Annotated in this window: 43 protein-coding genes and 1 pseudogene; 22 read left to right on the forward strand and 22 right to left on the reverse strand. The window is 36.7% G+C overall.

The features are described 5' to 3' along the window. Positions 1 to 525 precede the first annotated feature (525 nt). The 4 genes from F6K23_RS10660 to F6K23_RS10670 all read left to right on the forward strand — a co-directional run bounded on the left by F6K23_RS10660 (position 526) and on the right by F6K23_RS10670 (position 1,517). Entirely contained in the window at positions 526 to 714 is a 189-nt protein-coding gene (locus F6K23_RS10660; RefSeq protein ID WP_293154518.1) for an AAA family ATPase, read from the forward strand. Between the two features lie 6 nt (positions 715 to 720). Next, positions 721 to 888: a hypothetical protein gene (locus F6K23_RS10665; RefSeq protein ID WP_293154521.1), complete on the forward strand. Its 168-nt coding sequence runs from the start codon at positions 721 to 723 to the stop codon at positions 886 to 888. Positions 889 to 934: 46 nt separating this feature from the next. Continuing rightward, a complete protein-coding gene (locus F6K23_RS41730; protein WP_367267694.1) occupies positions 935 to 1,087 on the forward strand; it encodes a DUF3226 domain-containing protein in 153 nt (50 codons plus the stop codon). Between the two features lie 235 nt (positions 1,088 to 1,322). Next, on the forward strand, positions 1,323 to 1,517 hold the full coding sequence (locus tag F6K23_RS10670; RefSeq protein ID WP_367267695.1) for a DUF3226 domain-containing protein: 195 nt from the start codon (positions 1,323 to 1,325) through the stop codon (positions 1,515 to 1,517). A gap of 368 nt (positions 1,518 to 1,885) precedes the next feature. On the opposite strand, the gene F6K23_RS10675 is transcribed toward F6K23_RS10670, so the two are convergent. Both F6K23_RS10675 and F6K23_RS10680 read right to left on the reverse strand, forming a co-directional pair. Continuing rightward, positions 1,886 to 2,332, reverse strand: coding sequence for an NADAR family protein (locus F6K23_RS10675; RefSeq protein ID WP_293154526.1), 447 nt, complete (start codon positions 2,330 to 2,332; stop codon positions 1,886 to 1,888). Between the two features lie 428 nt (positions 2,333 to 2,760). Next, a complete protein-coding gene (locus F6K23_RS10680; protein WP_293154529.1) occupies positions 2,761 to 4,398 on the reverse strand; it encodes a DUF655 domain-containing protein in 1,638 nt (545 codons plus the stop codon). A gap of 311 nt (positions 4,399 to 4,709) precedes the next feature. Between F6K23_RS10680 and F6K23_RS10685 the strand changes: the two genes are divergently transcribed. The 4 genes from F6K23_RS10685 (at position 4,710) to F6K23_RS10700 (ending at position 8,445) form a co-directional block, all read left to right on the forward strand. After that, entirely contained in the window at positions 4,710 to 4,844 is a 135-nt protein-coding gene (locus F6K23_RS10685) for a hypothetical protein (protein ID WP_293154532.1), read from the forward strand. Next, on the forward strand, positions 4,814 to 5,134 hold the full coding sequence (locus F6K23_RS10690) for a hypothetical protein (RefSeq protein WP_293154535.1): 321 nt from the start codon (positions 4,814 to 4,816) through the stop codon (positions 5,132 to 5,134). Before F6K23_RS10685 ends, F6K23_RS10690 begins: the two co-directional genes overlap by 31 nt. A 462-nt stretch (positions 5,135 to 5,596) precedes the next feature. Continuing rightward, complete coding sequence (locus tag F6K23_RS10695) at positions 5,597 to 6,781, forward strand: cysteine desulfurase family protein (RefSeq protein WP_293156102.1); 1,185 nt, start codon at positions 5,597 to 5,599, stop codon at positions 6,779 to 6,781. A gap of 818 nt (positions 6,782 to 7,599) precedes the next feature. After that, positions 7,600 to 8,445, forward strand: a complete 846-nt coding sequence (locus F6K23_RS10700) for a prohibitin family protein (protein WP_293154538.1) — start codon at positions 7,600 to 7,602, stop codon at positions 8,443 to 8,445. 347 nt (positions 8,446 to 8,792) lie between these two features. Here F6K23_RS10700 and F6K23_RS10705 read toward each other — a convergent pair whose 3' ends face one another. Both F6K23_RS10705 and F6K23_RS10710 read right to left on the reverse strand, forming a co-directional pair. Beyond that, positions 8,793 to 10,688 carry a serine/threonine-protein kinase gene (locus F6K23_RS10705; protein WP_293154541.1) on the reverse strand — a complete coding sequence of 632 codons (1,896 nt, stop codon included), beginning with the start codon at positions 10,686 to 10,688 and terminating at the stop codon, positions 8,793 to 8,795. 765 nt (positions 10,689 to 11,453) lie between these two features. After that, on the reverse strand, positions 11,454 to 11,912 hold the full coding sequence (locus F6K23_RS10710) for a GatB/YqeY domain-containing protein (RefSeq protein ID WP_293154544.1): 459 nt from the start codon (positions 11,910 to 11,912) through the stop codon (positions 11,454 to 11,456). Positions 11,913 to 12,971: 1,059 nt separating this feature from the next. Here F6K23_RS10710 and F6K23_RS10715 point away from each other — a divergent pair. After that, a complete protein-coding gene (locus F6K23_RS10715) occupies positions 12,972 to 13,964 on the forward strand; it encodes a ribose-phosphate pyrophosphokinase (protein ID WP_293061178.1) in 993 nt (330 codons plus the stop codon). A gap of 818 nt (positions 13,965 to 14,782) precedes the next feature. Then, positions 14,783 to 16,564 carry a DUF262 domain-containing HNH endonuclease family protein gene (locus F6K23_RS10720; protein ID WP_293154547.1) on the forward strand — a complete coding sequence of 594 codons (1,782 nt, stop codon included), beginning with the start codon at positions 14,783 to 14,785 and terminating at the stop codon, positions 16,562 to 16,564. Positions 16,565 to 16,908: 344 nt separating this feature from the next. On the opposite strand, the gene F6K23_RS10725 is transcribed toward F6K23_RS10720, so the two are convergent. The 8 genes and pseudogenes from F6K23_RS10725 to F6K23_RS10760 form a co-directional block, all read right to left on the reverse strand. Further along, positions 16,909 to 17,514 carry a hypothetical protein gene (locus tag F6K23_RS10725; protein ID WP_293154550.1) on the reverse strand — a complete coding sequence of 202 codons (606 nt, stop codon included), beginning with the start codon at positions 17,512 to 17,514 and terminating at the stop codon, positions 16,909 to 16,911. Positions 17,515 to 17,830: 316 nt separating this feature from the next. Further along, entirely contained in the window at positions 17,831 to 18,883 is a 1,053-nt protein-coding gene (locus F6K23_RS10730; RefSeq protein ID WP_293154553.1) for an anthranilate phosphoribosyltransferase family protein, read from the reverse strand. Positions 18,884 to 18,998: 115 nt separating this feature from the next. Then, a complete protein-coding gene (locus F6K23_RS10735) occupies positions 18,999 to 19,283 on the reverse strand; it encodes an RNA-guided endonuclease InsQ/TnpB family protein (RefSeq protein ID WP_375340754.1) in 285 nt (94 codons plus the stop codon). Positions 19,284 to 19,464: 181 nt separating this feature from the next. Continuing rightward, positions 19,465 to 19,998, reverse strand: a complete 534-nt coding sequence (locus F6K23_RS10740; protein WP_293154556.1) for a transposase — start codon at positions 19,996 to 19,998, stop codon at positions 19,465 to 19,467. A gap of 107 nt (positions 19,999 to 20,105) precedes the next feature. Next, positions 20,106 to 20,786, reverse strand: coding sequence for an RNA-guided endonuclease InsQ/TnpB family protein (locus F6K23_RS10745; RefSeq protein ID WP_367267696.1), 681 nt, complete (start codon positions 20,784 to 20,786; stop codon positions 20,106 to 20,108). Positions 20,787 to 20,805: 19 nt separating this feature from the next. Continuing rightward, complete coding sequence (locus tag F6K23_RS10750) at positions 20,806 to 21,315, reverse strand: hypothetical protein (protein WP_293154559.1); 510 nt, start codon at positions 21,313 to 21,315, stop codon at positions 20,806 to 20,808. 102 nt (positions 21,316 to 21,417) lie between these two features. Continuing rightward, positions 21,418 to 21,513: pseudogene (locus tag F6K23_RS10755) on the reverse strand (helix-turn-helix domain-containing protein); the annotation flags it as partial. Positions 21,514 to 21,600: 87 nt separating this feature from the next. Continuing rightward, a complete protein-coding gene (locus F6K23_RS10760; protein ID WP_293156108.1) occupies positions 21,601 to 22,572 on the reverse strand; it encodes a LysR family transcriptional regulator in 972 nt (323 codons plus the stop codon). Between the two features lie 639 nt (positions 22,573 to 23,211). On the opposite strand from F6K23_RS10760, the gene F6K23_RS10765 reads away from it, so the two are divergent. Further along, a complete protein-coding gene (locus F6K23_RS10765) occupies positions 23,212 to 25,068 on the forward strand; it encodes an alpha/beta hydrolase (RefSeq protein WP_293154565.1) in 1,857 nt (618 codons plus the stop codon). A gap of 642 nt (positions 25,069 to 25,710) precedes the next feature. Then, positions 25,711 to 26,754 carry a linear amide C-N hydrolase gene (locus tag F6K23_RS10770; RefSeq protein ID WP_293154568.1) on the forward strand — a complete coding sequence of 348 codons (1,044 nt, stop codon included), beginning with the start codon at positions 25,711 to 25,713 and terminating at the stop codon, positions 26,752 to 26,754. 406 nt (positions 26,755 to 27,160) lie between these two features. On the opposite strand, the gene F6K23_RS10775 is transcribed toward F6K23_RS10770, so the two are convergent. Continuing rightward, the gene (locus F6K23_RS10775; RefSeq protein ID WP_293154571.1) at positions 27,161 to 28,561 is read right to left on the reverse strand and encodes a YdiU family protein; all 1,401 of its coding nucleotides are present in this window, start codon (positions 28,559 to 28,561) and stop codon (positions 27,161 to 27,163) included. A gap of 417 nt (positions 28,562 to 28,978) precedes the next feature. After that, positions 28,979 to 29,110 carry a hypothetical protein gene (locus F6K23_RS10780; RefSeq protein ID WP_293154574.1) on the reverse strand — a complete coding sequence of 44 codons (132 nt, stop codon included), beginning with the start codon at positions 29,108 to 29,110 and terminating at the stop codon, positions 28,979 to 28,981. Positions 29,111 to 29,281: 171 nt separating this feature from the next. On the opposite strand from F6K23_RS10780, the gene F6K23_RS10785 reads away from it, so the two are divergent. From F6K23_RS10785 to F6K23_RS10800, 4 genes are all read left to right on the forward strand, one after another. Next, the gene (locus F6K23_RS10785) at positions 29,282 to 29,473 is read left to right on the forward strand and encodes a hypothetical protein (RefSeq protein ID WP_293154577.1); all 192 of its coding nucleotides are present in this window, start codon (positions 29,282 to 29,284) and stop codon (positions 29,471 to 29,473) included. Between the two features lie 437 nt (positions 29,474 to 29,910). Continuing rightward, positions 29,911 to 33,969: a magnesium chelatase subunit H gene (gene bchH, locus F6K23_RS10790; protein ID WP_293154579.1), complete on the forward strand. Its 4,059-nt coding sequence runs from the start codon at positions 29,911 to 29,913 to the stop codon at positions 33,967 to 33,969. Between the two features lie 575 nt (positions 33,970 to 34,544). After that, positions 34,545 to 35,186: a PEP-CTERM sorting domain-containing protein gene (locus F6K23_RS10795; RefSeq protein WP_293154582.1), complete on the forward strand. Its 642-nt coding sequence runs from the start codon at positions 34,545 to 34,547 to the stop codon at positions 35,184 to 35,186. Positions 35,187 to 35,599: 413 nt separating this feature from the next. Further along, positions 35,600 to 35,779, forward strand: a complete 180-nt coding sequence (locus F6K23_RS10800; protein ID WP_293154585.1) for a hypothetical protein — start codon at positions 35,600 to 35,602, stop codon at positions 35,777 to 35,779. A 135-nt stretch (positions 35,780 to 35,914) separates the two neighbouring features. Here the strand turns inward: F6K23_RS10800 and F6K23_RS10805 are convergent, their stop codons facing one another. After that, positions 35,915 to 36,136, reverse strand: coding sequence for a DUF6887 family protein (locus tag F6K23_RS10805; RefSeq protein WP_293154588.1), 222 nt, complete (start codon positions 36,134 to 36,136; stop codon positions 35,915 to 35,917). Positions 36,137 to 36,573: 437 nt separating this feature from the next. Then, the gene (locus tag F6K23_RS10810; protein WP_293154591.1) at positions 36,574 to 37,419 is read right to left on the reverse strand and encodes a CPBP family intramembrane glutamic endopeptidase; all 846 of its coding nucleotides are present in this window, start codon (positions 37,417 to 37,419) and stop codon (positions 36,574 to 36,576) included. Between the two features lie 540 nt (positions 37,420 to 37,959). On the opposite strand from F6K23_RS10810, the gene F6K23_RS10815 reads away from it, so the two are divergent. From F6K23_RS10815 to F6K23_RS10825, 3 genes are all read left to right on the forward strand, one after another. After that, positions 37,960 to 38,193, forward strand: a complete 234-nt coding sequence (locus F6K23_RS10815) for a hypothetical protein (RefSeq protein WP_293154594.1) — start codon at positions 37,960 to 37,962, stop codon at positions 38,191 to 38,193. A gap of 567 nt (positions 38,194 to 38,760) precedes the next feature. Beyond that, on the forward strand, positions 38,761 to 40,971 hold the full coding sequence (locus tag F6K23_RS10820; protein ID WP_293154597.1) for a peptidase domain-containing ABC transporter: 2,211 nt from the start codon (positions 38,761 to 38,763) through the stop codon (positions 40,969 to 40,971). Positions 40,972 to 43,087: 2,116 nt separating this feature from the next. Next, entirely contained in the window at positions 43,088 to 44,929 is a 1,842-nt protein-coding gene (locus F6K23_RS10825) for a sister chromatid cohesion protein PDS5 (RefSeq protein ID WP_293154600.1), read from the forward strand. A gap of 14 nt (positions 44,930 to 44,943) precedes the next feature. Here the strand turns inward: F6K23_RS10825 and F6K23_RS10830 are convergent, their stop codons facing one another. Continuing rightward, positions 44,944 to 45,789 (reverse strand): class I SAM-dependent methyltransferase, encoded by an 846-nt coding sequence (locus tag F6K23_RS10830; RefSeq protein ID WP_293154603.1) that lies wholly within the window; start codon positions 45,787 to 45,789, stop codon positions 44,944 to 44,946. A 399-nt stretch (positions 45,790 to 46,188) separates the two neighbouring features. Between F6K23_RS10830 and F6K23_RS10835 the strand changes: the two genes are divergently transcribed. Both F6K23_RS10835 and F6K23_RS10840 read left to right on the forward strand, forming a co-directional pair. Continuing rightward, a complete protein-coding gene (locus F6K23_RS10835) occupies positions 46,189 to 46,641 on the forward strand; it encodes a DUF29 domain-containing protein (RefSeq protein ID WP_293154606.1) in 453 nt (150 codons plus the stop codon). An 84-nt stretch (positions 46,642 to 46,725) separates the two neighbouring features. Continuing rightward, the gene (locus tag F6K23_RS10840) at positions 46,726 to 46,938 is read left to right on the forward strand and encodes a hypothetical protein (protein ID WP_293077230.1); all 213 of its coding nucleotides are present in this window, start codon (positions 46,726 to 46,728) and stop codon (positions 46,936 to 46,938) included. Positions 46,939 to 47,055: 117 nt separating this feature from the next. Here F6K23_RS10840 and F6K23_RS10845 read toward each other — a convergent pair whose 3' ends face one another. From F6K23_RS10845 to F6K23_RS10865, 5 genes are all read right to left on the reverse strand, one after another. Further along, entirely contained in the window at positions 47,056 to 48,045 is a 990-nt protein-coding gene (locus F6K23_RS10845; protein ID WP_293154609.1) for a patatin-like phospholipase family protein, read from the reverse strand. Beyond that, positions 48,042 to 49,034, reverse strand: coding sequence for a diguanylate cyclase regulator RdcB family protein (locus tag F6K23_RS10850; RefSeq protein WP_293154612.1), 993 nt, complete (start codon positions 49,032 to 49,034; stop codon positions 48,042 to 48,044). The genes F6K23_RS10845 and F6K23_RS10850 overlap by 4 nt, the downstream gene beginning before the upstream one ends. A 246-nt stretch (positions 49,035 to 49,280) precedes the next feature. Next, on the reverse strand, positions 49,281 to 51,698 hold the full coding sequence (locus F6K23_RS10855; RefSeq protein ID WP_293154615.1) for a dynamin family protein: 2,418 nt from the start codon (positions 51,696 to 51,698) through the stop codon (positions 49,281 to 49,283). Positions 51,699 to 51,936: 238 nt separating this feature from the next. Further along, the gene (locus F6K23_RS10860) at positions 51,937 to 52,734 is read right to left on the reverse strand and encodes a Uma2 family endonuclease (RefSeq protein WP_293154618.1); all 798 of its coding nucleotides are present in this window, start codon (positions 52,732 to 52,734) and stop codon (positions 51,937 to 51,939) included. 171 nt (positions 52,735 to 52,905) lie between these two features. Then, positions 52,906 to 53,724: an Rpn family recombination-promoting nuclease/putative transposase gene (locus F6K23_RS10865; RefSeq protein ID WP_293154621.1), complete on the reverse strand. Its 819-nt coding sequence runs from the start codon at positions 53,722 to 53,724 to the stop codon at positions 52,906 to 52,908. Between the two features lie 1,323 nt (positions 53,725 to 55,047). Between F6K23_RS10865 and F6K23_RS10870 the strand changes: the two genes are divergently transcribed. Next, positions 55,048 to 57,525, forward strand: a complete 2,478-nt coding sequence (locus F6K23_RS10870) for an ATP-dependent Clp protease ATP-binding subunit (RefSeq protein WP_293154624.1) — start codon at positions 55,048 to 55,050, stop codon at positions 57,523 to 57,525. The last annotated feature ends 146 nt before the right edge of the window (positions 57,526 to 57,671 follow it).

The raw sequence follows: 57,671 nt of genomic DNA on the forward strand, positions 1-57,671 counted from the left end.
TTAAAAGTTAAAAGTTAGATTTTATCGCCTCAAAATTTTAACGCTACATTCAACAATTAATAATGAATAATGAATAATGAATAATTACCTCTCCATGAATTGAAGAGGATTGACAAATTCATGAAAATTTTTTTCACAGGAGTCGATGGTCGGACAGCTCCTTTGACCTCGCCATCCCATCCTAGGTCATGCTGCGCAAACGACCGCTTATTATCCCCTTAAAAGGGCAGGCGCATACCCACAATTTTTCGGTAATTTATGGAAGTCAAAGGTAAAATAATAATAATTTACATTAAAATAGCTAAAATTAGTAAAAAAATAATTAACTAGTGCTAATTATTTAATAGTTGAAGTCCCCCAAGTATAGCATTCTTTTTGGGAATTGGTATAAGATAAGTAGTGTAGCCTCAATTGATGAAATTGGTGTAATTGAGATTTACCTATTCTCAAACAAAAAGTTGAAAATTGACTATCGTCTTAAAATTAATTTTTTTATTTTCAAATATATATAAACAGGAAATAAATATGTTGAAATCGTTAACTATAAATAATTTTCGTTGTTTCCAATCTTTTGAACTTCAACAACTTGGCAGAGTTAATTTGTTGGTGGGAATGAATAATAGTGGGAAAACTTCAATTTTAGAAGCTATTCAACTTTTATATTGCTCGTACCAACCCGAACAATTTCAGAAAATGATGTTTTATCGAGGATAATTTTTATTGAAAGAACGCTCTAAACAGCTAGATATTCGTCACCTTTTATATGGGCGTGAAATTTCAGTAGGAAGCGAATTTTCTATAGTAGGAAATAATGATAAATATCAGGAAAATCTAATTGCTTCAATACAAGTAGATTCATCGAATAAATTGGATGAAAAAAAAGCTTGATTCGATGATTCATAATTTTCCTGAAAATTTACCATAAACAGGTCTAATTCATAGGACTCATTCTGATATTAAATTTGGAGTTTGGGTGATGCCAGAGAATAAAATGTCTGGAATGTTAGAAACATTTCTGACTTACATAATTCCTGATGAAAAAGAACTACTTTGGAATTATGCACAAACAGCATTTATACCAATTTGATAAATGTTTGCTACAAATAGTTAGGCTATTTCTTAGGAGTCAGGAGTCAGGAGTCAGGAGTCATAATTAATAGTTTCAATAGCAGTTTTGAGCTAATAAATTCTATTTTTCTCTTGGTGCGCTACCAGGTGCGACTGGCGTCGTCGCGGGGTCGCACCGCTTTGTCAAAGGAATACCTCCTGCATTTGTCTTTTTCTCATGCTTATTATTCGTAACATTCTTTTTTCAAAATGGTATTAAAGAAGCTAAAAATAAAGGTGTGCCATTTATAGAAAATCATACTGATCAAGCTAATATTCATACATGGTTAGCTTGGCAAAATCCTCCTGGTCGTCAATTACATAATGCTGTGATAGAAAGAATATTAAATCCCAAACATCCCCAAGCTCAAATATTTATTAACTGGTTTAAAACATTATATGACTTGTAAAATTTATTAAATTTAATTTTAACTATGGCAATCATTGTCGAATTTGTAAAAAATCCCAAAATAGATAAACAGTCTCAAAATTTTACTTTTGTTAGCTCTCTCCTTTTTTCAGGATATTTTCTACAAAACTCAAATATGACTCCCATATCAAAATTATGAGTTATACAAATTGAAGTTATCTATAAAATTATTTATAGTCATTCTGAATAAGACTGGAACACTTTTTTAGCTGAAACTCTTTCAAGGTAAGAAACCCTTGTCTCAATCTTAACTGGAATGACTATATAAGTTATATAACTCTCAAGATAGGAGCGATCGTCTGACGAAATTGAAAAAATCCTATACCAGTTAACTGTTTAATTTATCTGTTAATTATTAATTGTTGAACTCAACATATCTCGTACTGCCATTAAAATTTTACCTAATTTATTTTTCCCACTACCATCTTTTCTCTGACCCCAATATAAATCAACGGGAGATCTATAAACAATTTCTTCATTCCCAGTAGACAGTAATATTTTCCGAATCTCAGAATGAGTAGCAAATTTGTTGAATACTGCCTTTTGCATAATATCATATTTTACCTGTTCCCAATCTGAACGTAATGGACGTTTGCGATCGCCTCCCAGATTTGCTGCTTCCCCTGGTGTTGCTGCTAAACGAATTTCATCAGCATCAGGCATACCTGGAAATTTTTGAGCTTGAAAATAATGTTCGCTCGTAGCCCACCAATAACCGTCTAATTCAAAACCATGGGCAGAACAATTGGAAAAACAACCGTATCTGCTGAGAGTGCTATAAAACGAAATTGCCATAATATCAATTTAATAAATGTTTGCTACAAATAGCTAGGATATTTTTTAGGAGTCAGGAGTCAGGAGGAATTAGAAAGATTTATTCGTTACATCTTAATTTGTGATTTATTCGTACAATAAAAAAATGATAAATTCCATAAATTCTAAAAATTCAACTTTTTTCCCTCTTTTTTATTATGTTTTTCTTTCCCAGTTAAGTGTTCCCTAGGGTAATAAAACTTTGTACCTCCAAGACTCGAAAACTGCTGTAAGTTTTTTCAGACTTTTAAACCTTCTTCCTTCTTAACTTACCGAAAAATTGTGGTTTAAAGCCTCTCATTTTAAGGGGATAATAAAGAAAAATTTTTTTTTGAGTCAATTCTATCAGTTTGAAAGGAGAGGTAATTGTTAATTATTAATTATTAATTATTAATTATTAATTGTTGAACTTACCAGGTGACTCGATCGCTTAACTTATCTAATATTTTAGGTCCAATTCCAGGCACCCGGTCTAGGTCAGCTAAAGATGTAAAAGGTTTATTTTGTCTAGCTTGAATAATCCGCTCTGCTAATTTTGGTCCAACACCAGGTATTGTTTCCAATTCTTTAGCAGTAGCTGTATTGAGATTAATTTTAGTATTAGTATCTATTGTCGGATTTTGAGTTTCTGTTAATAGATCGCCACATTCTTTTTCTTGTTTCTCTACTTTTTTAATCAACCAGGATGGTATACCCAGAGTCGCTGTTTGATAAAGTCTTTGAAATTCACGGTCAAAATGAGCTGCTACTGTAGAATTTTCAATGATCAATACAGTTTCATCATTATTTTTATTAGCTGCTTCAGTCCAATTGTGAGAACCAGTTATGACAATCGAATTATCAATAATTCCGAATTTGTGATGCAGGCGATCGCCAGGGGGTAAATTTGGTACTCCTACTGTAAAAATTGGTTTTTCCCAAGTCCGATTATCTGCTTCATATTTACATTTATTAGCCAAGGCAATTCCCATCATATCTAACCCTTCACTATAATAACGATAAGCAAAACTCGGATCGATTAAACCTTGAATTAATACTCCTTTTTGAGATTGATTTTCTAGGGTATTAACTAATTGTTGTGATGAAAATACAAAGAGGGATAAATCAATAGATTTTTGTGCTAATTCTAATGTTTGATTAATTAAACCATTGGTACTTTGCTGCCAAGATTTAGTATTAGAAACAGGAGAAAACTTTACTGCCACTTTCGTATCTCCAATAAATATTTGTCTGACAGGTCTAAATGGTTTTTGCACGCCAAATTTACTATCTTGTTTTCCAGCAGGTCCGTCTCCCCATAAGAGATTAAATTCCTCTGTGAATAATCCAGCTAATTCAGAATTTTCTATTTTTAAAAGATTATTAGCATTTCCTCTACTCATAGATTCTGAAAAATCTCCATGAATACCACTATTAGTAAAATTAGCTGAAGTAACAATAGTAGTTTGACCATCCACAACGAGAAATTTGTGGTGCATAAGGCCACTACCCCTAGAACCATCAGCAGTATCATCAATCAAGGGAACCCCTGCATTAGTTAACATGACAAGAGCATCACTGCTATTAATTTCATCTTGACTAAGATAACCATCCATGTTAATGTCAGTTACTTGAAAAAATTCTTTGTAGCGTTCGTGTTCCCGTTCAGATAGTTGAGTTACTTCAAATTCAGTTAGGCTCCCCCAAGAACGATTGTAGGTGTTTTCAATAATTACTCGTACCTTTATCCCTGCTTGATAACGTTCGACCAAAGCTTGAGCAATACCAGGTAAACGTAACTCTTGAACCGCCACATCTACACTAGAAGTAGCATTAGCAATAGTATCAATAATTATTTCCTCAAGATTATCTCCTAATCTGGTTTGCTGGCGAGCAGACTCAGTATAGGTTGAAGCTTGGGACTGATTAAAGTAAGCTTCAATTAAGGGGTCTTGTGGTAACTGGGGAAGATGAGGAACTAACTGCTGATTTGTATTCTGACAAGCAGTGAGACTCAGAACCAGTAGTAAAATATAACCAAAGCGCAGTTGAGTAGAAAAAAATAACACTTCAAGTAAGGTTGTAGGTTATAGGTGAAAAAGCTTACCGCTGGAGAAGGTCTTAGGTTGTAGGTGAAAAAGCTTACCGTGCCACCTAAAACTTCATACCTAATCCTTATTCAAGGAGTGGCCTGAATTTTAAATATTTCTATTACTTCTATTTTCATTTTAGAATAGATTGATTTGAATATTGTGTCATAATGGCCGATCATGTTAAATTTGAAGTGGAATATAACGCTACTAAAGTGTAATAAGTAGTTTGTGGATTTTTCAATTAGGTCTGGAAAAAAATATTTAACGATGACCAAAACTTAGAGAACTTGGTAACAACTAACTTTGCTGTTTTATGCCGAAAAGAAAAAGGACTTTTCCGTGTGGCCATAAGGGATATGGGAGAAAATGCCATCGTTGTGAACAACAGGAGATGGCACAGCAAAGAGTTGATGAAAAAATAGCGGAAAAGCGAGAAAAAAAGTTAGAATGGGAAGCTTCTTTCGATGGTGATTTGATAGACTTGAGAGGTTTACCAGATTATGTAGTGGTTAAAGCCAGGACAATTATTTCTGCGTTAAACGATAATCAAAGCTATCGAGAATTTGGAGGTAAACGGCTCCGTCATAATCGTTTTATAGTAAGTATACCTGTTACCCGCAACTATAGAATGATTTGTCAAGATTATGGGAGTTTTGTCATACCACAAAAAGTTATGTCACATGAAGATTATAATGTTTGTAAACCTAAGTAGCTATTCAATAATTATTAATTATTAATTATTAATTATTAATTATTAATTACCTCTCTTTGAGAGGATTGACGAGACAGGAAAATTTTTTCTTCTCTTGGTCTCATAGATATGGCTCCGAGACCTAGCCATGCGACCCTTAGGGAAGCTACGCTAACGACCGCTTTTTTTCCTTTAAAGGAGAGGCTTTAAACCTTAATTATTCGGTAACTTTTTAGAATTTAACTATTATAAAGTATAGAACTATCTGATTTACAACAGCCACATTAAAAAGAATTCAGGCACATAGCAGTCCTATTAGAATTGTGTAGAAAATATCTGGGAATTTACAGAGTCTATATATCAGGTAATTTTGCCCGCCCACTTAAACAATTTTTATCTACTTTTTTGCTCTTTAATTTCAAAACTTCTGTGACAATATTTTGATTATATTGTAGAAGTTAATGATAAAAACGGATAGACATGATGCAAATTTATCTAGACTATAGTGCCACAACACCAACAAGGCCAGAAGCGATCGCTGTTATGCAACAAGCTTTTACCCAACAGTGGGGTAACCCATCTAGCTTACATACATGGGGCCAGAGATCGGCAACATTAGTCGAGAGGGCAAGAATAAAAGTGGCTAATCTGATCGATGCAGTGCCAGAGTCAATTATTTTTACTTCTGGGGGGACTGAAGCTGATAATATGGCAATCATGGGTGTAGCACATTGCTATGAAAAACCCCAGCATATAATTATCTCTAGTGTAGAACATTCTGCGATTTCACAACCAGCAAGAATGTTAGAAAATTGGGGTTGGCAAGTGACAAGATTACCTGTCAATAGACAAGCAAGAGTAGATCCGGAAAAACTACAAGCGGCATTACAACCAAATACAGTTTTAGTATCAATAATTTATGGTCAAAGTGAAGTTGGTACTCTCCAACCTATTGAGGAATTAGGTAATATTTGTCGTTCTCATGGGGTTTTATTTCATACTGATGCCGTTCAGGTGGCAGGACGTTTACCAATAAATGTACAAAAACTGCCAGTAGATTTATTATCTTTATCAAGTCATAAAATTTATGGTCCTCAAGGTGCAGGTGCGCTTTATATCAGAGAGGGTGTAGAGCTAGTACCAATATTGACTGGTGGTGGCCAGGAGTTGAAATTACGTTCTGGTACTCAGGCCGTAGCAGCGATCGCTGGTTTTGGAGTGGCAGCAGAATTGGCTAATGAGGAAATGACCACAGAAAGATTAAGGTTAATAAGATTGCGCGATCGCTTATTTGAACATATGGCACAAACTCCTGATGTAATTTCTACTGGGGATCGATGGCACAGACTACCTCACCATGTTAGTTTCTGCATTGTTCCCCCGGAAGTTGAAATAGGGGAAACGGAAGATAAAATTACAGGTAAAACTTTGGTGCGACAATTAAACCTGGCTGGAATTGGTATTAGTGCTGGTTCAGCTTGTCATAGTGGAAAAGTAACTCCAAGTCCAATATTACTCGCAATGGGGTATACAGAAGAAGCTGCTATTAGAGGTATTCGTTTGACATTGGGACGAGAAACAACGGAAGCAGATATTGATTGGACAGCAATGGTACTGAAACAAATTTTGGCAAGACTAATGCCTAGAAAACTTGCTATTGTGAATTAAAAATAAATATAGCATTTCAGGAGTCAGGAGTCAGGAGTCAGAAGTCAGGAGGAAAGAAGAAAGACAAGGAGAGGAAAGTTTTTTATCGCTAATTAAACGGACATGATATGAAGTATAAATGACAAATAATTTTGTCTTATACCAATTTGATAAATGTTTGTGACAAATTGTAGGGACGTTGCATAAGGGCGTCCCTACGAAAGAAGGAAGAGGGAAGAAGGAAGAAGGGAAAAATTTTGAAAAAAAGGGAAAAACGATAGAAATAACTATCTAAAATGAACTGGAGCAGCTATTTTTAAGCATATTCGATCAATATCTATCTTTTTGTAGCATTCTTTTTTTTAATTGGTATTACTCTCTATCTTTAGGCAAGGAATTAAGAATTGTATATTGTTATCACTTTCTTAAAAGTAAAAGTAGTACAAATTTAAACTATATTAATTATTCCCAATATGATTTGTTCAATGGTAGTATTTAGTTTTTCATAACTTTTGTTATTTTGAAACTTAGTATTAATGTTCAAAAATACTATTACTTAAGATCGAGTACATTAGTCAAAAAAGTAGTAATTATCTTTTTCTTTTTGAGTTTAATACCGCGTCGTCTACAGGGTGTTTACAATTCGTTAGGTTTTGAGTCCCCACTCACTTTTTCCTCCTTCCTTTTTCCTCCTTTCTTCTTCCTTTTTCCTTCTTCCTTCTTCCTTATTAAACAAGTCTAAAAATATTATATAATTTGAATGATAATTTTCAATTTGAACTAAGATTAGCAAAGAAAATATACCAATAAGTCATAATCTGAGAATTCGGAGAAAAAAATTGAAAAATCAACAACAAAGTTTACAAACAGTAATATTAGCAACCGTATCATCATTAGTATTGCTAATTGGCTTCAATTCCTTTGTCATTATTAATCCTGGTCAAGCTGGTGTTATTAGTATTTTAGGTAAAGCTAGAGATGGCGCTCTCTTAGAAGGTATTCACTTTAAACCCCCCTTGATTTCTCAGGTTGATATCTATGATGTGACTGTACAAAAATTTGAAGTTCCAGCCCAAAGTTCTACAAAAGATTTACAACAATTATCAGCAAGTTTTGCCATTAACTTTCGCTTAGACCCTATGTTAGTAGTAAAAATCAGAAGAGAACAAGGAACTCTACAAAATTTAGTTGCTAAAGTAATTGCACCACAAACTCAAGAATCTTTTAAAATTGCTGCAGCTAGAAGAACTGTTGAAGAAGCTATTACTCAAAGGGAAGAATTGAAAGCAGACTTTGATAATGCTTTAGGTTCTCGTTTAGATAAATATGGCATTCTTGTGTTAGATACTAGCGTAATTGATTTAACATTTTCTCCTGAATTTGCTAAAGCAGTTGAAGAGAAGCAAATTGCTGAACAAAAAGCACAACGAGCAGTGTATGTTGCTGCAGAAGCAGAACAAGAAGCTCAGGCATACATTAACCGTGCAAAGGGTAAAGCAGAGGCTCAAAAACTATTAGCTGAAACACTAAAAGCACAAGGTGGTGAGTTGGTTTTACAAAAAGAAGCGATCGAAGCTTGGAAAGCAGGTGGTTCTCAAATGCCTAAAGTTTTAATTCTGGGAAATGACAAATCTCAAAGAGCTCCTTTTATTTTCAATCTTGATAATTTGGATGAAAATCAATAAATTCTTTTGAAGAAGGAAGAAGGAAGAAGGAAGAAGGAAGAAGGAAGAAGGAAGAAGGCAGAAGGCAGAAGGAAGAAGGCAGAAGGCAGAAGGGAAAATTGCATGGGGTATAGTCTTCGACAGGCCACTTTTTTTATCATTTTCTTTATGGGTTTAATACCCCACAGTCTACACGGTGTTCGCGCATTACTTGGGGGAGCGAATCCCCATGTAATTTCTCTCCTGTCTCCTGTCTCCTGTCTCCTGTCTCCTGTCTCCTTCTTCAAGGGGGTTTGAATCCCCCATTACACACCCTGAAAATGCTGACTGCTGAAGTGCTGATAGCTGACTGCTACTTCAAATGACAACTATTCAACTAAAATTTGAGAATCAGATGAAGTTTTTTCTGCTGGAGTTGGTGACGGTGTTATCTCTGTTTCTGGAATCACAATTTGCTTTTTAGAAGGTTTATCAAGCTCTTCAAGTGGGGTTGAAATGGGGAATGATTTTTTGATCTCCTTCTTGGAAGGTTTATTGAGCTGTAGGTCAGAAGGTGATTCAGTTGCTTCCGGTTCTTGTGTGGGTGCAGGTGACTCAGTTTCTTCCGGTTCAGAGCTAGGAATAACTTTAGGTATAGGGTTAACTAAATTAATATCTAGCTTGTAGTCAGTACCAGGTAAACCAGGTAAGGGAATGAGAGTTATTTTGTAGTCGCCATCATTGGGTAGAGTTCCTTTCCAAATAGATACTTTCTCAGAAATTCCATCTACTGGTTCACCATCTACTGCTGCTAAACTCATTAATACTCCTTCTCCTGTAACTAATAAATTCAAATTTTGCCCAAGACTCCCAGAAATTATATAGTCAATACTTTCATTTCCTTTTAAGCGACCTTCAATAGATATAGGTTCTCCTGGGGATATATTCAGACGTTCTTGTGAAGTAATTGATGGAGATGGAATTATCACAGGAGCAGGAGTCTCCGGAATAGGAGTAGCACTAGGTAGTGGTGTGATTGGTATTTCTGGTGTTGCAGATGGTATAGGAACAACAGGTAATGGTGATGGCAAAGTAGGTGATGGTGTTGATGTCGTTGTTGGAGATGGGGATGAAGTGGGTATTGGTGATGATGGAGGAGAGGGGAGGGTTGGTACTGGTATCGGATTCATTTTTGTTGGTTGCTGAAGTTGAGGTTCTTGTTGTCTGCGTTTGAGGAAAAAATTAACTGCACTCCAAGATGCTACACCAGATAAAACAACTAATACCGCTACTAATGCAGTTGCAACCCACTGGCGATCATCAAAAAAGCTATGGTTGTTATTGGGGTTAGGGTTTTGATTTGGAGTTGCTCCTACTGTTGGTTGTTGGGAAGGTGAAGGATTATTTTGTTGCTGGTTAATGGTAGGTAATTGCTGAGATTTGATATGGGGTAATGTTTCTAAAGCTTGCTCTACTTCAGCAACAGACTGGTAGCGATCGCCTGGTTTATGACTTAACATTCTATCGATCATCTCAGCTAACCCTGGACTAACTGGTACCCACCGTTGCCAATTCCAAGTTAATGTGGTTTGGTCGATTAATTGTTGAGGTTCTTTTCCCGTCAATAGTACAACTACTGTAACTGCCAAAGCATACATATCGCTATTTGCTGTTGCTCTTCCCAGTTGAATTTGTTCCCAGGGAGCGTAGCCAAATTTTCCTACATTTGTCAAGGGTGCTGCTAAGTGGGAAGATTGAACTTTTGTTGCGAGTTCTTTAACTACTCCAAAGTCTATCAATACTGGCATTTGATCGCTTTCTCGCCTAATAATATTGTCGGGGGATATATCTCGGTGAATGATACCAAAACTGTGAATATGAGCTAAGACGGGTAAAATTTGTTGTAAAAAAGTTAGTACTTCTGCTTCTGAGAACAAACTATCTGTTATCTGACGCTCTTGCAATATGCTGCGATAGGTTTTGCCTTCGATATAATCTTGTAAAAGGAATAAACGTTGATTTTCTTCAAAAGTGGCTCGAAATTTGGGAACTTGGGGATGTTGAATTTGATAAAGAATAGCTGCTTCACGAGAAAATAGTTCTTGAGATTTAGTTACTGCATAGGTATTTGTCTGTAGAGGAATAAATTCTTTGAGAGCACAACGCTCGTTAAAGCGACCTGTATCTTCTGCTAGGTAGGTACGTCCAAACCCACCTTGACCGAGAATATTAATCAAGCGATAGCGGTTTTGTAAAATAGTTCCTACAGGAATTGGTGGTTGCATAATAATAAATTTAATTTAATAGGGAACAGGGAATAGATCATATTATTTATCAAAAATTTTTATACATTTTCTTGAATGGGGGAGTATTAAAGATAATAATTAACACAAACCAACCAATAATTATCAAAAAAATGATTAAATCTGTAAAAATATTTAACAACTGAAGTGTTGCCTAAATATAGCATAAATTTTGGTAATTCGTATAATTGAAATGTGTTTTAGTGTAATATTTTTTGTATAAATAAACTGACCGATTCAGTCCTAATTATATTAGCTTACAATAGTTATAATATCTGTTAAGCTCGATCGTAGGTAATTGAAAATAGCTCAGACAGTTTTAAAGAATAACTGAATTATTATTAATAAATTAAAAGTGCTAATACTTGTGAGAAATGAGTCATCAATTTCATTACTATTTTAGCTGTTGATGGCAGAGTTTAATTTTAGAGAAAGAATGAAGATATTGCCTAAAATCATACACCTTTCTCATGTTGTTAAGGCCATTAAAAATATCAAGATTTATGACCTTAACTATCCTATTTAGGTAAGCTTAATTTGTAAGCATTTTCTGTGGAATGCTGCGCAAACAGCTATTAGCTGTCAGTTCTTAGCAATAAGGATGGAATATAGACTTTAACAACTTTGGTAGTAAGTATAAATTCTGCCTCGATTAGTAAAGCTTTTATATAAAACTAAAAGCAATAGCTGTTTGCGTAGCATCCCGTAGGGAAGTGCTGATAGCTGAAGGCTGAATGCTTAACTTAATTATGAATTAAGCCTAGCCTTAACTGCCTCCTGTACTTTCTTTCCATCGGCCTTACCCTTCAACTTTTGCATGGCCGGACCCATCACTTTACCCATATCTTTCGGAGAATTCGCCCCTACCTGAGCAATAATTTCATCAACAACCTGAGCAATATCCTCATCAGATAATTGTTTTGGTAGATATTCTTCAAGAATGGCCAATTCTGCTGCCTCTCCATCTGCTAGTTCCTGACGACCTGCTTTAGTATATTGCTCTATGGAATCCCGGCGTTGTTTAGCCAATCTTGTTAATATATCCATTTCTTGAGTCTCTGTCAGAGAATCCTTTCCTGCTGCCCTAGCGTTGGCTTCCTCTTCTAGAATTACTTTTTTAATGCTACGAACTGTTTCCAGACGAACCTTATCTTTGGCCTTCATCGCCGCTTTAATATCTTCTGTAATTCTGTCCTTTAAACTCATAATCTCACTCCAGATACCAATTGACTCTAAAAGTTATTTTACAAGCTATTTACAGCAGTTATTGAGTTGATGAGGTACAAAGTTATATCATGTCCGGTTGAACAGTGATAAATAAATAACGACGGAGTCCTCAGGAGTCAGGAGTCAGGAGTCAGGAGGAAAGAGGGAAGGAAGAAGAAGAACTGGAGTTGAAGGAGAAAGTTTTTTATCACTAATTATCCGGACATGATATTATTTGAACTTTGACTTTTGACTTAAAAAGTTAGTGTCTACGAAAATAATAGAATTTACTTACAGCGGTTTTCATTTCAGTAAACCACAGTAGGGGCGAATGGCATTTGCGCTCCGCAAAGCTCCGAATTGCACCCTTATAGGTTTTTGGTTATGACGATGTGGTTTATCAATCTGAAAAGGGCTGTATAGTAATAGACAGGTAAGTTAGAACTTAATAAATAGGGCTTGCTGGTTAAATATCAAAGCATTGACTGATATTGGTTTTAGGCAAATTATGTCTAGAAATTGTATGAGCTTTTGAGAAGCTCAAGTTAAAAAAGTGAGGATTTTCGGGTAGCTATAGCCGAAAAATCACTCTTACTATTGTTTTGGCCACTGACTCTGTAATTCCCATTTATTCTACGTCCTAACTACTACCTACCCCAGCAAAAAGACTTTCCATCAGCAAACCCTAAATAATAATAACGCTCTTTAGAGAGGGAAATATTTTTCCTACTTTTCCCTATTCCCTATTCTCTATTCTCTGCTACAAGATATTTTACGTTTTTCAAAGATTTCTTTAATTTTCTTACTACAGCAATAGCCAGAGTGGTTAGGACTTATGCTGATGATTAACCTCAGACTAGGCAATGTTTTTGCCACTGTTCCCTATTCCCTGTTACCTGTTCCCTGCTATAAATATTAAATATTCATCTGGTTAATCTAGCAAATATTCTTGAGTTTTACTAAAAAAAAATAATATTTCTGTCGATAAAAATACGGAAGAATATTTTGGGTTTGAGATGATAAGATCGCAATGAAGACAAGGTGCTGCGAGGGCTTGCTGTGATCCGTGCTACTTTACCAATTCAGGCTCCTGTGCCTGCCACTACTAACGATCATAATAGATTGAGGCTTTTCTCTGGCTCTGCTAACGTTCCTTTAGCTACGGAAGTAGCTAGATATCTGGGTTTAGATTTAGGCCCAATGGTGCGTAAAAGGTTTGCAGATGGAGAGCTATATGTTCAAATTCAGGAATCAATTCGAGGCTGTGATGTTTATCTAATTCAGCCTAGTTGTCGTCCAGTTAATGACAACTTGATGGAAATGTTAATCATGGTAGATGCTTGTCGTCGTGCTTCTGCCAGACAAGTGACTGCAGTTATTCCTTACTATGGTTATGCTAGAGCAGACCGTAAAACTGCTGGTCGAGAATCAATTACTGCCAAATTAGTGGCCAATCTGATGACTGAGGCAGGTGCTAATCGTATTTTAGCAATGGATTTGCATTCTGCCCAGATTCAGGGTTATTTTGATATTCCGTTCGATCATGTTTACGGTTTACCGGTAATTTTAGATTACTTAGTAAGTAAGAATTTATCTGATATTGTTGTTGTTTCTCCTGATGTGGGTGGGGTGGCGAGAGCTAGAGCTTTTGCGAAAAAGTTAAACGATGCCCCATTAGCAATTATTGATAAGCGTCGCCAAGCTCACAATGTGGCAGAAGTGTTAAATGTCATTGGTGATGTGAAGGGAAAAACTGCTGTGTTGGTAGATGACATGATTGATACGGGTGGTACCATTTCTGAAGGGGGACGACTTTTGCGCGAAAAAGGGGCGCGACAAGTTTATGCTTGTGCTACTCATGCAGTATTTTCACCACCAGCAGTTGAGCGTCTTTCTAGTGGGGTATTTGAAGAGGTTATTGTTACTAACACTATCCCATTCTTGGAGGAACATAGTTTTCCTCAGTTGACTGTTCTTTCGGTGGCAAATTTATTGGGTGAGACTATTTGGCGCATTCACGAGGATACTTCAGTTAGTAGTATGTTTCGCTAAAATTTGTTGCTGTGATATGCTAGCTCACGCTTTCTTCGCTATTTTTGGGAGGGGAGAATTGTGAAAATTTAATCTTCACGAAAAATTAATAGAAAGAAAATTTTTGTGAAATCGATCGGGAGCTGGATATTTGGAAAATTAGTTCTTCTTTACTTTCGAGGGTTAGACCCACAAGGGTCTACCTACTTCGGTCAATTATGAGAAAGAAAATTTCATATTTTTTGCTTATAGCAGAAGGAAGAAGGCTTTAGTTATCTAGGAGAGAAGGAAGAAGGAAAAAAAAGGAAAAATCTGACTTTGTCTTAGTTTTAAGCTTTTGACCTGTCCTAAGCTTTGCTTCCATTGCTATAACAGTAGGGTCTATTCTCGAAACTCTGTTGTTATTATTTAAAATATTTTTTTTCTAGTTATATTAAGTCCGTACAAATCGCATTTCTCAACTTAAGGTAGAAGTGGGTTTAAGCTATTAGATATTATCTTTTATTTTGCGGGTTTAATACCCCATCGTCAACGGGGGTGCTTAAAATTGTTTGGGGTTATAAGACATCCGCGTGCCGCGTAGAAGACAATTAGACCTTCTGTCTTCTGTCTTCTTTAACGCAAAATTATTGTCGAGGGATGGCGAGGAAACCAGCGCCATATCCATGAGACCAAGAGAAGAAAAAAAATCCTTTTAGCCAATCCTATTCTTTATAAGAAGAGGTAATAATTAATAATTAATAATTAATAATTAATTATTAATTGTTGAAGATGTACCTTACGCTTAGAAAATGCTATATTACTTCTTTCTTCCTGATTAAAACTATTGAGGTTATTATATGGCAACTATCGAATCTCAAGACATGACTCTAGAAAAGTTATTTAATGAATTTTATGTCATTCCTGATTATCAGCGCGAATATGTTTGGGAGGAAAAAGAAGTAAATGAATTTATTCAAGATATATATGAAGAATTTTCTGAGCAAAATCAAAACTCCTATTCTGAGTATTTTATTGGCAGTATAATTGTTTGTAGTCGTGGGGATAATTTGTATGAAGTAATTGATGGGCAGCAACGGATGACTACTGCTTATTTAGTTCTTTGTGCAATTCGAGATTATCTATTAACTATTAATTCAAATGAACGTATTGAAGCATTAAAAAATAAGATTACTTCTCTATATACAGATGACTGGGGTAATGACCAGTTTAAACATAGGGTAGAACTGCAATATGAAGAAAGTAGGGGAATACTAGAAAGTATTGCTATGCAAACAGATTTAGACCAAGTATCTCCTACTCGCTCTGTTAAACATATTCAAAATGCTTATGCTGAAATTAGAAAGTTTCTTTCTCTTAAATTTGAATTAGATGAAGTTGCTATTTCTTATATCAAAAAATTTTATGCCTATTTTCTCAAAAATGTTAAATTAATTCGCGTAAAAACAGCTAGTGTTGCTCATGCTTTGAAAATATATTCAACTTTAAATCATCGTGGTTTACCCCTAGATGATATGGATTTACTCAAGAATTTGATTTTTGCTAAAGCTAAACAAACAGACTATGAAAAAATTAAAGTAAAATGGAAAAAAATGATAGATTTACTCTATCATTCTCAGGAAAGACCGATGCGTTTTTTGCGTTATTTTATTTTGGCAAGATATGCAGAGGATGGAAATTATATTGCAGAAAAAGAAGTCTATGATTGGTTCCTCAAAAATGAATCTATATGTGGATATAATACTGAACCTATTTTATTTGTGAATGATTTATTAGCCTCGGCAGAAGCTTATGTCGCATTTTTGTCAGGTAATAATCTCGATGGAACAGTAAATCGTTATTTGGCAAATATTCGCTGTCTCAGCGTTAATGTTAGGCAACATTTAATCTTGCTTTTAGCTGCCTATAAATTGCCTCAATATTGTTTTCTTGAATTATGTCGGCAGGTAGAAAATTTATTATTTGTGGCAATGTTGACTAGCGATCGCAATCAAAAGGCGTTCGATGGCATGATTCTTAAGTGGGCTAGTGAATTACGTCAAACCACATCAAGATCAGAATTTAATCAATTTATTGCTAGTCAAATTTTTTCTAGCAAGCAGGTAGTGGCAGATAAATTTGAGAAAGCATTTCATAAACTTAATAAGTCATCATTTCAGCCTTATCAAATTAAATATATCTTAGCCAAACTAACACAATACATAGATGAAGCTGCTTGGGGTAGTGGGGGAGGAATTGATGATTTAAGCAATTATCTTTTGAAATTAGATGTAGAACAAATTTTACCAGAATATCCTACTCAAAAAGTAATTTTATCTTTCGATAAACCTCGTGAAATAGAAAGTTATAGTAAACTTTTAGGTAATCTGACTTTGTTAGAAAGTTCGATTAAATCTGCTATTACTAATGTGAGTTTTACGGGAAAAAAATTAGGCTATACTAAGTCAAGATTTCTGTTGACTAGAACTATTGCTGAAAAAATTTCTGTTGGGAATAACACAACTATTGACTTAGCGGTAAAAGATTTAAAGACCTTTATTAAATGGGATTCCCACGCCATTGAAACTCGACAAGAAATATTGACTCAATTAGCTAAAAAAGTTTGGGATATTCCTGAGTAGTTTTATTTCTTGAGAGTTGGGAGTAGGGGAGTAGGGGAGTAGGGGAGTAGGGACGTTGCATGCAACGTCTAAGAGCGAGAAGTAAACATGAGAATAATTAATTCTATAGCAATCAGGAATCAGATGTGAGAATTGAGATGTTTCTTTAAAGGATAGAATATAGCAGTTATCTTACTCTTATGTATTCGTTTTTTTCTTCTTCTCTGTTGTCTGTTGTCTGTTGTCTGTTGGCTGTTGGCTGTTGGCTGTTGCCTGTTACCTAAAAATCTTCAATATCTCACAACTAAAATCATATTGCTATAGATATAACTTATGGAAAGGGATTTAGCGAATTCCCGAACTTCCTACTTAACAACAAAAGAATCCAAAAAAGCTTTAGCCTCTGGAAAGTCTAAATTTCCATCTTCAGCAACTACTTGTAAACTATATAATGTTGGTCCGCTAGGGTCGATAAATATTCTTAAAAGTAATCTCAAGTTAGGTTTTACTTTTGACTGTAAAATTATTTCTCTACCTGGAAATCCTTGATAGCTAATCTTCTTTTCACTAATTATTATCGAGTTAGAATTGATTGCTGCTCCATCTCGCGCTCCATCTAATCCTTTTTCAACATTATATTGACTAGGATCGACTGGATATTTGATGCTAGAGACAGAAAAAAATCGTTGTTTTTCTGGATATTGGTAGAAAACTAATAAGGCATTAAGTTTTCCCAAAGAAGTATCAACAGATAAGTTTTCTTCTTCTGGTTGACCAGGAAAAAAAACTGTATAAGTATCATCTTTAGCTGTGTAATTATACCAGTTATTAGCAAGATAAATAATATTAGTATCTGTAAATTCTGATGAATGTTTTAGTAGTGGGTATATAACTGCTATTGCATATAAATTTGATGTAAAAGATAGAATTGTAACTATACTATAAAATATAACAATTAAGGATGATTTCATAATATTAAGCTTAACTGTTTTATATCATTTTCCCCCTCCGGGGGAGCTACGAATTGCGGACGGGTCAGTTATATATAGAATTTAAGGACTGACAGTACTGACAGTACCAAAGAGATACTGAAATTATCAATACTATTCTCCTTTATCAAAATAATATGGGTCGCGCAACCCCGCCTTTTAAGGCGATCGGGTTTTTGGAGCGGAGCTCAAACTCCCGTTACAAAAATAACTTCTGAGTTCTGAGTTCTGACTTTGTTAATTCCTATGCATTTCTCCTTTCTTCCCTCCTGAGTTCTGAGTTCTCAGTTGTGAGTTCTCAGTTGTGAACTTTAGCTTGAATTTCTCTCAACTTTTCCCCTACTTCACCACTACTTAATAAACTTTCCGCCTTAGACAAACCTTCGCAAATATCAGAGCAAACTCCACAACGCCATAAATAAAAACCTCCATTCCAAATAGCTGCTGACATTAACTGACTCACCTTACCCTGCAAAACTTCTTGCATTTGCTGTACTAACTCCGCAGTTGAGCCTAATGAAACCTCCTTTCCTCCACAACCATAGTCACTCGGATGCAAAAAGAGACGTTCAAATGTGGCAGAGTTGTCAGATGGCATCGATACCCCAATAATAGCTGTCCGGTCGCGAGGTAAGTCACAACTTCCTTCTAACCCCTTGACTGTTGTATAATTTTTCACACCCTGTAATTCCAATGCTCCTCGAAACATACCTTCTGTAGGAGGATGAACATATCCCGCGGCCAGATGAACTTCCCCTACAAAGGGAACCCAAATTAATTCCATCGTTGCTAGAGGCGGTCGTTTGCCAATATCTCGACGATATTCTACTAAAGCATCTGCTTGGGGAAAATGTGTCGGTAGATAAACAAAACCTAAACCAGTCTGCTCAAATACTTGTTGTATCTGTGCCAGCGATAGTTTCTCCCATTCAACACCTAACCCTTGCCAAATATCAATAAAAGGTACTCCTTCTTTTGTAGGCATCCTCGCTCCACCGTGCATCACAACAAATACTCCTGCTGTTGCCAAAATTAAAGCTGTGAGTGGGGTGACTGGTGCAGTACGCGATCGCCCATCATAAGGACAACCTAACACTGTCACTACACCCATCGATGGTTGGCTTTGCAATTTTGGCCCCAACTCATAATAACTATCTAACATTCCTGCCAACTCATCTCCAGTCGGGCGTTTAATGCGTTGAGCAATTAAAAAAGCACCGATCTGGACTGGTTTTGCTTCTTTCAACAACATCATCCGCATTGCTGCTGCTGCCTCTTGGCGGGTTAAATTTTTCCCTGTATGGGGGCCACTGCCAATGGTTTTGATTAATTCTCGAAAGCGATCGCTCATTTAATTTATCTGCTCCATAAAACTTATATAAAACGTTATATAGCCACATTTTAATGTTTACTTCCTGCTTTGCTGACGCAACGCTGCGCGAACAACTGAGGCCGTCGGCGGTTACTCATCCACAAGCATTCACGGTCAAGCCGACCGCATCTCTTAAATTAATTGAGGCATTCCAGTCTCGGTCTATTGATATACCACATTCTGGGCAGTCATAAGTTCTGACATTCAAAGGCATATCCTGTACATGACCACAATTAGAGCAAGTTTTTGATGATGGAAAAAATCTGTCTACTACTACTAATTCACAGCCGTACCATTGACACTTGTATTCTAGCTGTCTTCTAAATTCATAAAATCCTTGGTCGGCTATTGACTTAGCTAGCTTATGGTTGGCTAACATTCCACTCACATTTAACTTCCCTGGCGGGAAGTCCCGCGCTCTCCCGCACCTTTAGCGTCGTATGGTCAAGCCAGGGCCAAGATTCGGATACCTTCATAAGCTAAACGTTCATATGCCCTTGACAAGCTAGGTACATTTTGTTATGGTAAGGTCCAACACAGGGGGAGGACATCACCTCTGTCTAAACAGCGGTCAGGGTTTCCCAGACTGAAGAATCCCGCGTTGTCCCGTAAGGGCAACGTCGGGAGTATGTCAAATCCTCAATGACTACAGTGCCGTGGTTCTTGGCTAAGTATGTTGTTAGTTTGTTGAGTGCATCTTTGCGGATGTTAGCTACTCGTCCATGCTGTCTGGCTAGTCTAATTACAGCTTTGTACCAGTTGTTTGAGTGTTTAACTTTTCTACTAAGTTGTCGTTGTAACTTAGCTAGTTTCTTTTGCGCTTTATGGTAAGGTTTAATACTGGAAAAAACCTTGCCATTGCTTAGAGTAGCTAAGGTTTTTACCCCTAAATCTACACCTATAACATCAGTTTTTTTTGGTTTTGTGTTTGGATGAAACTCAAAACCTAAACTAAGATACCACTCACCTGACTGTCTACTAATAGTATTTTTTTTAGTTGTTGCCTCTATAGGTTCATAAGTTTTGACAATACCAATAAAAGGTAATTTGTGACTCCATCCGTTTAATTCTATTGGTTTTCCACTGGTTTTCAATTGTGTTTGCGTAGCATTCCGTAGGAAAGGCATCATGTTTACCTTTCTTCTTAAATCTAGGATGTTTACCTATACCGTACGAAAAAAACTGTAGAAAATTGCAGTTGTTAAATTCTTGATATTGGATTAACCAATATAGGCTGTACGGCACAGCTCACTATTCCCTCGGCAGTAAAGCACTCTGGGAATTTCTTTCTGATAATTTGAAGACTACCATTGATATCCGCATTAATCACTTTACCAGTTCCACTTCTAAACAAACCACGTTTGACTCGTTTTCCCACATAATTTTCATGGCTTAAGGGCAATTCTAGGTCAAGTGCAGAAGTTTTACTCGTGTAACTTTCTTCCGTTTCAATGACTTTAATCCCAGCTAATTGACATTTATAAGTTATCTGTTGAATTAGCTTTGAGTGGGGTATTTGGGTAAAGTTTTGATTGTTTTTTTTACATAAGTTTGCACCTTGTTTCCAGTTATCATTTTGGCCGATGACTACAATACCAATTCTGTTAGTGACTAAATAATTCACCACTAATTTACTGGTGTTATGCAGATAATTCTCGACAAAACGATTTCGGTTGTAGGTTAACGCTTCAATCTTACGGCTAGTTTTTTTCTGGCTTTTGAGAACACTTTGGTACTTGGCTTTTCGCTTGTTATATAATTGATTGACACTTTTTAGCGGCTTCCCATTAATCAGCAGTGGTTTGACACCAGGCTTATTTGTAGATAGAGCTACCTTACGGTCAATCCCTAAGTCAATCCCAGCTACATATGTTGAGTGTATTTGTGGCTGAAGAGTTTTTTCACGCCACTACTTCAATTATATAGCAGGCAGTAGCAGGTACTATCCTCACTTCGATGACAGTATCCACAACTACAGGTATTTTGATTTCACTCATGGATAAGTGACAAATACCATCTAAAAGAGGGGCTTTATAGACTGATTCTTTGGAATATATAACTACATTCCTACCTTGAGTTTTATTTTTATACTTTGGTATTTTGGGTTTACCTAAAAACTTCCCTGGATGTTTTGACCATTCTTTGATTGCCTGAAAATAACCACGCCAAGTGGCAACCAAGCATTTGATTATTTGTTTTGATACCTTGGTTGGTAAGGCTCTGTAAGCATCACTCTCTTTGGTTGCATGGTATAGTTTGGTTAAATCCAGACTATGACCAGTACAGAAAAAATGCTGACGACAGTAATAATTAGCCAAATTATACAAGTTTTTTGACTTAAAGGCTAACTCATCACACACTCGCCAAAAGTTATGTGTTCGGTTAATAATATGTCTGTCAACAAGTCGCATTCATGCAGAATTATTTCATTTTTTTAGTTACCTGTTTAATATTAACACACATTTGTTACAAATACCAACTATTTTATACAATTTTCATTCAACAGTTAATCACCCCCAGTTATAACACCATCTGCTATAACCTGCGTGTTGAGCCAAGAGCGTTTTCTGTTTGTTATTAAGTTTGAGCTTGGTTCTGATGGATTTCATGTATGCGTATTGGCAGTCTGTCTAATAAATAGGGCTCTTTTTTAAGTTACTATATCGTTATTCTTTGATTAAGTCAATGCTCTCTGGTTAATTAGCTATTTGTTTTGTTGTTGTGGTTGTTTGATTAATTTGCTGTGGAATTAATTCTTTTACTAGCTCCCAGAAATATTCTATTGGAGGAATTTGTATCCGGTCGCTAGTTGTCACCACCACCACCTCACGACTCCAAACAGAATCTTTTATTGATGATACCTTAGAAGTAGTCGGAGTTACTCCTATTGTTTTTATGGCAAGGGTGGGGTCGAGTTTAACATCTATTAAAGCTGAATGAGGTAACAGAGCAATTAAATTTCCTTGTCGTACTACTCCTCGGAAAGCATCAAGGGTATTTAGTTCTAATGCTGCATTGAGTTTTGCTCCTAGTCGCTCGAATTGCTCTTTAACTAATCTTTGCATTCCGTAGCCATCTTTGAAGACTACTTGAGGATACCGAATAAGTTCGCTCCAGGGAATTTGCTCATATTTTGTGAGGGGATGGTTAGCTGCCATTAATACTTCTATCGGTTCAGTGTAGAGAACATCTACTAACATTTCTGGACTGGCAGTAAATAAGCGGTTATTCATTACTATTGCTATATCTACTAGACCGTCTTTGAGAACCTTCAAGGTGCGATCGCTTCCTAGAGCAGTTACTCGCAATTTTACTTCTGGGTAGTGGCGACAAAATCTTTGCAAAACTGGGGGGAGGTAAGCAGCACAAACAGAGTGAATAGCTGCAACACAAAGTTCTGGTTGTTTTCCGGCAAGCATTTCTGCTATTTCTTGGGTAGCAGTTTCCCAAGCTTGACAAATTTTCTTAGCGTAAGGCCATAAACATTCTCCTGCTAGGGTGAGTTTGGCTTGACTGCTACGGTGGAATAGGGGAGTACCCACTTCATTTTCTAAAGCTTGAACTTGTCGGCTAACTGTTGATTGAGTGACGTTACATATTCGCCCTGCTTGTTGAAAGCTACCCGTTTCTGCAACACAAAGAAATGCCTGCAACTGCTCTAAGCGCATAGAATTTTGATTCAACTATTATTTACCAATCTTCTACTATAGCAGATTTACTCTTTTCATTTAGTAGACTATGATACATCTTCTCAAAATCAATTATACCAAATCTCAAAAAGTTTTATATCTTTAGTAATGGGGAGCTAGGGAGATGGGGAGATGGGGAGATGGGGAGATGGGGAGGTAGGGAGATGGGAAGATGGTAATCAAATATAGCATTAAGTACCTAAGCAAAATTATTTACCTATCCCAATTCTCTGCGCTCTTTAGAAATTCAAGAATTCAACTTGTATAAATGTGTAATTAATTTTGCACAACCACTTACTATTTAGAAATGGTATTAGGTAACAGTGGTAAGAATTTTAGATTTTATCATATTTGATTATATTTTTGGTTTGAAAAATCCTGCAAAAAAAAATCTTTGTTTGTAGTTGCACTTTAGCACTGTAAGAATCAGACCTCTAACTACAGGCTTTTCTTTTTTCTGTAGAATAATAATAGTTTTTATTCCTATTATATTATACTAGTTTAAAAAATAATGCTTGTGGATATATATGCCTATCCTTCTCTTTTAATTACTGCATTATAGATGAAAATGAGATTTTATGGCACAATATAAATACTTGAATTTAATAGGAGTTTTTGATGGTATTTAATTGGTTAAAAACACAGTCTATTCCTAGGAGTATCCTCATTTCATTAGGCCTTAAAACAGCTCAATTACAGCAGAGAAAAATCAGTAAATTTAAACAAAAATTAGCTTTATTTAAAATTTATAAAAACTACTCGATATTGATTGCTGGATTAACTATATTATCACCTATTTTTACCACTCTTTCTGCCTCTGCTGCTGAAAATCTTATAATTTCTATTCCTGCTCTTGATATTACAGATCCAATCGTAGTTTCCCTGCCACCTTTTCAATTAAAAATACCAATTGAATCTATCGAAAGGTTTGCTAAAGAAGGAGAATTTAGTGAAGAATTTAGCTTTTATTCTGAGCTGCTAACAACAGAAGAAACAAAAGAAATACAGACAGTTCTGAAAAAACAAAAACAAGAACTAAGAGAACTTTTTCAAGAGCGCTTTGATGTTAATCCTACTATTGTCAACACATTTATGGAAGAACCGGCAGGACAAGAAATTCTGAAAAGATTAGGTAAAATATTGAAAACTGGAGAAAACAAGAATGGTAGTGCAGCTCTCCAAACAGCTTTCCAGTTAGCTATTGAAGAACCAGATGGTTTAACTATTATTAATTTGTTGAAAAAATTTCCTGGAGATTTGTTAATAGAACTTGAAGAAGGTATCAATTTAACTGAAGAATTAATCAAGAGATTTGTAGAAGAACGCTTGATTGTAACAGAACTACAAAGTCAAGTTAAAGAACGATCGCTTAGTGAGAATAAAGTTGATTTTAATAATTTTCCAGATTTAAGGCAACCAGGAAATATAAAATGGGAAAAACAATCTATTACCTTTAGAAATCCTAATCGCGATCGCTCTTCTCCAGCAAATATTTATTTGCCCAAAAGTTCTGGAAATAAATTAATTCCTGTGATAGTTATTTCCCATGGTTTAGGTTCAGACATTAATAGCTTTGCCTATCTTGCCGAACATTTAGTCTCTCATGGTTTTGCAGTAATAGTACCAGAACATATTGGTTCAAGTGCAGAAAAACTTGAAAATTTCTTTGCAGGTTTTAGCAGACCTGTAGATGGAATGGAATTTATTAATCGCCCACTAGATATAACATATTTACTGGATGAATTAGAGGCAAAAATCAACTCCGATCCAATTTGGCGAGGTCAGCTAAATTTTCAACAAGTGGGAATAGTAGGTCAATCTTTTGGCGGTTATACTGCTTTAAGTCTTGCAGGTGCTCCCCTAGACCTAGAAGATTTACGAAAAGATTGCCAATCTGAAGATACTAAATTTATCTTTAATTTATCTCTATTATTACAGTGTCAAACCAGTAATTTACCAGCAGAAATAACTAACAATTTACGAGATGAACGTATCACAGCAGCTATTGTAATAAATCCAATTAGTAGTGGTGTATTTGGACCTCAAAAAATTAGTAAAATTGCAATACCTTTGATGATTGTTGCTAGTACTAGAGATATTTTTGCTCCACCAATTCCAGAGCAAATTTATCCATTTATAAGTTTAACTACTAAAGAAAAATATTTAGTTATTAGTGAACCAGCAACTCATTTTTCGTTTATTGCTGTAGAAGAAGAAGAGGAAGTTTCTCTAGAACTACCAATGAAATTAGTTGGTCCCGATCCTAATTTAGCTTATCCTTTTATGCAGGCACTAAATTTAGCATTTTTTCAAGCTTATCTGACCAATCAATCTCAATCTTTACCATATTTAAGTGGGTCTTATCTACAATATATTAATCAAGAACCATTTACTTTTAGTGTATTACAGTCTCTCACAGAAGAGGACTTACAAAAGGCGATCGACAATTTTTCCGAACGATTTAGTAATAAGTAATCGTGCAAAATAAATTTCCTAATTAGACATCTCCATAAAAGAGGGAGTAGGGGAAAGAATTGATGAATAAGAGTACAAGAGTACGATAATTGATTTTATTTTTTATAATTGGAGGTGTCTATTAGGCTAAAATCCTGATCGTAAGGTAATTGGATGTATATGCAATTAGACGGATTTGATATGAGCTTTTAACAAGGCTAGTTTCATCCAAAGCTTTTTCTAATTCTGGAGTTATTTTTAGGCGATAGAACTCCGTTCCGCTGCGCGATCGCTCCACAGCCTCAAATAGTCAAAATCTAATATTTTGCATCTGGCTTTAAGAGCACCCAAAATATCACACCATTGTTTTTGAGAATATGGGAATAGCAAAAAAATACTACATCTGATTAATATGAGAACCGCTATATAAAGCTATATAAACCAGTGCATTGACTAAATTTTTTGGCCTTTTCCCTCACAAACCGTTCCTAATAAAGGAACCATCACCTCATCAGAGTTAACCCCCAAAGCTGATCTGCCTTCTTCGCGAGACTTCTGTGCTGCCTCTTTTAACTATTCCAAATCCAAGCTGATGTCTATTGTAAAAATAGTATTGATCTGATAAATTCGGTCTGGTGATTTCACTTTTACTATAATTGATTTATGACTAAAAAACTGGTAGCAGTATTGGCTGTATTGATTGCCATCCTCGCAATTACAGTGGCCCCGGCTGCTCAGGCTTGCACCCGGGCTGTCTACAAAGCTGGTGACGCTAGGATAGTTACCGGGCGAACTTTGGACTGGACCGAAGACCTTTACAGCGATTTATGGGCATTTCCCAAGGGGATGCAACGTAATGGTGGGGTTGGACCAGACTCGATCAACTGGGTCTCGAAATATGGCAGTATTATTACTTCAGGTTACGATATCGGCACCGCTGACGGCATGAACGAAGAAGGTCTAGTTGCCAATGTCCTCTATCTTGCAGAAGCAGATTACGGCGATCTCGACGGTAAGCCAGCCTTATCAGTTGGAGCCTGGGGCCAATACGCCTTGGATAATTATGCCAACGTCGCCGAGGCAGTTGAAGGACTGAGTACCGAACCATTCCGGATTATTGCACCCGATTTGCCCAATGGCAGCAGCGCCGGCCTGCATCTGTCGCTGTCCGACGAGACTGGAGACTCAGCGATCTTTGAATACATTGATGGCAAGTTAGTTATCCATCATGGGTCGGAATACGACGTGATGACCAACTCGCCTATATATGACGATCAGATTCCGCTCAATGCTTATTGGAAGGATATCGGAGGTCTGACTTTCCTGCCTGGCACAAACCGCGCCTCGGATCGGTTTGCCCGCGCTAGCTATTACTTAGGTGCCGTGCCGAAATTTAACGATCCTCGCGAGGCTGTTGCCGCAGTGTTCAGCATTGTCCGCAACGCTTCTGTGCCACTGGGTATTACCGACGAGGATCAACCAAACATAGCCTCTACCATTTGGCGGACGGTCTCGGATCAGAAGAGCCTCACCTACTATTTTGAATCCACTATCAGCCCAAATGTTTTCTGGGTAGAGATGGATAAGCTAAACCTTCAGGAGGGGGCAGAACCGATGAAGTTGGAATTGAAAGGTCATCCGATCCTCGTCGGGGAAGTTTCGGCAATGTTCGAGCCAGCCGATCCCTTCCCCTGGCTTGCACCATAGATATTTTCATTAATGGATAATGGATAATTACCTCGGGTTTTAACCGTTACGGAATTGAATATCAGGAGATATTATTTCTTTTTTTTCCCCTTACAGCGTTTTTCATTTGGGTAGACCACAGTAGGGACGTTCCATGGAACGTCCCTACAAGGTTTAATGTGTGAAGATGTGGTTCATCAATTTGAAAAGCGCTGTAAAAGGGGAGGCTTTAAACCAGAATTATTTAATTATTAATTATTAATTATTAATAATTCGGTAATAGTGAGACTTTAGTACAAAATAAGACTTTGATACTCCCTGCCGTAAAGTGCGGGGATTATTAAGCAGTTCAAAACTGAACTCTTAAAAGTACTATTTTTGTTGTGACGATGTGGTTCAGAGATCGGCAAAAGCACTGCAATAAATTTTATTCACATATTTGCTTCAGTAAATCATAAAATGGCTGCCAATTATCCTCTACTGTAATAGGTTCCCATACTGATTCAATAATAGGCCGAATTAAACTTTGTTGAGGATTATATTGTTTCAACCTTTCCGCCATTGCTTTTAACTCATCATTAGAATAAGTCTGTAATAAATGATAATAATATTGTCGCCACGGCTCAATTAATTCTGATTGTTCAAAATCAGCAAAAATTTGATTAATATCATCACGCCAATGTAGAGAAAATTCTTTTCTCAATCCTAAAAAGAAATCGTGATACCCAACCTGAGAACTTTCCAGCAGTTTAATAGTTAGCTGAAGTAACTTTTCTGCATCTGTTTCTGGCAACTGCTCAAACCCTAATCTATTTATCATTAACTTCCGATATTCAAGCAGATAAACATCATCAAATTCATCTAAACTTGCCCTCATATTTTCTCGGTCAATAACTGCAGCTAATGCGTCTTGAAGTAAGTGTAAATTTGACTTACAAACTAAAGGTTGATGACTGTAACGATAAAGACCAGAATAATCAAAATAAGCTGCTGTAAATTTGGGGTCATAAGTGGGAATAAAAGCATAAGGACCATAATCAAAACTTTCCCCAGTAATTGACATATTATCAGTGTTTAATACACCATGACAAAATCCCGCAGCCATCCATTGAGCTACTAATTTCGCAACTCTTTTTACTAATTCTGAGTAGAATAAAAAATAGCTATCGCTCTGTTCTTTTAATTCAGAATAATAATAATCAATTACATGATCTAATAGCTTTTTAGTTAAGTCGGGACGTTTGAAAAAATACAACCTTTCAAAAGTACCAAACCGGATATGAGAACTACTAAAACGTACCATCACCGACGAACGAGTAGGAGAAGGTTCATCTCCACGCCATAACCCCTCCCCAGTTTCAATCAAACTAAAACATCGAGAAGTACGTACCCCGTGACGATGTAACATTTCGGCTGCTAATACCTCTCTGACCCCTCCCTTGAGAGTCAGTCTACCATCTGCACTACGAGAATAAGGTGTTCTACCAGAACCCTTGGTGCCAAAATCATATAATTCACCATTTACCCCACGCACTTGACCATAAAGAAAACCCCTACCATCTCCTAAATAAGGATTATATTCACCAAATTGATAACCGTGATAACGTAGAGCTAAAAAAGGTCCGACACAATGAAATTTACCAAAAGCTTCAATAAAATGTTCATCCTTAACATCTTCAGGAGTTAATCCTATTTTAGGCAGCAATTTATCATTACGAAACCGCAAAATATGTTGGGGAAATTCAGCAGCAAGTACTTCATCATAATAGTCACCACCTAAAGCTTGGATGGCAAATTCATAGTTGAGCGAAAGGAGAGGATTAGACATTTTTTTCCAAGTCAAAAGTTATAAGTCAAAAGTCGTAGGGGCGAATGGCATTCGCCCTCTTTTTTTAGTCCGAAGCGACCGACAGGGTTTGTGCAGCATTCCGGAACGGAAAGCAATCTCACTCAAATTCTAGTTTTTCGTACCTCATTCGTAAGTCCTAATATTTTTTTTACTGCTTTTTAATACATTCACTTCTGCTCAAATTTATAGTCTACTTCTTATAGTTAAAGTTTTACAAATATGATTATATTATTATGAAGGAAATGAGAAAATTGGAAGAATGCTATCTTCTCAAGAATTTTAATCTCTATATTGTTGAAGATACTGCAATAGTTGATAATTTGCTAGAAATTATTACCAAAATATATTTTCCGGTAGTCCTGCAACCTTAACAGTATTGATTGAAATAAGGATAAATTACCTAATTATGTTAGCTGTTATTACCTCTCCCCATCTCCCCATCTCCCCATCTCCCCATCTCCCCATCTCCCCATCTCCCCATCTCCCCACCTCCCCCTCTCCCCCTCCCCCCCCCCCCCCCCCCCCCACACCCCCCCCCCCCCCCCCCCACCCCCCGCCCCTCTTAATCCTCCAACTCCTATACCGCNTTATATATTTGTAGCTTAATAGAGATAAATCTTCGATTCAATAAATACAGAAAAATGTAAATAAATAAGGAGATAAGGGGATAAGGAGATGGGGAGATGGGGAGATGGGGAGATGGGGAAATGGGGAGATGGGGAGATGGGGAGATGGGGAGATGGGGAGATGGGGAGATGGGGAGATGGGGAGATGGGGAGATGGGGAGATGGGGAGATGGGGAAATATTTGGTAATGGTTGAAGATAGAACATTTTTTTATACCGAATTAAACGGATTTGATATTATTCCAAGGTATTTTAGTTTCCAATAGCTACAATCCTTATAGAACAAGGTTTTTGGTAATTTTTTAAGTTATAAAGCGACAAGTCTATTAGAGTTGTTGGGAATTAAGCTAAAAAAATGGCTAAAACCCTTATTAGTCAACGTTTATAGAACCCATTTGAGGTCTATATAATTATGGTAGTCAAATCTTTTCGCGCATCAATGAGTGAGGAACAATCATCAGCAAGGAGTGTTGAATTTTTTATATTATTTCTCCCCACATCTACCCTCTATCCTCTTACCTCTATCCTCTTACCTCCTGTCTCCTGTCTCCTGTCTCCTGTCTCCTAGCTCAAAAAACTTAATATTGATGAAGATACCAAATGGGTTCTATAGATATCAAATTGGTTTTATAAAGTGACAAGTCTAATAATTAGTCTTTTTTCGTTACCCTAATAGTATAGTAACTTTTATTAAAATTAGGCCATGAAACGCATTGTCTTAATCGCTGGTTTTGAATCTTTTAACGCAGGTTTATACCGTCAAGCTGCTCAAATGGCAACTTCCCAATGTCCAGATTTAGATATCCAAGTATTTAGCGATCGCGCTCTTTCCCAACAACCAGAAATGGTCGCTACTGCTCTGGAAAATGCTGATGTTTTTTTCGGCAGTCTGCTTTTTGACTACGACCAGGTGTTATGGTTGCGCGAAAGAGTACAAAATATTCCCATCCGTCTTGTTTTTGAGTCAGCACTAGAATTAATGGCATTAACAAAATTGGGAAAATTTATTATTGGCGACCAACCCAAAGGAATGCCAAAACCAGTCAAATTTATTCTCAGCAAATTTTCCAGTGGGAGAGAGGAAGACAAACTTGCGGGTTATATCAGTTTCCTGAAAACAGGTCCGAAATTACTCAAATTTGTACCAGTGAAAAAAGTGCAAGACCTCCGCAACTGGTTGATAATTTACGGTTATTGGAATGCGGGGGGTACAGAAAACGTTGCTGCGATGTGTTGGGTGTTGGCAGAAAAATATTTAGATTTAAAAGTTGGAGAAATACCCCCACCAGTGGAAACTCCCAATATGGGTTTACTGCATCCAGACTACCAGGGTTATTTTGAGTCTCCCAAAAAATATCTGGAATGGTATCGCCAAGAAAAACAAACTTCTCCCACTCCCGTTGTTGGAATTTTGCTTTACCGCAAACACGTCATTACCAAACAACCATACATTCCTCAACTTATCCGCAAATTTGAAGAAGCAGGTTTAACACCTCTACCCGTATTTATCAACGGAGTCGAAGGTCATGTCGCCGTCAGAGACTGGATGACCAGCGCTTCAGAAATTCAAAAGTCAAAGGTCAGAAAGCATGAAAGTCAAAAGTCAAAAGTCAAAATGCAAAAGTATGATGAAATTCCAAAGTATGATTCTCCTGAAACAGGACTTACGCAAATTAACCTTGAAAACCACAGATGTAGGGGCGAATGGCATTCGCCCTCACTAGATTTAAAGTCAAAAGTCAAAAGTAAAAAGTCTGATTCTGTTAAACCAATACTTTCCCTTTCTCCCGAAGCAGTAGAAGTCGATGCAGTCGTTTCAACTATTGGTTTTCCTTTGGTGGGTGGTCCTGCGGGTTCCATGGAAGCAGGACGACAAGTGGAAGTTTCCCAACGCATTCTCACTGCCAAAAATGTTCCCTATTTTGTCGCAGCACCCCTACTCATTCAAGATATTTATTCTTGGACGCGCCAAGGTGTGGGAGGTTTGCAAAGTGTCGTTTTATATGCACTGCCAGAATTAGATGGAGCGATCGACCCCGTTCCCCTGGGTGGTTTAGTGGGAGAAGATATTTATTTAATTCCCGAACGAGTGAAACGTCTCACGGGTAGAGTCAAAAATTGGATAAAACTGCGTCAGACACCCCCCGCAGAAAGAAAAATAGCCGTTATTCTCTATGGTTTTCCTCCCGGTTATGGCGCCACAGGTACAGCAGCGTTGTTAAATGTGCCGCGTTCGCTCCTGAAATTCCTCCACGCTCTGAAATACCAAGGTTACGACGTTGGAGAAATTCCCGAAGATGGGGAAGAACTTATCCGTCAAATTAAAGAAGCAGATGAAATTTATTCTTCTTCCTCTTCCTCCCCCCATAATTCAGATCCAGTGCGAGCATCTTGCTCGCGTCCTTCATCTTTATCACATTCTTCATCCTCACGTTCTTCATCCTCACATTCTTCATCCCCGCATCCTTCTCAAGTCAATATTAAAAGTCTCGAAAAATGGTTAGGATATCTATCAACAACTCGCATGGAAAAACAATGGGGAAATCTCACCCGCACGGGTATAAAAACCGATGGTGAAAATTTCCATATTGGCGGCATTAAATTAGGAAATATTTGGCTAGGAGTACAACCACCCCTCGGAATTTCCGGCGACCCCATGCGCCTAATGTTTGAAAGAGATTTAACACCCCATCCCCAATATGCAGCTTTTTATAAATGGCTGCAAAATGAATTTCAAGCTGATGCAGTTGTTCACTTTGGAATGCACGGAACAGTGGAATGGTTGCCCGGTTCGCCCTTGGGAAATACTGGTTATTCTTGGTCAGATATTCTGTTAGGAAATATGCCACATCTATATATATATGCTGCTAATAATCCTTCCGAATCTATGTTGGCAAAACGTCGGGGTTATGGAGTATTAATTTCTCATAATATTCCGCCTTATGGTCGGGCAGGTTTATATAAAGAATTAGTCAGTTTGCGAGAACTAATTTCTGAATATCGGGAAGACCCACAGAAAAATTCAGGGTTGCGAGAACCAATTTTTAAGAAAATTATTGATACTGGTTTAAATTCAGATTGCCCGTTTGAGTATGGCAAAAAATTAGGAATTGAATTTACTTCAGAAAATGCGCATATGTTTAGTGCAGATGTAGTTAATCCCTATTTTTTGGAAGTTTATGAATATTTGCAGGTTATAGAACAAAGATTATTTTCTTCTGGTTTACATACTTTGGGGGAAGTTCCGAATGAGGAGGAATTAAAATCTTATTTGGAGGCTTATTTGGGGGAAGAAATTGCAGGGCGAGACACGGATTTGGGGCACGGATATACGGATGATGATGTTAAGAATGATGCTGAAAATATGCGGAATTTGTTGGTGGAAAATGCTGATAAGCTAGACTCGGATTTTGGGCAGGGATATACGGATGATAATGTTAAGCAAAGTGTTAAAAATATTCGGAATTTGTTGATGCAAAATACTGACGAACTAACTAATCTTTTGCGCGGATTAAATGGAGAATATATTCCTGCTGCTCCAGGAGGAGATTTATTAAGAGATGGTCCGGGAGTTTTGCCAACAGGTCGAAATATTCATGCTTTAGACCCCTATCGAATGCCCTCTCCCGCTGCTTATGAAAGAGGGCGAGAAATTGCTAGGAAAATTATTAATCAACATCTGGAAGAAAATAATAATTATCCCGAAACTGTAGCAGTAATGTTATGGGGTTTAGATGCTATTAAAACCCGTGGCGAATCAATCGGAATTTTATTAGAATTAGTAGGTGCTGAACCAGTCAAAGAAGGTACGGGTAGAATCGTTCGTTATGAATTAAAGACTTTAGCTGAAGTCGGTCATCCCCGCATTGATATTTTAGGAAATTTATCAGGAATTTTCCGAGATAGTTTTGTCAATATTATCGAACTATTAGACGATCTATTCCAGCGAGCAGCAACTGCAGACGAACCTGTGGAACAGAATTTTATCCGCAAACACGCCTTAGCATTGCAAGCGCAAGGTATAGAAAATGTTTCGGCACGGTTATTTTCCAATCCTGCTGGTGATTTTGGTTCCTTAGTCAATGACCGAGTTGTCGATGGTAACTGGGAGTCAGCAGATGAATTGGGCGATACTTGGCAAGGACGAAATGTCTTTAGTTACGGTCGTCAGGATAAAGGTCAAGCACGACCAGAAATTTTGCAAGAGTTGTTGAAAGGTTGCGATCGCATCGTTCAAGAAATTGATTCGGTGGAGTATGGTTTGACAGACATTCAGGAATATTATGCTAATACTGGTGGGTTGAAATTGGCAGCAGAGAAACAAAGGGGTAAAAAAATAAGTGCGAGTTTCGTCGAAAGTTTCTCCAAAGATACCACCCCCCGAAAATTAGAAGACTTGTTGCGGATGGAATATCGCACAAAATTATTGAATCCAAAATGGGCAGAAGCAATGGCAAATCAAGGTAGTGGGGGAGCTTACGAGATTTCCCAACGAATGACCGCATTGATAGGTTGGGGCGGTACAGCTAATTTTGCTGATAATTGGGTTTATGACGGTGCTGCTGAAACTTATGCTTTAGATGCAGAGATGGCGCAGAAATTGCGGGAAGCAAACCCAGAAGCATTTCGCAATATTATTGGGCGGATGTTGGAGGCGAACGGACGGGGTTTTTGGGAAGCAGACGAGGAAAAGTTGGAGAAATTGCGAGAATTGTATGATGTAGCAGATGAGGAAATTGAAGGTGTGAGTAGGTTGGGTTAAGCGTATCTCGCAACCCAACAAACAAAGATAGTGTTGGGTTTATTCTGCGGAGCAGCTCCGCTAACGTTGCCTCAACCCAACCTAAAAAACTTATCAGAGTGGATACAACCGGATTTAGTATTAGGTGGGTAATTAGGGCTTGCTGATTAAATCTAAAAGCATTGACATATAAAGACAAGTGCCTTTTTGGGGTCTGTAATACCTTGGTTTTCAGCTCTTCATGCTCATGCATGGAGCGTATTTTAGGCGCATAGTTAGGCAGAAAAATCATTCTTACAATTCTTTCTCCTACCTCTTCGCTCATTCCCATTTCTCCTGTCTCCTGTCTCCTGTCTCCTACAAAGAGCAAAAAGACTTTATGAGCGCAAACCCTAATTAGTAAATATACCCATGAAAACACTTCAAATTTTTCAATTATGGCCTAGTTTTTATGAAGATTTGATGAAGACCCAATAAAACTAATGACATTCTCTGTAAAAGTCTGGCATCATTTAGATAGAGTAAAATATTTATCAGTGCCTGGGTAAGCTACGTTTTATCTCTGAATTATTTGTGCAAAAAGGATTTAAGAACTTATGATTTCACTGTTGAAAAAATTGTCTGCTGTTGCTATTTGTACTACCGCTATTAGTTTGGTTGGCATGAAAGCTAACTTAGCTCAAGCATTAACTTTTGAATTGGATATTGAAGTAGGTAATAATTCATTCTCAGGTTTTTTAGATGTAGTTGATGACGCTTTTAATGATGATGTGCTTAATGAGCAAGAATTAGAGCAATTGGTTATAAACAATTTTGCTTTGGGAGGAAATTCTGTTTCCCTACCTACCCCCCTGATTTTTGATGATTTTACTGATTCAAGTTTTAATTTTTTAGAGTCAGAGCTTTTCAGCGATACAATAAATAATGTTAATGGGACACTGGTAAGTCAGACTTCTGATGGTTCTTTGTCTTTTTCTGTTTTATTTGGCGATAACACTACTGATAGCAATAACGAGCTAGAATTAGAAGTTGTATCTCCAATTTTGGCAGGTATCGGTGGTAGTTTCTCAATAAGTATTACTGAACAAGAGGCAGAACAGACAGATGTTTTGTCGATCGCCCTTACTCCTGTATCTACTCCTGTATCTACTTCTGTACCTGAACCTGCTTCAACATTGGGACTACTTGCAGTTGGTGCTGCTGGTGCTGTCTCTACACTGAAGCGCAAGCAAAAATAAAAAGCTGAGGCGTTGCTGAAGCTTGTGGATGATATTAATCTTAATTACTTAGGACTCAACCCACCCCTAATATAGAATCCGGTTGAATAGTTATTGTATCGTAGGGAGATGGGGAGATGGGGAGATGGGGAGATGGGGAGATGGGGAGATGGGGGGATGGAGAGATTGAAGTGTAGACACCAATTATGAACATATATTATATAACCGGATTGTATATAACTCCTCCCAGGAGAGGAAGTCAGAAGTCAGTAGGAAAGAAAGAATAAGAAAGAGGAGTAGAAGGAGAAAGTTTTTTTTTGCTGGGGCACAACTGGGTTAACGCGGAGCGCGGAACGGAGTTCTATCGGTAATTATCCGGACATGATATCATACCTCAAATCACCAACGCCAAAGCTGAGAATAAAAATCTGGTAGTGCGTCAAGGAAGTGTGGGAAGTGTGGGAAGTGTGGGGAGTGTAGGAAGTGTGGGGAGACACTCGAAAGTAGGAGGAATAATTGTACCTGTATCTTTCTGGGAAGTGTCTGCCCAAAGTCCTAACTTTTTGGTCTTAAAGGCTGAATTCTTTGCACTTTTTTCCCGACAACAATCCTAAAAAATTTATATATCAGTGCTTTTAGATTAGATTTGCCAGTCCTACTAGGGCGTTTCCCACACTCTACTAATGCACAACCAAAAATCTGAACTAATGTTTCAGGATCTAATTGAAGAACAATTATTAGCGATCGCTCTAACTATTATCTCGCGCCACTCTCTCCTGAATTCCTTGTTCCATAATGCGGATATTTTCTGGAATTGTTACACCTTCTTCAGTACAAACAGGAGGATATCGTTTAACTTCCACTCCTGGTGGAATACGAAAAAGAAACCGAATTGCTTCGATATCGTCTCGGTGTTCTAAAACGTAAGCTTTTAATTCAGCTTTAGTCATTTCTTCAAAATTAGGCTTCATAAAAAATACCATTCTCCACTTGGAGGAATCATAATATGCTCGGAAGTATTGTATTCCTTGGCGTTGGTAAATTCATGTATGATATTAATCTTAATTATTTAGGAGTCAGGAGTCAGGAGTCAGGAGTCAGGAGGGAAGAAAAAAGAAGAAACCCCGAGTAGAAGGAGAAAGTTTTTCGGGGAGCTTCAAGAATGCGCGAATTAAGAATGCGCGAATTTAGAATTACCTCTCCTTGAAAAGAAGAGGATTGGATTAAAAGGAATTTTTTTCTTCTCTTGGTCGATTGGATATGGCGAGGGGACCTCGCCATCCCTCGACCGCTTTTTTCTCCATGAATGGAGAGGCTTTATACCTTAATTTTTCGGTAAAGGTCATGGAGTTCTATCGCGCTCTTATCCGGACATGATATCATACCTCAAATTACCAACGCCTATTCCTTAATAATTAAAAACAATGGTATTAATAGTATAATTTTCTATAACTAATAACAATGGTATAATTACGTTAAATAAACCGTGAACTAGAATGCAACTTATAATACCGTATTTACGAAAAAGCCAACCTAGTAATAAACCAATTGGAAAAATTTGGGCAAACTTTACCCAGTTAGGACTAAGAGTACCTGTATGTCCAATAGTCCAAAGTATTGAAGTCACTAAAATTGCTAACCAGTAGCGAGAATGTCGCCAGTTTAGATGTATTGCTAAATAGTTTTGGATTCCTAAACGATAAATAATTTCTTCACCAAAAGCAGCAACGAGGAAAAATACAAAATTAGCAGCAGAATAATTTTCTGCCTTCATTTCGCCATCAAACAAACTCTTCATAGAGGAAGCAATTTCAGGGTTAGTAAACTTAAATAAAATAATAGAGTATAGTATGGATAATGTTGCAACAGCCAAAGTAGGAATCATAAATTGGGAAAGTTTCAGCAAATGGTCTTTAACTTTTCTTCTAGAAACATGAGTGTTTAAAGACAGCGGATAGGCAAGTTTGGTAGCATAGTCCATCCCAACTTTTGTAAAAATCATCATTTTCAAAGAATCAATTAATAGTGCAATAATAATTCCAAAAACTTTGGCTAATGATAAGCTTTTAATATCAAAATCTAATAAAATAGACAACAGTTGCATACTGAAAAGAATACCTGCAGCTAATAACCCATAGGAAAAGTAAGGTTGGAGATCAGAACGACGTTTGTGCCAAATAATCAAGAAGGCAAAAAAGAAAAATACTCCAGACAAACCCCAAATCAAGAAAAAAACTAAGTTAGTTGAATTCATAAATGTTTTATTAGTAGTTTTAGCAAGATTAATCTAATAAGTTTTATTCTAACGTTTAACATCTCGCTGAGTTGTATTTCCCAAATGTTGAGCTAATTCGACAAGACTTTCTGGTAAATCAAGTGTGATTTCAACTGTCATTTTTGATTTTTTTAGGTAATTTTTAGATTAAATTAAGGCTACTACTTGAAGAACAATGATTAGCGATCGCTCTAATTATTATTTCGCACAACCATTATTTGCTATTGGTTATCCGTCTGTATCAGGATAGATAATATCTGACTTAGTAATTGAATTTATTTCTTCCAAGATTATTCTCCAGAAAATTTTCCAAATTTTATTTTAACTTTAGCATTATTTTCTCACCTACAATAGTAAACAAACTGCCACCCAACAAAAACTGATATACAGAAATTAAAAAAAATATCCTGAAGTTGCATTTCACTCTAAGAAGAATAGACTATACATCACAAGATAGTTAAATAAATAAACATAAATTTATACTAGCTTGTCGATCTAATTAACTCTGAGAAAAAAATCATGCAAGACACTCAAAACAACGAACTATTTTCCGATATTTCCACTGAAGAATCTGCTACTATTAATGGTGGTTGTGGTTGTGATGGTTACCGTCGCGGTCGCTCTGTATATTATGACTACGGTCGCCCTCGCTACTACTATGATGGCTATGGATACAGTCGCTCTGTAAGCTATGGTCACCGTGGTGGCTATGGCTACCGTCGTAGTAGCTACCGTCGTGGTGGCTGCTACTAAAAGTTATATAATGGTGGAATTGTAACTTTGATTGATATTTAATTAAATGAGGCATCCATAATTTTATGGGTGCTTTTTTCTGATTTACTCCCTAGTCAACAGAAGTAGTTATGTGACGTTCTCCTACATCAAATCAAAGATTATGATGTAGGCATCCCTTCCTCACGGATAGGGCTTTCTGTTTCACAGGGAGTGCAACCACTTAACCCTCACCAGACAGAGATGATGAGACCCACCACCTTTTTGTACTCAACAATTCTGTACTCATCTAGTTCCCTCAAGAGTTTTACCTTTTCACGGGTTGACTAGAACTTCTGAATTGAACCCCATACTCTATGTTGTTTTCATGATTCTTTCAGGTGCGTACTACCGCTACTCCTGATGTAATTACAATAACACAAAAAAAGCACACAATGCAAGCTCTAAGTTGACGCTACGCGGTTTATTTGTTGGTCGGCAATTCCCCTCCTGTTGTACAAATGTTAACGGGAGACCCCTTGCCGACATCAAAGTTGGGATGAAATAAATCGTCAGTATAGTTATTTTTAATTTTTAATTTAAATCATTATGTTAGATATAGTACCAGTACCAATATTACCAAAAGCATCTAGCGATCGCGAAATCAATAATGTTAATAAATATCCATTAATTCTCCAGCAAAGTGAAGAAGATTGTGGGGCTGCTTGTTTGGCTTCTATTGCTAAATATCATGGTCGTAATTTAACAATAAATCGTATTAGAGAAACTATCGGTACTAATCAACAAGGAACTACTTTATTAGGTTTAAAACAAGGTGCAGATACTATTGGTTTTAATGCTAGGTCTGTCAAGGCAAATCCAGGAATTTTAGACCAAATTGAAAGTGCTCCTTTACCGGCAATTATCCATTGGCAAGGCTATCATTGGGTGGTTTTGTATGGCAAACAAGGAGATAAATATATTATTGCTGACCCTGCTCTTGGAGTTCGTTTTTTATCAAAAAAAGAATTAGCTGAAGCCTGGGGAGATTGGGTTTGTTTATTAGTAGAACCTGACCCAAAACGCTTTTTTTCTGAAGCTGATGAAAAAGTCAGTAATATTAGTAGATGGCTGAGACGAGTTTGGTATTATCGGCAAATTATTATTCAGGTATTTATACTAAATATTGTCTTAGGTTTACTTTCTATTGCTTCTCCTTTTTTGGTACAAATTCTGACTGATGATGTGCTAGTTCGGGGTGATTTTCAGTTACTTACCAGTGTGGTAATTGCTGTGATTGTGATGAATGTTTTTAGCAGTTGTTTGGAATTAGTTCAATCTAATATGATTGCTCATTTTGCCCAACGTTTAGAGTTAGGGTTGGTGATGGAATTTGGGCGAAAAATTTTGAGTTTACCATTGAAGTATTATGAGACGCGACGGAGTGGTGAAATTGTTAGTAGGTTGACCGATATTAAAGAAATTAATCAGTTGGTTTCTCAAGTAATTGTCAGTTTACCTAGTCAATTTTTTATTGCTTTGGTTTCTTTGACTGTAATGTGTATTTACAGTTTTTCCCTGAGTATAGTTGCTATTTTTATGGCAGTAATTATGACTTTATCCACTATTGCTTTATTGCCGATATTGCAGCAAAAAACTAGAAGTTTATTTGCTTTAGAGGCAGAAAATCAGGGTGTTTTAGTAGAGACTTTCAAGGGAGCAATGACTCTCAAAACTACCTCTAGCTCTCCTCAATTTTGGGAGGAATTTCAAGGCAGATTTGGTAAGTTAGCTAACTTGAGTTTTAGAACTACTCAGATTGGGATTGTGAATGATACTTTTTCAGGTTTAGTTAGTAATATTGCTAATATTTTTCTCTTGTGGTTTGGCAGCAATTTAGTCATCGCTCAAGAATTAAGTATCGGTCAATTATTGGCTTTTATTACTATGAATCAATATGTGTCAACTTTGGTTACGACTTTGGTAGGATTGATGGATGAATTGACCAGAGTTCAGACTGCCACGAAACGACTTTCTGAAGTAATTGATTATCCACCAGAAGTAGATAAAAATCATCAAAAACCCGATGCAAAAATTAGTCCTAAAGCCGATATTATTTGCTCCAATATTAGTTTTCACTATGCTGGCAGAATTGATTTATTAGAAAACTTTTCTGTGAAATTTCCTGGTGGTAAATCTATCGCTTTAATTGGTGAATCTGGTTGTGGTAAAAGTACCTTGGCAAAATTAATTGCTGGTTTGTATCCGGTCCAGTCTGGTAATATTCAGGTTGGGATTTATAATCTGCAAGATTTAGATATAGATTCTTTTAGAAAGCAGGTAGTTTTAGTTCCTCAAGATGCTCATTTTTGGAGTCGTTCGATTATTGAAAATTTTCAATTAGCATTACCTGGAGTAACTTTTGAACAAATCGTTAAAGCTTGTCAAATTTCTGGAGCTGATGAATTTATTAGTCGTTTACCTGATAAATATCAAACAGTTTTAGGAGAATTTGGAGCAAATATTTCTGGCGGACAAAGACAACGTTTGGCAATAGCAAGAGCTATGGTTAATGACCCTGCTGTATTAATTTTGGATGAATCAACTTCTGGTTTAGACCCTGTTAGTGAGGCCGAAGTTTTGGAGAATTTATTGTTGCATCGACGGGGTAAAACAACAATTTTTATTAGTCATAGACCAAAAGTAATTAGTCGGGCTGAATGGATTGTTTTATTAGATAATGGTAAGTTAGAATTGCAAGGTTCTGTAGCTTCTCTACGGGCAAAACATGGGAATCATTTAGATTTTTTGAACTCTTAAATTTATAGTCATTCTAGTTAAGATTGAGACAAGGGTTTCTTGCCTTGAAAGAGTTTCAGCCGAAAAAGTGTTCCAGTCTTATTCAGAATGACTATAGTTGCCAGCGACTTTGTTGCATGAAAGTATATAGCTGCGACTAGACTCCCGATATGTACAACAATAATGCGCGGAAACTGCTGTAATATCATGTCCGGTTGAACAGTGATAAATAAATAACTATGGAGGAGTCAGGAGTCGTAGGGGCGATTCGCGTTTGCGGAGCATGACCTTAGGAAATTGCCCCTACAGGAGTCAGGAGGGAAGAAAGAAGAAGAACTGGAGTTGAAGGAGAAAGTTTTTTTATAACTAATTATCCGGACATGATATAACTATTGGACAATAGTTAAATCAAACATTAATCTTCCTCAACTGAGCGATCGCTTCCTGTGACTGTATCTAAATCAAAATAACTATTGGACAATAGTTAAATCAAACATTAATCTTCCTCAACTGAGCGATCGCTTCCTGTGACTGTATCTAAATCAAAATAACTATTGGACAATAGTTAAATCAAACATTAATCTTCCTCAACTGAGCGATCGCTTCCTGTGACTGTATCTAAATCAAAATAACTATTGGACAATAGTTAAATCAAACATTAATCTTCCTCAACTGAGCGATCGCTTGACTGTGACTGTATATAAATCAAAATAACTATTGGACAATAGATAAATCAAACATTAATCTTCCTCAACTGAGCGATCGCTTCCTGTGACTGTATCTAAATCAAAATAACTATTGGACAATAGTTAAATCAAACATTAATCTTCCTCAACTGAGCGATCGCTTTGCTGTGACTGTATATAAATCAAAATAACTATTGGACAATAGTTAAATCAAACATATCCGCAAAACTCAGCGATCGCTTCCTGATGACTGTATCTAAATAAAAATAACTATTGGACAATAGTTAAATCAAACATATCCGCAAAACTCAGCGATCGCTTCCTGTGACTGTATATAAATCAAAATAACTATTGGACAATAGATAAATCAAACATTAATCTTCCTCAACTGAGCGATCGCTTCCTGTGACTGTATATAAATCAAAATAACTATTGGACAATAGATAAATCAAACATTAATCTTCCTCAACTGAGCGATCGCTTCCTGTGACTGTATATAAATAAAATAACTATTGGACAATAAATAAATCAAACATATCCACAAAACTCAGCGATCGCTTCCTGATGACTGTATATAAATCAAAATAACTATTGGACAATAGTTAAATCAAACATATCCGCAAAACTCAGCGATCGCTTCCTGATGACTGTATATAAATCAAAATAACTATTGGACAATAGTTAAATCAAACATATCCGCAAAACTCAGCGATCGCTTCCTGATGACTGTATCTAAATAAAAATAACTATTGGACAATAGTTAAATCAAACATATCCGCAAAACTCAGCGATCGCTTTGCTGTGACTGTATATAAATCAAAATAACTATTGGACAATAGTTAAATCAAACATATCCGCAAAACTCAGCGATCGCTTCCTGATGACTGTATCTAAATCAAAATAACTATTGGACAATAGTTAAATCAAACATATCCGCAAAACTCAGCGATCGCTTTGCTGTGACTGTATATAAATAAAAATAACTATTGGACAATAGTTAAATCAAACATATCCGCAAAACTCAGCGATCGCTTTGCTGTGACTGTATATAAATCAAAATAACTATTGGACAATAGTTAAATCAAACATATCCGCAAAACTCAGCGATCGCTTCCTGTGACTGTATCTAAATCAAAATAACTATTGGACAATAGTTAAATCAAACATATCCGCAAAACTCAGCGAACGCTTGACTGTGACTGTATATAAATCAAAATAACTATTGTCCAATTTGAAATTACTTAAATAATATCAAATCCGTTTAATTCGGTATAAAAAATGTTCCATCTTCAACCATTACCAAATATTTCTCAAGCTCCCCTACTCCCCTACTCCCCTACTCCCCATCTAATTACCAACGCCTAAATTTTTTCTTAATTTTCTGTTCCGGCTCAATTTAATTGTGTAAACTTAATTGAGTAATCTGCTGCTTTCTATATTTCAATTTTAAGATGATAAAATTATCCAACTCCTTTCTTCGTAAATGGCGTTTTTTCCTGCTGTTATTGGTGGCGTTATTGGCAGTAAATTTGGGTCATGTTCAAGCTTCTGAGAAGTCACCACCCGAAGACTGGCAACTCCAGGGAACCTTGGCGTCGTTGGATGATTCTGACCCTGATGTTTGGGGTGAAGCCATGAAAAAAATTTCTGAGTATGACCTTAAGTCTACTGTTGAGATACCCTCAGAGCGGGTAGAACAAATTGGAAAATTGTTGAAGAATGAAGATTCGGAAGTCCGTCGTGCAGCAGCAATAGCAGTGGGTAATCTGGGGTTGGAGGCTAAACAATTGATTCCCCAGTTGCTACAGTTGTTCAGAGATGAAAATTGGCGTGTCGTTATGGCAGCAGCAAGAGCAGTGGGTAATCTGGAGTCGGAAGCTCAAGAATTGATTCCCCAGTTAGAGCAATTGTTGACGAATAAATATTGGCGTATCCGTGCTGCAGCAGTAACAGCAGTGGGTGAGATGGGGTCAGAGGCTAAACAATTGATTCCCCAGTTGCAGCAGTTGTTGAGCGATGAAAATTCCGATGTTCGTAGAGCAGCAGCAATAGCAGTGGGTAACTTGGTGTCAGAGGCTAAAGAATTGATTCCTCAGTTGCAACAGTTATTGAGCGATGAAAATTCGAATATCCGTTACGCAGCAGTAACAGCAGTGGGTAATCTGGGATGGGAAGCCAAAGAATTTATTCCTCAGTTACAGCAGTTGTTAACGGATAAAAATTCAAATATCCGTTACGCAGCAGTAACAGCAGTGGGTGAGATGGGATGGGAGGCCACAGAATTTATTCCTCAATTGCAGCAGTTGTTGACGGATAAAAATTGGCGTGTCCGTGCTGCTACAGTAACAGCAGTGAGTGAGATGGGATGGGAGGCCCAAGAATTGATTCCTCAGGTGGAGCAGTTGTTCAGCGATGAAGATTCGGATGTCCGTAGAGCAGCAGCATGGGCAGTGGGTGAGATGGAGTCCGAGACTGCTAAAGAATTGATTCCTCAATTGGAGCAGTTGTTCAAAGATAAAGATGAGCGTGTCCGTGCTGCCACTGCAAGAGCAGTGGGTAATCTGGGGTCGGGGGCTAAACAATTGATTCCTCAGTTTCAGCAGTTGTTGAGCGATGAAGATTCGGATGTCCGTAGAGCAGCAGCAACGGCAGTGGGTAATTTGGGGTCGGAGGCTAAACAACTTATTCCCCAATTGTTGGATTTGTTGAGGGATGAAGATTCGGATGTCCGTAGAGCAGCAGTAACGGCAGTGGGTAATTTGGGGTCGGAGGCTAAACAACTGATTCCCCAATTGTTGGATTTGTTGAGGGATGAAGATTCTGAGGTTCGTGAAGCAACAGCAAAAGCACTAGGTCAGATGGGCAAATTTAATACTCAGCAGATTTTACAAGTTTTGAATGCAACTCATAGAAACAGAGATCAAAAAGCAGGAATTCGTTTTCTAGCTTACTTTACCAGTGGAGGAGAATCTGATACGGTTACCTTAATTCAATGGTTGGGTTCACCAAAACGATATCCCGATCTAATAGATAATTTTGGTGAGGAACAATCTATTAGTAGGGAAGAGGGCAAAAAAGTTTTAGAGATTTTTGCTGATGCTTGGGAAGAAAGCGAATCCATAGAATTAGAACAAGTAAGGGACTTACGTTCTGAATTGAAAGCACAGATTAATAAAGTGTTTAAAAATGTGAATTGGCAACCAGAAGATATTGCCTTACTTAAGAGACACTACGACAATCTTCAAGATGAAGACATCAAAGCTAAAATAGATGCCTTGCAAGGAATACAATGATTTTCTTAATCAAATTAATTGTTATATTTTTTAGCAGTAACTGCAAACTCAAGCAAATTAGATTCATATTTATCTCCGGCAACATTTGCAAAAAACTCATTAACAACAAAGCCATTAATTTCTAATTCATTTTTTAGTGTTTCTTTACTGAAATACTGTAGCCAGTTGTAAACAATACGTTTTTTGTTTTTTTCAATGATTGTGTATTTGTCTAAACTTACTTTTTCGATTTCATATATGAATAAATTTACAAAACAATAGTATTCTTCTGACGACCAAAAATTATTTAGATGATTATGTTCATAAAATGCTGACTCTTGTTTTTTGTTGAAACTTTTTATTGAATAGACATCAAGTAAAAGAGAACCATTCTGTTTTAGTAGCGATGAAAATTTTTGAAGTAGTGTTTTCCTTTGTTCTGGACTCAGTGCACAAAAATCACACATTATCATGGTGATTAGATCAAATTTTTCAGATGTTTGAAAGTCTAAATAATTTGTATTTACATAATTGATTTTCAAACTATTTTCTTTTGCTACCTGTTGAGCATATTTCAGAGAATTTTTTGAAAAATCAATTCCTGTTACTGATGCGCCTTTTTGGGCAAATCTTGTTGTATACAAACCAGGGCCACAACCAAAATCAGCAATAGCGCAGTTCTCATCTATGTTAAAATATTCAGTTATCCATTTAGCGGAGCGATCTATAAAAGCCTTGTTTCGAGAAGAAAGGTCAATATCTTCACTTAAATGATATTCCAGCATCACATTAGCTGTATGCTCATTCGTCCACAATTCATTGGCTGTATAAAATTCAAATGGCTTAGGCTTAGAATTTATTTCTTTAATCTCATCAAACATGATTTTATTACACCTTTAGGTTTTGTTTCGGTTAAGTACAGATGGGTTCTAGAGAGAAGTAATTCTTGGATGGAAAGATGTCAAAGTTTAGTTAAAAACTTTTATGTTTTGTTAGATTTATGCTTAAAAGATTAGCGATTGCTTAGATATTAAATAAATTTTATCAGATTTTTAGTATAGTCATTTCAATTTAAAGTGAGATGTCTACTGCCTTGTGATGATAGCCTTCATAGCTAAATCTTTGTATCATTCTTATTTGAAATGACTATATAATTTAAATTTCGTAATATTAATCAACTTAAAAGATCTCAAATTGGTTCTATACTGGTTATGGAGTTGTTTAGTTGAGGAAAAGAAAAACTAGAGTTAATCTATAAAATATTGTTAAAGAGGTAAAAGATGAGTCATAAATTGCAAAAAATAGATACTTTATACGAACGCGACTTTCTGGCGTGGTGTGAGGATACTGCTGCTAAACTAAAAGATAAAGATATAGAAAATTTAGACTGGGAAAACCTAATTGAGGAAATTGAAACTTTGGGAAGAAGTGAACGTCGAGAATTGAATAGTCGATTAACAGTATTGCTTACTCATATTCTGAAACGAATGTATGTTAATAGTCCTGAAAATTTTCAGGGATGGGAACTTACAATTAGAGAACAAAGGCGAAAAATTCAAGAATTGTTGACAGATTCTCCTAGTCTCAAACCTTATTTAGAAGAAATATTGGCTAAGGTTTATACTAACGCATTAGATGATGTAAAATTTGAGTACCAAGAAACTGAATTTCCCTCATTTTTAGCGTTTGATACTAATACTAATTCCTTATTATTTGAAATATACTGGAAATAATTTTTCGCTCAGTTACACTCTATATCTAGGAAGGCAGGAAACCTAGCAGGAATGCTCCACAAATACCGTGGTTAGCAATTATAATTGTCTACTTTATTGTTAAGTTGGCGGAAATTTTTTCCTGAAGATATTATTCTGTCGTTGCCAGTGGAACAGAGTGGAACGAAGCAATCTCAGTCAAGAGTTATAATAACAGTAGGTTGGGTTAAGCGACAGCGCAACCCAACAATTTATCTATCTTTGTTGGGCTTCATACCTGCTACTAGACGACTTTCTGAAGTAATTTATCCACGTTAAATAAGGTATTATTTGATAATTTGCGTAGCTCCTGGTTAAAAGCGATCGCTCCCAACTCCCAGAGTCATTTACCCACCGAAGTTTCTAAACCTGAATCCTAAAGTCTGTGGCAGTTATTTACCATACAGGATCATCTCCTTGAAGTTCCTCTGTTTTATTTTTAAGAAGATCGTCGTCTGAGCGTAGCTCACTAAGACTGGTAAAACTTCTCAGGATTGGTTCCAAACAATATTTAGCATCTTGATATCCTAGTTGTTTGAGTTGGCTAATCCGTTCTGAACTAAAATCTAACATACTGGTAATATCTCCAGCAATTAGAGCTTGATTTTTATTCAAAGATTGAGTAGGGCGAATTTCTATAATTGCTTGTTCTGGGAAATCATGACGATTCCAGGTAACAGCATTTCCAAGATGAATAACAATTGCATGAGTACAACCTTCTTTTGATAAAGCACCTAGAGGTACATTATCTCCTAAAGCTCCATCAACGAAATATTTCCCCTTTATTTCTCGTGGAGGAAATGCAAGAGGAATAGCGGCACTTGCTAGTAATAAATTATAAAGTAACTCATCATCTTCGCAATCTTGAACCCTTAACCATTTTGCTGACGATCCTGCTAAAACGTGAAGCATTCCTAGCAAATGATCGTAATCTATACCAGGAATTTTTAAGGCTGGAAAAACGGCAACCCAAAGTTCTTTACCACTTCGTATCGCAGAAGGTTTAACTGCTTCCTTGAGTAACTTCTCAACTGTGTTGGGATTAAATAAAGATGCTTTATCCCGATCTAAACCTATTTCACCAGAATTTAAGTGCAAGACTTTTTCTGAACCTAGTTTATCCCATAAAATATTCAGTTGCTCCACTGCTACTGAGAAATCTGGGTATGATGCAATAACTGCTCCATTCAAAGCTCCAATGCTAGTACCTGCGATCATGTGAGGAGCAAAGTTAATTTCAGCTAAGTAGCGTAAAGCTCCTGCTTCATAAGCTCCCTTTGCACCACCACCAGCAAGCACTAGACCAATTTTATGTTCTGAGTCTTTATCAGAGGAACTAATTGTTAAAGCTTTATGGGAAAAATTAGGAGATAATGATTGATTCATAGTTTAGGACTCCTAGATAAAATAGTAATACTATCATTGGCAATCTCTTGAACATTTTGATGGACAAAATCTCGAACGTCAGTGGTATAATCTAACTTAGTAATTTGAGAACGACAAATTTCAATTGCACATTCTGCTGGTTTCTCAGGACGAACTTGCTCTGGTAAACTTGCTAATTCCAAAGTAGTTCCTAATGTGAAATGATAGGGCATTTCTACAAGTCTTTCTCTTGGTAAAGAGCGAATTTCTAACAAACCCATTGCTAACTCCAAATCTGTTGGCTGTAACTGTTGCCATTCTTGCTCGTATAGTTGGTGAAGATCAAAAAAGTTATCTGGTAAATGTCGGCTTTCTGCAATAATTTTATTGGTTAATAACTTTCGGAAATATTCAGTATTACCAGACTCAATTTCATATATTGCTACAGAACTACTAAATACTTCTCTTATCAAAAAAACTACTTGAAATACCCAAGGGAGTTTAGTATAGGTTTCTTTTGCAGACCAGGAGCTGAAAATCTCCTCGAAATCAGATGTTGCTGCACTTTTTATTTCGAGTTCTTTCAGACGGCTTTCTAATTCATTAACTCGTCCATGAATCTCTGTTGCTAGTTGATTAAACTTCTCACTAAAAGCAATTAATTGTTGTTGATGTTCCAGTAATTCTTGTCGATGATTTCTTATTGCATTTCGAGCTTCTAAAAGTGAAGTTTGAGTTGTATATAAAGCAACTTTACTAACAGTAACTGAATCTGTTAATTCAAGTACCCATTTATGTAAAGCTTCTTGACCTGCAACTAAATTTCCTTCTAGTAGCATCTGACGCTTAAAATTACTTCCTGTTAGGTTATCGAGGAGCTTACCAAAAAAGCCTTTACTTTTACGATAATTAACTAATCCACGACTAATTTGAATTCCATTAACTAGATCAACTAAAGTTTTATCGCTGACCAAGGGAACTCGACTTTGTAATTTATCGAATGATTCCATTTTATGACTCCTAAATTTCTAAAATTTTAGATTCAATCTATCTATATTACCTAGTTATATTCTTAAGTTTTAGAAGTATTAAGTTCTCTCTTTTATATAAAATTCGGATAATTACCATAGCCTGCGTCATTGCGACTGGAACGGAGTGAAAGGTTTGCGCAGCATTCCGTAAGGAAAGCAATCTCCGCGCACCCCTTAAGATTGCTTTCTATCATCATAATGAAGACTATTCAACCGGATTTTATATTAAAAAGATTTGGGTAATATTTTCTGAACTCTCTCAATATAATTCTCACATTTGCGTATTTGCGTAGTTGAATTTTCAACTATAGAATCCAACTTTTCTTTGAGTTCTTCCCGTTCATGGACAGATAGACTTTGATCGGACTGTGCATTTTCAAGACTTTCTCTATATCCTGAAAGATATTCGTTTAGGGAATCAAAATAACTATCAATTTCCTTTTGTATATCTTCATCAAGATACTTGCGTGTATTTTCCTGTATATCCCTAATATTTTGATTAAGTGATTGATTGACTTTTTCAACTAAATCTTGAAGTATAATCTCATAATAGTTTTCAGTTTGTTCTACTTTTACCTCTGTATCTATTGGAACAATCCACAAGTTCAACCAATGTCTGCGTTTTTCAATTATTGTTTGTTTTATTGTTCTGGTTTTAGGATTACTTTGAATCTCGATTTCTCCAGAAGCTTCTGTGCGAAATTCTGGAGATGAAAAAGGCTCTAACTTTAGATTAAAATCCTGCCCTAAACGCTCTGTAGCACTTTTAACTATAGGGTTTGTTTTTGTCTCTAAATCTCCTTTTAATTTGGTATAATACGACTGAACTTTTTCCTCAAATAATTCTCTAAATTTTGTCAGTTCATTTTCTATTAAATATCCACAGTAAGAAACAGATTCTTGTGCAAACTTATCAGCTTTGTACTTTAAATCAAATTCTACAACTCCTTCTGATTGACGAGATAAATTATGTGAAATATTGTCTGGCATTAGTAATATATTCTTAGAAAATATTTCTCTTGCCTGACGGTCTAGTTGTTGAAAAAAATTACCACGATCATATTTTTTTTGAATAAACTCTTTTTCAATAGTTGATTTAATGTCTTGATGTATCATTGGAAGTATATCATCCCGATATTTATTAATCTCATCTTTGACATCTTTAACCGTTGTCAATTCCTCTTTTACTTTTTCTATATTCTCTATATCTTCTTTTAATCGCTCAATCCCATCTTGTAGCTTTTGAGTATCTTCTGAAATAGCTTTTTTGTGGATATTTGACTCATCTTTGATCTTAGCTAATAGACCAGAAACCAGATTCAATTCTTTTTCAATAGCTAAAGGTGCAGCCTTTGTCATCAAAGCATTAATGGCATTATTCATAAAATTACCAAACTTAGATTTTTCCCAGATTCTATTGCCTTTCTTCTCTAAAAGTTCCTCATCCGCACTTTCTAAGTCTTCTTCCCAGTCAACACTAAAAGCTTCTTGGGCTAATAATCTAACAGCATTTTGCTTTTTTAACTCTTCTAAGGAAAAACTATTGTCATTGATGGTCTTGAAAAAAGATACAGCAGAAAATGCATACCTTGCTGATACCTCAAATACAGTTTCTTTCGCTCTAGATGAATCAATTCCAAACTCCGAAACAACAAAATTTTGTATATCTTCGGGGGACATATTGCCTTTTCTACGTTGATCGACTTTATTCACTAAAATATACAAGCTGTCTTGATTACCTCGAATATCAATAATACTTTGAACTTCCTTCTTGACATTTTCTACCGCTTCTGTTTTGAGTTGGGTAAAATCTAAGACAACCAATACAATCGAACTTCTTTTTAATTGCTCCCGTACAACTCCTAAAAGAGGAGAATTATCACCTGCTTCATTGGGACCTGGAGTATCAATAATAACAAGGTCGCCTAAATGTTCCTTCTGTTTCAAGTTTTGCTGTTGAAAAAAAGGTGTTTTTATGCTAGGAATAGTAGAAAGGTTTTGTAGGGGATTGAATTGCACAGACAACAAATTACAAAGGCGAATTATATCATTTAGCTCTAATAATTTGGTTATAATAAATTTTTGTTCAGTTATTTTTTTATCTGCAAAAAGATTAGCTTCTAAAAAGTTTATTATTTCAATCCCCTCCAGCACTTTATGCAAATGAGGGTACTTATCTATTCTTGCCTTAGCTTTTTCTACACCACCTATTTCTTTGATCTTATTTTGAATTGCTGAAACTGCTTGTGCAAAAATTTTCTGAATTTCATCTGAAACAAATAGTTCAGGTCGATCTAAACTTGAGTCTAAAATAATTTCTGTCGGTACTGTTGTCATTGCTGCATTACGACTAGGGAGTATTTCCTCACCCACAATTGCATTAACAATAGTAGATTTTCCAGCTTTCATGGGAGCTACAATTGTCATCCGAAGTTCTAGATACTCAACATTGCTCTTTGCATTGTCAATGTCTAATTTTGACTGCTTCAGAAAATCTAATATTGGCTCCCGATCTTCTTTTGATAACTTTTCTGAAGTAGCAATTAACTCTACATTTTGAAATACGTCACTTATCTCAGAAAGAAAATTAATTACGTCCTTTTGAAAACTATAAATATTGGGTTGTAAGCTTGAATAATTCATTTCTTTAATTTTCTACTTACTTAGTTTTACTTAGTTAAAATTAATACTAAAAATTTAGCGATCGCCAGGATTATATTTTAACAAATCTCACAATAATGCTGGCAACTATTTTTTGTATATTTGTAAAATGAATTAACAATTTTTAATAATTACGAGATTAATAAAACTTGACTACAAATAAAATTAATCATTTATCAAAATATTTTGTAGCCAAGTTAGTCTAAATATTTTCAGTTATCTAATTATTATTAGTCGCATTAGCTATTTGCTGAACAACAGATAAAGGCAAATCTAAAGACTCAGCAATTACCTCTAAACTCAATCCTAATTTGAGCATTCGAGCCACTGCTTCTTCTTTGGCTTCTTGTTGGCCAATTTCTCGGCCTCTTTGTTCCCCAATTTCTTCACCAACTTGTTGACCATCGGCAAAAGCATATTGAGCTTGTTGAGCTTCCTCCTGGGGAGTCGGCACTCGTTCACCGTTAGCAGTGAAGTAACACAGTTGACCTCCTTCTACTCCTAAGTATAATTCTAATTCTTGACTCCAACGCCAACCTGAGTTATTCGGTTGAATTTCTTCATAGCGATTTTGTTGTAAGCGAAATCCCATAAACTCCATAGTTTCGGGGTCGAACCAAAAATACTCTGGGGTGCGGAAGTTGTCTTGATATAACTGCTTTTTTAAGTTGCGATCGACTCTAGCAGTAGAGTCCGACAGTAACTCGATAATTAAGTTAGGGTATTTACCGTTTTCCTCCCATACTACCCATGACTTCCGGGGTTGCTTCTGGGTTTGCTTGACTAAGAAAAAGTCTGGTCCGCGAAAGTCGCGATTTTTTAGCTGCTGGCGACTGTAATAAATAGTCAAGTTAGCACCAATAAAGTAATCGTTGCGATCGCGCCACAACCATTCTAGACAAATAACTAGCAACATGAGTTGGGTATAGTGTTGAGAGCTTTCCATTTCTGGTTCATCGCTTTCTAGTTGAGTGGCATCAGGCATTATTGCCTCTAATTGTTGGGCAGTTAAAACCATTGAGCTTCACCTTTTTTCAGTTATCAGTTATCAGTTATCAGTTATCAGCACTTCAAGCTGAATACGCAAAACAACCAATAAACTGGGTTTATCAGTTAACTTAACTACAAATAAAATTAATCATTTATCAAAATATTTTGTAGTCAAGTTAGTCTAAATATTTTCAGTTATCTAATTATTATTAGCCGAATTAGCTATTTGTTGAACAACAGACAAAGGCAAATCTAAAGACTCAGCAATTACCTCTAAACTCAATCCTAATTTTAGCATTCGAGTAACTGCTTCTTCCTTGGCCTTCTGTTCACCTCTTTGTTCCCCTCGTTGTTCTCCAATTCCTTCACCATCGGCAAAAGCATCTCGATAAAATCTGGTTTGCTTTAAATCACCTAAACTAAACATTGCTGTAATTTCCTCCCGACTTTTTTCTGGTAATTTATAAACTATTATCGTCTCTAATAATTCGATAATATTCTGTTGTCTGACTGCATCTGTTAATTGAACTTTAGACTTTTCAACTAACGATTTAGCCAGATCGACTGCTGTTTCTTCTGGTTCTACTACCAGTTTAACAATTCCTACTCCTAATGAATCTGATTCTAACTCATCTAAATAGATTCGTTCGACTCTTTCTAAAGCCAAAATATCTCCAAATTGATGAATTTCTTCCCTCTCAATACTACGACTTGGATAGATAACTACTACCCTCCAAGGATGAGTGGGTCGATATTGTCTTAAATACAGAAAAAGTTCTGCAAAAATACGATAATATAATTCATCTCTGGGTTGAAATTGTACTTCTACTAAATAGAATGGTTTAGCTGGATTATTATCATTAGGCATAAATAATCCATCCAGACGAAATGCTAATTGTTTGACTTCACGGGAAGTAAATTTATAATTATTAGCTTCCTGTTTATCAATACCAATTAATTCAAAAAAGCTCTCTGGAAATGTGAGAAATAGTTCATAGAAAATGCTGTCTGTTTTCACTCTTTGCTACCTGTTTTTGACTATAATTCCTAATGAGTTAACTTAGAGATTGTCTGAGAAGTCCCATTTGCTATATTCAAGCCCCCTAAATCCACCAAAATTGGGAGACTTTTAGAAGCAAATTGACTCTTGTTCCCCCCAAAGTTGGCTTGCTCGGGGGGCAAAATTCAGTATCAAAAAACTTTTCAGATATCTTCTTAACTACAGATAAAACTTAGTTAATTATCCGATAAATTCTGTGGTTAAGTTGTAAGCATTCAGCAGTCAGCTATCAGCTATTGCTTTTAGTTTAGAATAAAAGCTTTATTAATTGCCTTACTACAAAAGTTGGCTTCCTTGTCCTTAAAGTCAGTTGTTAATTTAAACACTATTTATCCTATATGGGAGAGTCTTGTTGCTAATAGCTGAATGCTTACGTTAAGTTAGTCTATTCTTCAGTTACCTAATTATTATTAGCCGAATTAGCTATTTAATGTAGAGATGTTCCATGGAATGTCCCTATAATGGTTTGAGAAAAGGATAATATTATCAGAAATCTAAAAGGATATAATTTTTCTGTGAACCAAGAATTCTGATTTCAGGAGAATCTTCATACCTGAATGCCCAAGAGTATGTCAATGTATGTCAACTTTATTTCCCAAGTGCTACTATTAATAAAATAATAAAAAAATACGGCGTTGGTGAAAAGAGGTATGATATCTTGTCCGGATAAAAGCGCAAACAAAAAACTTTCTCCCTCTACTACTCTTTCTTCCCTCCTGACTCCTGACTCCTGACTCCTGACTCCTAGATAATTAAGATTAATATCATACATTAATTCACCAATGCCAAAAATACTAACTACTTGGGCATTTCATAATTGCGGGATGATTTTGTCACAGAGCAGAAACCATAATCCCCGTGTCCCCGTGTCCCCGTGTCCCCGTGTCAGCCGAAATCATCCCAGTATTCAGCAACGCCGCTACTTGGCCTCTTCATCCTCACTTAATTTTCGGTTACGGCTCTCCTCACTAGCCACTCCTACTTTTACAACGCTAAATTAGTTACAGTAAACAAAAATTTACATTAGTTTCTATTTATGGCCTAATTGTGGTTTAAAACTAGGTATAGCAAGGAAGGAGTTGGTTAGGACATAGACTAATCATGAACCTTACCCAAGGAAATGTTTTTCCTACTGTTCCCTCACAGGAGTGCGCGTTCTCTTACGTCTGTCGCCGACGCGGGGTCCCACCGCTGTTCTCTGTTCCCTGTTCCCTGCTATAACAATTAAACTACAGGAGGGACATATTCCCTGTAACTATAAATATGTAAGGAAAAGTAACCATGTTTGAACGTTTTACAGAACAATCAATCAAAGTGATTATGTTGGCCCAGGAAGAAGCTCGTCGTCTTGGACATAACTTTGTGGGTACAGAACAAATCCTCCTGGGTTTGATTAGTGAAGGTACAGGTATTGCGGCTAAAGTTCTCAAAGAATATGATGTAAATCTCAAAGACGCTCGGAACGAAGTAGAACAAATCATTGGCCGTGGGTCTGGGTTTACTCCGGCAGAAATTCCTTTTACTCCCAGGGTAAAACGGATGTTGGAAGTATCTTTAGAAGAAGCAAGAAAATTAGACCATAACTATATCGGTACAGAACATTTGCTACTGGCATTGCTGCAAGATTCTGAAGGAGTCGCTGCTAAAGTATTGGACAACTTGGGTATTGATAGAGGCAAGATTCGGACTCAGATAATTCGCTCCCTTGGAGAAGTTGCTGCAGTTTCTCCTGGAAGCTCTAATTCTGGGAATAAGAAAGCTGTAACTCTAGAAGAATTTGGTACAGACCTGACGAAATTAGCAGCAGAGGGTAAAATTGACCCAGTCGTGGGCCGGGAAACAGAAATTGAACGGATGATTCAAATTTTGGGCCGGAGAACAAAAAATAATCCTGTCCTCATTGGCGAACCTGGTGTCGGAAAAACAGCGATCGCTGAGGGATTAGCTCAACGTATCGTTAACCAAGATGTTCCGGATCTTCTGCAAAATAAACAGGTGGTAAGCCTGAATATCGGTTCCTTAATTGCTGGTACCAGGTTCCGAGGAGAATTTGAAGAGCGACTGAAAAAGATTATGGATGAAGTCCGCTCTAATGGCAATATTATCCTGGTAATTGATGAAATTCATACTGTTGTAGGTGCTGGTGCTATAGAAGGTAGTATGGATGCTGCTAATATTCTCAAACCTGCTTTGGCCAGGGGCGAAGTACAGTGTATTGGGGCGACTACTCTGGATGAATATCGTAAGCATATTGAACGGGATGCTGCTCTCGAACGTCGTTTCCAACCTGTGAAAGTGGGCGAACCTAGTGTGGAGGAAACAATTGAAATTCTCTATGGGGTACGCTCTGCTTATGAACAACACCACAAGTTAATTATTTCTGATGAAGCTTTGACCGCAGCAGCTAAACTATCAGACCAATATATTAGCGATCGCTTCTTACCAGACAAAGCAATTGATTTGATAGATGAAGCAGGGTCTCGTGTTAGAGTCAAAAATTCAATGCTTTCACCACAGTTGAAGGATATGAGACGGGAAATCTCAAAAGTGACGAAAGATAAAGAAGAAGCTATTCGCTCACAAGACTTTGAGCAAGCTAGTCAATTGCGCGATCGCGAACTGGAAATTCAAGCACAAATTGAACAGAGCGATACCGATAGACAAGAAGAAAAAACCAAAGTTAATCCTGTGGTGACAGAAGACGATATTGCTCATATTGTGGCATCTTGGACGGGAGTACCTGTGAGTAAGTTGACAGAATCTGAATCTGAGAAATTGCTACACATGGAAGATACTTTGCACCAACGTCTCATTGGTCAAGAAGATGCAGTTAAAGCAGTATCTCGTGCTTTGCGTCGTGCTCGTGTTGGTCTGAAGAACCCCAACCGACCTATTGCTAGTTTCATCTTCTCCGGTCCAACTGGTGTTGGTAAGACAGAACTAACAAAAGCATTAGCTGCTTATTTCTTTGGTTCTGAGGAAGCCATGATTCGACTAGATATGTCAGAATACATGGAACGTCATACAGTTTCTAAACTTATTGGTTCACCTCCAGGATTTGTTGGTTATGACGAAGGTGGTCAACTAACTGAAGCAGTTCGTCGTCGCCCCTATACTGTCATATTGTTTGATGAGATTGAAAAAGCTCATCCAGATGTATTTAATATCTTGTTGCAAGTCTTGGAGGATGGTCGTCTCACTGATGCTAAAGGACGGGTAGTCAGCTTCAAAAATACCTTAATCATTATGACTTCTAATATTGGTTCCAAAGTCATTGAGAAAGGTGGCGGTGGTTTAGGTTTTGAGTTTGCTGAGGATAAAGAAGAAGCTCAGTATAACCGTATCCGCAATTTAGTTAATGAGGAACTAAAGCAGTATTTCCGCCCAGAATTTCTCAACCGACTGGATGAAATTATTGTCTTCCGTCAGTTGAATAAGGATGAGGTCAAAGAAATTGCAGAAATTATGCTGCGGGAAGTATTCAGTCGTTTGGGCGAACGAAATATGACTCTAACACTCAGTGACAGCTTTAAGGAACGCTTGATTAAGGATGGATTCGATCCTAGTTATGGTGCCAGACCACTGCGTCGTGCAATTATGCATTTGTTAGAAGATGCTTTGGCAGAAGCATTATTAGCTGGTCAAATTCAGAATGGTGAAAATGTTTATGTAGATTTAGATGAAAATGGAGAGGTAAAAGTTACATCTGCTGGAGCTGCTAAGGAACAACTTCCAGAATTTGCTTATAGCAAATCTTAAAAACTCAAAAACGGGCATAAGGAAGTTAAGCAGTCAGTTTTGACGACTGGAAATTTCAATCCTGTTCCCTGATCGCCAATCATCAAAAACATCAATCTATAGAACCTGTAGGGACGTTTCATGGAGCGTCCCTTAATCATGTATAG

This window comes from Okeania sp. SIO2C9 (assembly GCF_010672455.1).
Taxonomy (GTDB): Bacteria; Cyanobacteriota; Cyanobacteriia; order Cyanobacteriales; family Microcoleaceae; genus Okeania.

What these genes read in the sequence shown, in the direction of transcription:
- F6K23_RS10660 (WP_293154518.1), top strand. Translation starts at nt 526, where the DNA reads ATGTTGAAATCGTTAACTATAAATAATTTTCGTTGTTTCCAATCTTTT.
- F6K23_RS10675 (WP_293154526.1), bottom strand. Translation starts at nt 2,332, where the DNA reads ATGGCAATTTCGTTTTATAGCACTCTCAGCAGATACGGTTGTTTTTCC.
- F6K23_RS10690 (WP_293154535.1), top strand. Translation starts at nt 4,814, where the DNA reads ATGGCACAGCAAAGAGTTGATGAAAAAATAGCGGAAAAGCGAGAAAAA.
- F6K23_RS10695 (WP_293156102.1), top strand. Translation starts at nt 5,597, where the DNA reads ATGCAAATTTATCTAGACTATAGTGCCACAACACCAACAAGGCCAGAA.
- F6K23_RS10705 (WP_293154541.1), bottom strand. Translation starts at nt 10,688, where the DNA reads ATGCAACCACCAATTCCTGTAGGAACTATTTTACAAAACCGCTATCGC.
- F6K23_RS10710 (WP_293154544.1), bottom strand. Translation starts at nt 11,912, where the DNA reads ATGAGTTTAAAGGACAGAATTACAGAAGATATTAAAGCGGCGATGAAG.
- F6K23_RS10720 (WP_293154547.1), top strand. Translation starts at nt 14,783, where the DNA reads ATGGCAACTATCGAATCTCAAGACATGACTCTAGAAAAGTTATTTAAT.
- F6K23_RS10725 (WP_293154550.1), bottom strand. Translation starts at nt 17,514, where the DNA reads ATGAAATCATCCTTAATTGTTATATTTTATAGTATAGTTACAATTCTA.
- F6K23_RS10730 (WP_293154553.1), bottom strand. Translation starts at nt 18,883, where the DNA reads ATGAGCGATCGCTTTCGAGAATTAATCAAAACCATTGGCAGTGGCCCC.
- F6K23_RS10735 (WP_375340754.1), bottom strand. Translation starts at nt 19,283, where the DNA reads ATGTTAGCCAACCATAAGCTAGCTAAGTCAATAGCCGACCAAGGATTT.
- F6K23_RS10750 (WP_293154559.1), bottom strand. Translation starts at nt 21,315, where the DNA reads ATGCGACTTGTTGACAGACATATTATTAACCGAACACATAACTTTTGG.
- F6K23_RS10760 (WP_293156108.1), bottom strand. Translation starts at nt 22,572, where the DNA reads ATGCGCTTAGAGCAGTTGCAGGCATTTCTTTGTGTTGCAGAAACGGGT.
- F6K23_RS10765 (WP_293154565.1), top strand. Translation starts at nt 23,212, where the DNA reads ATGGTATTTAATTGGTTAAAAACACAGTCTATTCCTAGGAGTATCCTC.
- F6K23_RS10770 (WP_293154568.1), top strand. Translation starts at nt 25,711, where the DNA reads ATGACTAAAAAACTGGTAGCAGTATTGGCTGTATTGATTGCCATCCTC.
- F6K23_RS10775 (WP_293154571.1), bottom strand. Translation starts at nt 28,561, where the DNA reads ATGTCTAATCCTCTCCTTTCGCTCAACTATGAATTTGCCATCCAAGCT.
- F6K23_RS10785 (WP_293154577.1), top strand. Translation starts at nt 29,282, where the DNA reads ATGGGGAAATGGGGAGATGGGGAGATGGGGAGATGGGGAGATGGGGAG.
- bchH (WP_293154579.1), top strand. Translation starts at nt 29,911, where the DNA reads ATGAAACGCATTGTCTTAATCGCTGGTTTTGAATCTTTTAACGCAGGT.
- F6K23_RS10795 (WP_293154582.1), top strand. Translation starts at nt 34,545, where the DNA reads ATGATTTCACTGTTGAAAAAATTGTCTGCTGTTGCTATTTGTACTACC.
- F6K23_RS10805 (WP_293154588.1), bottom strand. Translation starts at nt 36,136, where the DNA reads ATGAAGCCTAATTTTGAAGAAATGACTAAAGCTGAATTAAAAGCTTAC.
- F6K23_RS10810 (WP_293154591.1), bottom strand. Translation starts at nt 37,419, where the DNA reads ATGAATTCAACTAACTTAGTTTTTTTCTTGATTTGGGGTTTGTCTGGA.
- F6K23_RS10815 (WP_293154594.1), top strand. Translation starts at nt 37,960, where the DNA reads ATGCAAGACACTCAAAACAACGAACTATTTTCCGATATTTCCACTGAA.
- F6K23_RS10820 (WP_293154597.1), top strand. Translation starts at nt 38,761, where the DNA reads ATGTTAGATATAGTACCAGTACCAATATTACCAAAAGCATCTAGCGAT.
- F6K23_RS10825 (WP_293154600.1), top strand. Translation starts at nt 43,088, where the DNA reads ATGATAAAATTATCCAACTCCTTTCTTCGTAAATGGCGTTTTTTCCTG.
- F6K23_RS10830 (WP_293154603.1), bottom strand. Translation starts at nt 45,789, where the DNA reads ATGTTTGATGAGATTAAAGAAATAAATTCTAAGCCTAAGCCATTTGAA.
- F6K23_RS10835 (WP_293154606.1), top strand. Translation starts at nt 46,189, where the DNA reads ATGAGTCATAAATTGCAAAAAATAGATACTTTATACGAACGCGACTTT.
- F6K23_RS10845 (WP_293154609.1), bottom strand. Translation starts at nt 48,045, where the DNA reads ATGAATCAATCATTATCTCCTAATTTTTCCCATAAAGCTTTAACAATT.
- F6K23_RS10850 (WP_293154612.1), bottom strand. Translation starts at nt 49,034, where the DNA reads ATGGAATCATTCGATAAATTACAAAGTCGAGTTCCCTTGGTCAGCGAT.
- F6K23_RS10855 (WP_293154615.1), bottom strand. Translation starts at nt 51,698, where the DNA reads ATGAATTATTCAAGCTTACAACCCAATATTTATAGTTTTCAAAAGGAC.
- F6K23_RS10860 (WP_293154618.1), bottom strand. Translation starts at nt 52,734, where the DNA reads ATGGTTTTAACTGCCCAACAATTAGAGGCAATAATGCCTGATGCCACT.
- F6K23_RS10870 (WP_293154624.1), top strand. Translation starts at nt 55,048, where the DNA reads ATGTTTGAACGTTTTACAGAACAATCAATCAAAGTGATTATGTTGGCC.